General features: G+C 63.9%; 50 protein-coding genes, 2 tRNA genes and 1 pseudogene (1 of these 53 running past the window's edge). 37 read left to right on the top strand and 16 right to left on the bottom strand.

Annotated features, from left to right (window positions below; genetic code table 11):
• Positions 1–602 carry the 3' portion of a YczE/YyaS/YitT family protein gene (locus R4P70_RS16120; RefSeq protein WP_242459944.1) on the top strand. Its footprint begins 193 nt before the window's first position, so 602 of the gene's 795 nt are visible here — the last part of the coding sequence; the start codon falls outside the window, past its left edge; it ends in the stop codon at positions 600–602.
• Here R4P70_RS16120 and glgX read toward each other — a convergent pair.
• Positions 515–2,557 (bottom strand): annotated as a pseudogene (glgX, locus tag R4P70_RS16115) (glycogen debranching protein GlgX); the annotation flags it as partial. The gene R4P70_RS16120 and the pseudogene glgX sit on opposite strands and share 88 nt — an antisense overlap.
• A 51-nt stretch (positions 2,558–2,608) precedes the next feature.
• Here glgX and R4P70_RS16110 point away from each other — a divergent pair.
• The 5 genes from R4P70_RS16110 to R4P70_RS16090 are packed head-to-tail and all read left to right on the top strand — an operon-like array spanning position 2,609 to position 7,324.
• Positions 2,609–3,430, top strand: a complete 822-nt coding sequence (locus R4P70_RS16110) for an ABC transporter ATP-binding protein (protein WP_317831005.1) — start codon at positions 2,609–2,611, stop codon at positions 3,428–3,430.
• Between the two features lie 56 nt (positions 3,431–3,486).
• Positions 3,487–4,305 carry an NUDIX hydrolase gene (locus R4P70_RS16105; RefSeq protein WP_003944751.1) on the top strand — a complete coding sequence of 273 codons (819 nt, stop codon included), beginning with the start codon at positions 3,487–3,489 and terminating at the stop codon, positions 4,303–4,305.
• A gap of 10 nt (positions 4,306–4,315) precedes the next feature.
• The gene (locus tag R4P70_RS16100; RefSeq protein ID WP_003944701.1) at positions 4,316–5,095 is read left to right on the top strand and encodes an enoyl-CoA hydratase/isomerase family protein; all 780 of its coding nucleotides are present in this window, start codon (positions 4,316–4,318) and stop codon (positions 5,093–5,095) included.
• 53 nt (positions 5,096–5,148) lie between these two features.
• On the top strand, positions 5,149–6,165 hold the full coding sequence (locus R4P70_RS16095; RefSeq protein WP_003944733.1) for a class I SAM-dependent methyltransferase: 1,017 nt from the start codon (positions 5,149–5,151) through the stop codon (positions 6,163–6,165).
• Between the two features lies 1 nt (position 6,166).
• Positions 6,167–7,324, top strand: a complete 1,158-nt coding sequence (locus R4P70_RS16090; RefSeq protein ID WP_029255096.1) for a THUMP-like domain-containing protein — start codon at positions 6,167–6,169, stop codon at positions 7,322–7,324.
• Position 7,325: 1 nt separating this feature from the next.
• Here R4P70_RS16090 and R4P70_RS16085 read toward each other — a convergent pair whose 3' ends face one another.
• The gene (locus R4P70_RS16085; RefSeq protein WP_133728491.1) at positions 7,326–8,633 is read right to left on the bottom strand and encodes a PQQ-binding-like beta-propeller repeat protein; all 1,308 of its coding nucleotides are present in this window, start codon (positions 8,631–8,633) and stop codon (positions 7,326–7,328) included.
• Between the two features lie 137 nt (positions 8,634–8,770).
• Between R4P70_RS16085 and R4P70_RS16080 the strand changes: the two genes are divergently transcribed.
• Both R4P70_RS16080 and R4P70_RS16075 read left to right on the top strand, forming a co-directional pair.
• Positions 8,771–9,535 carry an acyltransferase gene (locus R4P70_RS16080; protein WP_003944741.1) on the top strand — a complete coding sequence of 255 codons (765 nt, stop codon included), beginning with the start codon at positions 8,771–8,773 and terminating at the stop codon, positions 9,533–9,535.
• A gap of 97 nt (positions 9,536–9,632) precedes the next feature.
• Positions 9,633–10,268: a maleylpyruvate isomerase family mycothiol-dependent enzyme gene (locus R4P70_RS16075; protein ID WP_317831004.1), complete on the top strand. Its 636-nt coding sequence runs from the start codon at positions 9,633–9,635 to the stop codon at positions 10,266–10,268.
• Positions 10,269–10,278: 10 nt separating this feature from the next.
• On the opposite strand, the gene R4P70_RS16070 is transcribed toward R4P70_RS16075, so the two are convergent.
• Genes R4P70_RS16070 through R4P70_RS16060 form a run of 3 tightly spaced genes read right to left on the bottom strand, consistent with a single transcriptional unit; the run spans position 10,279 to position 13,879 of the window.
• Complete coding sequence (locus R4P70_RS16070) at positions 10,279–11,523, bottom strand: glycosyltransferase family 4 protein (RefSeq protein WP_020907242.1); 1,245 nt, start codon at positions 11,521–11,523, stop codon at positions 10,279–10,281.
• Positions 11,520–13,055 carry a glycoside hydrolase family 57 protein gene (locus R4P70_RS16065; RefSeq protein ID WP_021343881.1) on the bottom strand — a complete coding sequence of 512 codons (1,536 nt, stop codon included), beginning with the start codon at positions 13,053–13,055 and terminating at the stop codon, positions 11,520–11,522. Before R4P70_RS16065 ends, R4P70_RS16070 begins: the two co-directional genes overlap by 4 nt.
• Positions 13,056–13,084: 29 nt before the next feature.
• The gene (locus R4P70_RS16060; RefSeq protein WP_317831003.1) at positions 13,085–13,879 is read right to left on the bottom strand and encodes a class I SAM-dependent methyltransferase; all 795 of its coding nucleotides are present in this window, start codon (positions 13,877–13,879) and stop codon (positions 13,085–13,087) included.
• A gap of 271 nt (positions 13,880–14,150) precedes the next feature.
• On the opposite strand from R4P70_RS16060, the gene R4P70_RS16055 reads away from it, so the two are divergent.
• From R4P70_RS16055 to R4P70_RS16015, 9 genes are all read left to right on the top strand, one after another.
• A complete protein-coding gene (locus R4P70_RS16055) occupies positions 14,151–14,951 on the top strand; it encodes an electron transfer flavoprotein subunit beta/FixA family protein (protein WP_019747906.1) in 801 nt (266 codons plus the stop codon).
• 48 nt (positions 14,952–14,999) lie between these two features.
• Positions 15,000–15,956, top strand: a complete 957-nt coding sequence (locus R4P70_RS16050) for an electron transfer flavoprotein subunit alpha/FixB family protein (protein WP_003944698.1) — start codon at positions 15,000–15,002, stop codon at positions 15,954–15,956.
• Positions 15,957–16,091: 135 nt separating this feature from the next.
• Positions 16,092–16,928, top strand: coding sequence for a GNAT family N-acetyltransferase (locus tag R4P70_RS16045; protein WP_029255099.1), 837 nt, complete (start codon positions 16,092–16,094; stop codon positions 16,926–16,928).
• Positions 16,928–17,827 carry a lysophospholipid acyltransferase family protein gene (locus tag R4P70_RS16040; RefSeq protein WP_020907246.1) on the top strand — a complete coding sequence of 300 codons (900 nt, stop codon included), beginning with the start codon at positions 16,928–16,930 and terminating at the stop codon, positions 17,825–17,827. Before R4P70_RS16045 ends, R4P70_RS16040 begins: the two co-directional genes overlap by 1 nt.
• Before the next feature lie 52 nt (positions 17,828–17,879).
• The gene (locus tag R4P70_RS16035; protein ID WP_019747909.1) at positions 17,880–19,109 is read left to right on the top strand and encodes a cysteine desulfurase family protein; all 1,230 of its coding nucleotides are present in this window, start codon (positions 17,880–17,882) and stop codon (positions 19,107–19,109) included.
• Entirely contained in the window at positions 19,109–20,221 is a 1,113-nt protein-coding gene (mnmA, locus tag R4P70_RS16030; protein ID WP_003944736.1) for a tRNA 2-thiouridine(34) synthase MnmA, read from the top strand. The genes R4P70_RS16035 and mnmA overlap by 1 nt, the downstream gene beginning before the upstream one ends.
• Positions 20,218–21,240, top strand: coding sequence for a methionine synthase (locus tag R4P70_RS16025; RefSeq protein WP_317831002.1), 1,023 nt, complete (start codon positions 20,218–20,220; stop codon positions 21,238–21,240). The genes mnmA and R4P70_RS16025 overlap by 4 nt, the downstream gene beginning before the upstream one ends.
• An 82-nt stretch (positions 21,241–21,322) precedes the next feature.
• A complete protein-coding gene (gene ligA / locus R4P70_RS16020; protein ID WP_387405020.1) occupies positions 21,323–23,404 on the top strand; it encodes an NAD-dependent DNA ligase LigA in 2,082 nt (693 codons plus the stop codon).
• A gap of 47 nt (positions 23,405–23,451) precedes the next feature.
• The gene (locus tag R4P70_RS16015) at positions 23,452–23,940 is read left to right on the top strand and encodes a GNAT family N-acetyltransferase (RefSeq protein ID WP_019747912.1); all 489 of its coding nucleotides are present in this window, start codon (positions 23,452–23,454) and stop codon (positions 23,938–23,940) included.
• 13 nt (positions 23,941–23,953) lie between these two features.
• Here R4P70_RS16015 and R4P70_RS16010 read toward each other — a convergent pair whose 3' ends face one another.
• Positions 23,954–24,604, bottom strand: coding sequence for a hypothetical protein (locus tag R4P70_RS16010; protein WP_020969299.1), 651 nt, complete (start codon positions 24,602–24,604; stop codon positions 23,954–23,956).
• A 277-nt stretch (positions 24,605–24,881) separates the two neighbouring features.
• Between R4P70_RS16010 and gatC the strand changes: the two genes are divergently transcribed.
• Positions 24,882–25,181, top strand: coding sequence for an Asp-tRNA(Asn)/Glu-tRNA(Gln) amidotransferase subunit GatC (gene gatC, locus R4P70_RS16005; RefSeq protein WP_317831000.1), 300 nt, complete (start codon positions 24,882–24,884; stop codon positions 25,179–25,181).
• Positions 25,178–26,656 carry an Asp-tRNA(Asn)/Glu-tRNA(Gln) amidotransferase subunit GatA gene (gene gatA / locus R4P70_RS16000; protein ID WP_021343887.1) on the top strand — a complete coding sequence of 493 codons (1,479 nt, stop codon included), beginning with the start codon at positions 25,178–25,180 and terminating at the stop codon, positions 26,654–26,656. Before gatC ends, gatA begins: the two co-directional genes overlap by 4 nt.
• Positions 26,657–26,713: 57 nt before the next feature.
• Here gatA and R4P70_RS15995 read toward each other — a convergent pair whose 3' ends face one another.
• Entirely contained in the window at positions 26,714–28,102 is a 1,389-nt protein-coding gene (locus R4P70_RS15995; RefSeq protein ID WP_317830999.1) for an alpha/beta-hydrolase family protein, read from the bottom strand.
• Positions 28,099–28,773 (bottom strand): hypothetical protein, encoded by a 675-nt coding sequence (locus R4P70_RS15990; protein WP_029255103.1) that lies wholly within the window; start codon positions 28,771–28,773, stop codon positions 28,099–28,101. The genes R4P70_RS15995 and R4P70_RS15990 overlap by 4 nt, the downstream gene beginning before the upstream one ends.
• A 164-nt stretch (positions 28,774–28,937) precedes the next feature.
• On the opposite strand from R4P70_RS15990, the gene R4P70_RS15985 reads away from it, so the two are divergent.
• From R4P70_RS15985 to gatB, 4 genes are all read left to right on the top strand, one after another.
• Positions 28,938–30,212, top strand: coding sequence for a sensor histidine kinase (locus R4P70_RS15985; protein ID WP_317830998.1), 1,275 nt, complete (start codon positions 28,938–28,940; stop codon positions 30,210–30,212).
• A 9-nt stretch (positions 30,213–30,221) separates the two neighbouring features.
• On the top strand, positions 30,222–30,884 hold the full coding sequence (locus R4P70_RS15980) for a response regulator (protein ID WP_007729374.1): 663 nt from the start codon (positions 30,222–30,224) through the stop codon (positions 30,882–30,884).
• 115 nt (positions 30,885–30,999) lie between these two features.
• The gene (locus R4P70_RS15975; protein WP_019747919.1) at positions 31,000–32,031 is read left to right on the top strand and encodes an ATP-dependent 6-phosphofructokinase; all 1,032 of its coding nucleotides are present in this window, start codon (positions 31,000–31,002) and stop codon (positions 32,029–32,031) included.
• Between the two features lie 25 nt (positions 32,032–32,056).
• The gene (gene gatB, locus R4P70_RS15970; RefSeq protein ID WP_019747920.1) at positions 32,057–33,568 is read left to right on the top strand and encodes an Asp-tRNA(Asn)/Glu-tRNA(Gln) amidotransferase subunit GatB; all 1,512 of its coding nucleotides are present in this window, start codon (positions 32,057–32,059) and stop codon (positions 33,566–33,568) included.
• A gap of 88 nt (positions 33,569–33,656) precedes the next feature.
• Here gatB and R4P70_RS15965 read toward each other — a convergent pair whose 3' ends face one another.
• Both R4P70_RS15965 and R4P70_RS15960 read right to left on the bottom strand, forming a co-directional pair.
• Complete coding sequence (locus tag R4P70_RS15965) at positions 33,657–34,703, bottom strand: NAD(P)-dependent alcohol dehydrogenase (protein WP_020969304.1); 1,047 nt, start codon at positions 34,701–34,703, stop codon at positions 33,657–33,659.
• A 139-nt stretch (positions 34,704–34,842) separates the two neighbouring features.
• The gene (locus R4P70_RS15960) at positions 34,843–35,973 is read right to left on the bottom strand and encodes a PQQ-dependent sugar dehydrogenase (protein ID WP_317830997.1); all 1,131 of its coding nucleotides are present in this window, start codon (positions 35,971–35,973) and stop codon (positions 34,843–34,845) included.
• Between the two features lie 90 nt (positions 35,974–36,063).
• Here R4P70_RS15960 and R4P70_RS15955 point away from each other — a divergent pair, with 90 nt between their 5' ends.
• The gene (locus tag R4P70_RS15955) at positions 36,064–36,891 is read left to right on the top strand and encodes a DoxX family protein (RefSeq protein ID WP_019747923.1); all 828 of its coding nucleotides are present in this window, start codon (positions 36,064–36,066) and stop codon (positions 36,889–36,891) included.
• Positions 36,892–36,959: 68 nt separating this feature from the next.
• Here the strand turns inward: R4P70_RS15955 and R4P70_RS15950 are convergent, their stop codons facing one another.
• The 3 genes from R4P70_RS15950 to R4P70_RS15940 all read right to left on the bottom strand — a co-directional run bounded on the left by R4P70_RS15950 (position 36,960) and on the right by R4P70_RS15940 (position 41,736).
• Positions 36,960–38,495 (bottom strand): amino acid permease, encoded by a 1,536-nt coding sequence (locus R4P70_RS15950; RefSeq protein ID WP_019747924.1) that lies wholly within the window; start codon positions 38,493–38,495, stop codon positions 36,960–36,962.
• 805 nt (positions 38,496–39,300) lie between these two features.
• Positions 39,301–41,142: a dihydroxy-acid dehydratase gene (gene ilvD, locus R4P70_RS15945; RefSeq protein WP_019747927.1), complete on the bottom strand. Its 1,842-nt coding sequence runs from the start codon at positions 41,140–41,142 to the stop codon at positions 39,301–39,303.
• Between the two features lie 72 nt (positions 41,143–41,214).
• A complete protein-coding gene (locus R4P70_RS15940) occupies positions 41,215–41,736 on the bottom strand; it encodes a PH domain-containing protein (RefSeq protein WP_243617276.1) in 522 nt (173 codons plus the stop codon).
• A 266-nt stretch (positions 41,737–42,002) separates the two neighbouring features.
• On the opposite strand from R4P70_RS15940, the gene R4P70_RS15935 reads away from it, so the two are divergent.
• The 10 genes from R4P70_RS15935 (at position 42,003) to R4P70_RS15890 (ending at position 52,783) form a co-directional block, all read left to right on the top strand.
• Positions 42,003–43,943 (top strand): acetolactate synthase large subunit, encoded by a 1,941-nt coding sequence (locus R4P70_RS15935; protein ID WP_019747929.1) that lies wholly within the window; start codon positions 42,003–42,005, stop codon positions 43,941–43,943.
• A complete protein-coding gene (ilvN, locus tag R4P70_RS15930) occupies positions 43,940–44,443 on the top strand; it encodes an acetolactate synthase small subunit (RefSeq protein ID WP_003944718.1) in 504 nt (167 codons plus the stop codon). Before R4P70_RS15935 ends, ilvN begins: the two co-directional genes overlap by 4 nt.
• Before the next feature lie 53 nt (positions 44,444–44,496).
• The gene (gene ilvC, locus R4P70_RS15925) at positions 44,497–45,498 is read left to right on the top strand and encodes a ketol-acid reductoisomerase (RefSeq protein ID WP_317831073.1); all 1,002 of its coding nucleotides are present in this window, start codon (positions 44,497–44,499) and stop codon (positions 45,496–45,498) included.
• A gap of 250 nt (positions 45,499–45,748) precedes the next feature.
• Positions 45,749–47,341: a phosphoglycerate dehydrogenase gene (gene serA / locus R4P70_RS15920; RefSeq protein ID WP_003944758.1), complete on the top strand. Its 1,593-nt coding sequence runs from the start codon at positions 45,749–45,751 to the stop codon at positions 47,339–47,341.
• A gap of 74 nt (positions 47,342–47,415) precedes the next feature.
• On the top strand, positions 47,416–48,429 hold the full coding sequence (locus R4P70_RS15915; protein WP_020907259.1) for a 3-isopropylmalate dehydrogenase: 1,014 nt from the start codon (positions 47,416–47,418) through the stop codon (positions 48,427–48,429).
• Positions 48,430–48,513: 84 nt separating this feature from the next.
• Positions 48,514–49,287, top strand: coding sequence for a fumarylacetoacetate hydrolase family protein (locus R4P70_RS15910; protein WP_020969311.1), 774 nt, complete (start codon positions 48,514–48,516; stop codon positions 49,285–49,287).
• A gap of 390 nt (positions 49,288–49,677) precedes the next feature.
• The gene (locus tag R4P70_RS15905; RefSeq protein ID WP_021333072.1) at positions 49,678–50,838 is read left to right on the top strand and encodes an alkane 1-monooxygenase; all 1,161 of its coding nucleotides are present in this window, start codon (positions 49,678–49,680) and stop codon (positions 50,836–50,838) included.
• Positions 50,839–50,911: 73 nt separating this feature from the next.
• Entirely contained in the window at positions 50,912–52,387 is a 1,476-nt protein-coding gene (gene gltX / locus R4P70_RS15900; RefSeq protein ID WP_019747934.1) for a glutamate--tRNA ligase, read from the top strand.
• 156 nt (positions 52,388–52,543) lie between these two features.
• A tRNA-Gln gene (locus tag R4P70_RS15895) sits at positions 52,544–52,615 on the top strand.
• Positions 52,616–52,710: 95 nt separating this feature from the next.
• A tRNA-Glu gene (locus tag R4P70_RS15890) sits at positions 52,711–52,783 on the top strand.
• A gap of 139 nt (positions 52,784–52,922) precedes the next feature.
• On the opposite strand, the gene R4P70_RS15885 is transcribed toward R4P70_RS15890, so the two are convergent.
• The 3 genes from R4P70_RS15885 to R4P70_RS15875 all read right to left on the bottom strand — a co-directional run bounded on the left by R4P70_RS15885 (position 52,923) and on the right by R4P70_RS15875 (position 54,464).
• The gene (locus R4P70_RS15885) at positions 52,923–53,120 is read right to left on the bottom strand and encodes a DUF5302 domain-containing protein (protein ID WP_007729345.1); all 198 of its coding nucleotides are present in this window, start codon (positions 53,118–53,120) and stop codon (positions 52,923–52,925) included.
• Positions 53,121–53,209: 89 nt separating this feature from the next.
• Complete coding sequence (locus R4P70_RS15880; RefSeq protein ID WP_021333071.1) at positions 53,210–53,707, bottom strand: pyridoxamine 5'-phosphate oxidase family protein; 498 nt, start codon at positions 53,705–53,707, stop codon at positions 53,210–53,212.
• A gap of 55 nt (positions 53,708–53,762) precedes the next feature.
• The gene (locus R4P70_RS15875) at positions 53,763–54,464 is read right to left on the bottom strand and encodes an IclR family transcriptional regulator (RefSeq protein ID WP_007729342.1); all 702 of its coding nucleotides are present in this window, start codon (positions 54,462–54,464) and stop codon (positions 53,763–53,765) included.
• A gap of 178 nt (positions 54,465–54,642) precedes the next feature.
• Here R4P70_RS15875 and leuC point away from each other — a divergent pair, with 178 nt between their 5' ends.
• The 3 genes from leuC (at position 54,643) to R4P70_RS15860 (ending at position 57,545) form a co-directional block, all read left to right on the top strand.
• On the top strand, positions 54,643–56,064 hold the full coding sequence (gene leuC, locus R4P70_RS15870; protein ID WP_046378385.1) for a 3-isopropylmalate dehydratase large subunit: 1,422 nt from the start codon (positions 54,643–54,645) through the stop codon (positions 56,062–56,064).
• Positions 56,065–56,092: 28 nt separating this feature from the next.
• The gene (gene leuD / locus R4P70_RS15865) at positions 56,093–56,701 is read left to right on the top strand and encodes a 3-isopropylmalate dehydratase small subunit (RefSeq protein ID WP_019747937.1); all 609 of its coding nucleotides are present in this window, start codon (positions 56,093–56,095) and stop codon (positions 56,699–56,701) included.
• A 157-nt stretch (positions 56,702–56,858) separates the two neighbouring features.
• Entirely contained in the window at positions 56,859–57,545 is a 687-nt protein-coding gene (locus R4P70_RS15860; RefSeq protein WP_317830996.1) for an HU family DNA-binding protein, read from the top strand.
• The last annotated feature ends 126 nt before the right edge of the window (positions 57,546–57,671 follow it).

The following is a 57,671-nucleotide window of genomic DNA, read 5'->3' as shown; positions in this document are numbered from 1 at the left end:
CGATTACCGGTGCGGTGGTACTGCTGCTCTGGATTCCGATCCGTCAGCGGCCAGGGTTCGGCACGGTCGCCAACGTCGTGGTCATTGCAATCTCGGTGGATACTTCACTGGCCTTCTTGCCGGTCTTTGATTCCATGCCAGTTCGCGCCGCGATCATGGTCGCGGGAATCCTCCTCAACGGACTGGCCAGCGTTCTCTACATCGGGGCAGGCATGGGGCCGGGTCCCCGCGACGGGTTGATGACAGGACTGGTGGCGCGCACCGGCTTGTCGGTCAGGCTCGTGCGTACCAGCATCGAAATCGCGGTCCTGGCTACCGGATGGCTCCTCGGTGGAACGGTTGGCGTCGGAACAGTGTTGTACGCCTTCGGGATCGGGCCGACCATTCAATTACTGATCAAGGTGCTGCCGGATTCCATGACAGCAGCGGTTACCGGCGGACGTGTCACGGAACGTAAGGCCAAGACCGTGGGTCCGGTCAATGAGATCTCCGTGCCGACGGGAACTTCGGCCGTGGAGGCAGGTTCGCCGGTCGGTGACGCCGAATCGAACGATGCAGTCAATGTGCCGTCGAACCATTCCGGAGTGCCGACGGTGACCTGAACCGGTCCACCGGAATGCAGGATCAGGAGCCAACTGTCGTCACCGAGTGGGCGCCCGGTCCGAGTGTGAGACCGAACGTCGGCTCCGTCGATCCAGGCCTGCAGCGTTCGGTGACTCTCGTCGTACCATGCGGTGTCGTCGAACTCGACGCCGGCAGCGTCGAACCAGACGAGGTCCGGGTGCTCCAGTCTTCTTCTGCCTTCGAAGAATTCGGGCTGACGCAACGCCGGTGCCGCTCGGCGTAATCCGAACGCTCGGGAGACGAACTGCACCAACGACTGATCGGCCGCCGTCCAGTCCAGGGCCCACGAATCGGCCGGGGAGGCAAGTGTGGGAACACAATACGCGTTGTTGTTTCCGCCGAGACTGTGGCCGAACTCGTCTCCGGCGGTGAGCATCGGTGTGCCTGTCGACAGCACGAGCGTGGCCAGTAGCGCCCGTACCTGACGTGCCCTGGCGTCCTGAATCTCGGGATCGGTGCTGGGGCCTTCGATTCCGTGGTTGAACGAATCGTTGTGATCGGCGCCGTCACGATTGTCTTCACCGTTGGCTTCGTTGTGCTTGTGGTTGTACGCGACCAGATCGGCGGCGGTGAACCCGTCGTGCGCTGTGACGAAGTTGATCGACGCCCATGGGCGACGGCCGCTGCCGGCAAAGATGTCCTCGGAACCGGCGAGGCGCGACGCGACCTTCCGGACGCTGGAGCCGCCGTTCCAGAACTGGCGAATAGTGCTGCGGTACTTGTCGTTCCATTCCGACCATTGGAGTCCGAAGTTTCCGACCTGGTAACCGTCGGCAGTGGCATCCCACGGTTCGGCGATGAGCTTGCACCGGGTCAGTACCGGATCGGAGGAGATGGCCGACAAGATGGACACCCGCTGGTCGAAGCCGCCGCCGCGCGGCCTACCCAACGCGCTCGCGAGATCGAATCGGAAGCCGTCGACACCCATTTCGGTGGCCCAATAGCGGAGGCTGTCGGTGATCATGCGGACGGCGATGGGGGAGCAGGCGTCGACCGTGTTGCCGCACCCGGTCAGGTCGATGTCGCGGCCGTCGCCGTCGAGAAGGTAGTAGCCGGGGCCGTCCAAACCTCGCCAGCTGACACTGATTCCGTCGACACTCTGCTCGCAGGTGTGGTTGTAGACGACGTCGAGGATGACCTCGATGCCTGCCGCGTGTAGTGCGTCGACCATGATCCGGAACTCGGTGACTTCGCCGCCCGAAGTTGCCGCGTATCCGGGATGCGGGGCGAAGTACGACGCCGTCGAGTATCCCCAGTGGTTGCGCATTCCTCGCTCGCGGACGCTCTGTTCGGTCAGAAACGCCTGTACGGGAAGCAGTTCCACGGCGGTGACGCCGAGTGAGACGAGGTGATCGATCACGGCCGGTGCCGTCAGGCCGAGGTACGTTCCGCGGTGGGCGGCGGGTACTCCTGGATGACTGGCGGTGTACGCGCCCACATGCAGTTCGTAGATCACGCTTTCCTCCCACGGCGTCTCGAGGCGGGCTCCGGCGGGCACGAGGCCGGGAGTCACCACGGACAGCGGCACGTGGCCGAGCGAGTCGAGGGTAGACGGGTCGCCGAAAGGATCGTCGGCGTACGACAGGAGGGCACGGTGGTCACCGAGTTCCCCCTCGATGCGGCACGCCCACGGATCGATGAGCAGCTTGTGTGGGTTCAGTCTCAGTCCGGCGCGCGGATTCCACGGGCCGCTTGCCCGAATTCCGTATCGCTGCCCCGCACCGATCCCGGCGATGATCCCGTGCCAGATTCCGTACGTGTGTTGCCGGAGTTCGACGCGATCTTCGTTTCCGTCCTGGTCGATCAGGCAGATCTGGACGCTCGACGCAGCTGGTGCGTGGACCGCGAACTGGGTTCCGGAGTCCACGATGTTGGCTCCGAGTGGGAACGGAGACCCGGGCGTCGGGGTGTGAGTTTCGATGAGAGGCGACACGCAAGATGATCCTGCCGTGAACGGCCGGAGAATGTGCGGGAAGATGTTCGGGTGCCGCTACCTGATCCAGATCTGCTCATCGATTTCGACAACGTACTCATCCGTCGGGGAGGGTCCACTCTCGTGGGGCCCGTCACCTGGAAAGTGGAGCTGGACGAGCGATGGGTGGTGCTCGGACCCAACGGTGCCGGCAAGACCTCGCTGCTGCGCATCGCGGCGGGTGAGACTTTCCCGACCAGTGGTTCGGCCCACCTCCTCGGCGAAGTTCTCGGCAAGGTCGACGTCAACGAGTTGCGCCCGCGAATCGGTTTGTCCTCGTCGTCGTTGGCGAACCGCGTGCCCGGCGACGAGAAGGTCAGCGACCTCGTCGTGTCGGCGGGCTACGCCGTTCTCGGTCGGTGGCGCGAGGAGTACGAATCCATGGACACCTCGCGCGCTGTGGAGATGCTCGAAAGCCTCGGCGCCGAGCACCTGGCGGATCGCACGTACGGGACGCTTTCCGAAGGCGAGCGCAAGCGCGTCCTCATCGCGCGAGCCTTGATGACCGATCCCGAACTTCTTCTCCTGGACGAGCCCGCCGCCGGGCTCGATCTCGGTGGACGTGAGGAACTTGTGGCCAGACTCGCCGAACTGGCTGCCGATCCGGACGCCCCGGCTACCGTTCTGATCACCCATCACGTCGAGGAGATCCCGCCGGGATTCACTCACGCACTCCTTCTCAAGGAAGGTGAGGTCGTCTCTCAGGGCCTTCTGGACGACGTCATCACCGCCGAAAATCTGAGCGCGGCATTCAGCCAGTCCATCAGCCTCGACAAGGTGGACGGCCGATACTTCGCGCGCCGCGCGAGGCCGTCAGGAGCTCATCGCGCGTGAGCTTCAGTGGGACCTGAAATGCGTTCCAGATCACAGATCGCGTAGGTTCGCGAAGCATGGCTAACGAGAATGCAAACGCTGTCCCCGAGCCCAAGGATGCGTCGACCGTCATCTTGGTGCGCGATGCCGAATCCGGGATCGAGATCTTCCTGCTTCAACGAGTACAGGGGATGGCGTTTGCCGGGGGCATGACAGTCTTCCCCGGCGGCGGCGTCGACAAGTCCGATGCGACGGCAGAGGTCGAGTGGGCCGGACCGTCGGTCGAGTGGTGGGCCGAGCGGTTCAGCACGGATGTGGCTCGGGCGAAGGCTCTCGTCTTGGCTGCGGTGCGGGAAACGTTCGAGGAGTGCGGCGTTCTGCTCGCCGGACCGACCGCGGACACCGTCGTCGCGGACACGGCCGGCTACGCACAGGACCGAGTAGCTCTCGAAAAGCACGAGCTGTCGTTCAGCGATTTCCTGAAGAAGGAGAACCTGGTCCTGCGAACGGATCTGCTGCGGCCGTGGGCGAACTGGATCACGCCGGTGGGCGAGACCCGCCGCTACGACACGCGCTTCTTCGTCGCAGCGTCACCGACCGGACAGATCGCGGACGGGGTCACCTCCGAGGCCGCCGAGGTGCGTTGGCAGAGCCCGCAGGACGCGCTGGCGCATTGGCGGGAGGGTGGCAGCATCCTGTTGCCGCCGACGTGGAGTCAGCTGACCGAATTGGCCAAGTTCAGTTCGGTGGCGGAGATACTCGCAGCCGAGCCGGAGATTCCCGTCATCCTGCCTACGTTGATCACCGACGAGGAGACTCTGCGCGTCGAGTTCCCGAATCAGGACGGTTACTACGTCGCCGGGCCGCATCCGTGGTCGGTCAAGGCGGCAAAGTAACCTCTCGATCATGGCTGAATTTGTGACTCTCGAGGTTTCCGAAGGCATCGGCACCATCCGTCTGGCGCGCCCGCCCATGAACGCTCTGAACCGTCAGGTCCAGGACGAGTTGGCTGCTGCCGCACACGCTGCGACCGTCGACAAGGCAGTCAAGGCCGTCATCGTCTACGGCGGCGAGAAAGTCTTCGCAGCCGGTGCCGACGTCAAGGAAATGGCCGAGATGGACTACGGCCAGATCCGTGACGCGATCGGCGGCATGCAGGCCGGGCTCGGCGCCGTGGCGTCGATCCCGAAGCCGACCGTTGCCGCGATCACCGGATACGCACTCGGTGGCGGACTCGAAGTTGCACTCTCGGCCGATCGCCGGATCGTCGGAGACAACGCCAAGCTCGGAGTTCCGGAGATTCTGCTCGGAATCATTCCCGGTGGCGGCGGAACGCAGCGCCTGGCTCGTCTGATCGGACCGGCCAAGGCCAAGGATCTGGTCTTCACCGGCCGTTTCGTCGGGGCTGACGAGGCGTTGGCCATCGGTTTGGTCGACGAGGTCGTCGCTCCCGACGACGTGTACACCGCCGCTCGCACGTGGGCCTCGCAGTTCGTCGGGGGAGCGTCACGTGCGTTGGCTGCTGCCAAGGCAGCCATCGACGAGGGTCTGAACACCGACCTGGAATCCGGGCTCAAGATCGAGCAGCATCTGTTCGCCGGATTGTTCGCGACCAAGGATCAGGCGATCGGCATGGAGTCGTTCATCGCCAACGGTCCGGGCAAGGCCGAGTTCACGGGCGAGTAGGCTCCCCTAAACTAGAACTTGTTCATCTCTTACCAGCGAGTAGGATAGCCGCCATGACAGCCAGCCCGAATGACGACGCAACCGTCACGCCGCCCGCCGCTACCGACACCTCGGTAGTCGACCCCGCGCCGCGGCCGCACGCCACGGCCGAAGAGGTCGAGGCCGCTCGTAAGGACACCAAGCTCGCCCAGGTGCTCTACCACGACTGGGAAGCCGAAACCTACGACGACAAGTGGTCCATCTCGTACGACGAGCGCTGCATCGACTACGCACGTGGTCGTTTCGACGCCGTCGCGGGCGATCAGCCGCTCCCGTACGAGCGCGCCCTCGAACTGGGTTGCGGCACCGGATTCTTCCTCCTGAACCTGATGCAGGGTGGAGTCGCCAAGACCGGTTCGGTCACCGACCTCTCGCCCGGCATGGTCAAGGTCGCACTGCGCAATGCAGAAAGCCTCGGCCTTCCGGTCGACGGCCGTGTTGCCGATGCCGAGACCATTCCGTACGAGGACAACACCTTCGACCTGGTCGTCGGCCACGCCGTGCTGCACCACATTCCCGACGTCGAGAAGTCGCTGCGCGAGGTCCTTCGTGTCCTCAAGCCCGGCGGCCGTTTCGTCTTCGCCGGTGAGCCCACGACTGTCGGTAACTTCTACGCCCGCTGGCTCGGCCGCGCGACGTGGGAAGCAACCACACGCGTGACCAAGCTGCCGTTCCTGGCAGATTGGCGTCGCCCGCAGGAAGAGCTCGACGAGTCCTCTCGCGCAGCAGCGCTCGAAGCAGTCGTCGACATCCACACGTTCGACCCCACCGACCTCGAGAACATGGCGAAGTCCGCGGGAGCCGATCAGGTCCACGCTGCCACCGAGGAATTCGCCGCGGCGCTTCTCGGATGGCCGGTCCGTACCTTCGAAGCAGCTGTTCCGCCGGAGAAGCTCGGTTGGGGCTGGGGACGTTTCGCTTTCGGTGGTTGGAAGACGCTCAGCTGGGTCGACGAGAAGGTGCTCCGCCACGTCGTTCCTCGCGGATTCTTCTACAACGTCATGATCACCGGCGTGAAGCCCGGCAACTGAATTGGGTTATGACTTCACCCTCGGCGACGTCGACTATCTCGGAAGTGATTCCGGCGTAGCTGCCTTGGCCGAGGTGGATCAGCTCGAACTGTCCACGCGTACGCGTCTGGCCGACATCGGCCGGGCGCGTACGCGTTTCGGTGATCACATGCCTGCGCTCGTGGACACCGTCCTGCTTCGACGCAAGGCCGTTACGAAACTGCCCGGCAGTGATCAGTGGTTGTTCACGGACGACGCGATGCAGCAGGCCACTCCCGGTGTTGTGGCGGCGCACCGCGCGCAGCGTCTGATCGGGCGCGACGTCCACGACGTGACGTGCTCAATCGGCGCCGAACTGCATGCCTTGACCGGAGTTGCGCATCGCGTGATCGGCAGCGACATCGATTCCGTTCGCCTGGCGATGGCACAGCGCAATGTGCCGAGCGCAGCGTTGTTGCGGGCCGACGCGCTCCGCCCGACGACACGCGACACCGTCGTACTGGCGGACCCCGCCCGGAGATCGGGCGGTCGCCGCACTCACGATCCGGCAGCGTTGATGCCGCCGCTACCGGACCTCATCGAGGCGTACTCCGGCCGTGATCTCGCGGTGAAGTGTGCTCCCGGACTCGATTTCGACAATCTGGGCTGGGACGGGGAAGTCGAGGTCGTCTCGCTCGACGGCGGCGTCAAGGAAGCATGCCTGTGGTCGACGGGACTGGCCGAGTCCGGCGTCACGCGTCGAGCTTCGGTGCTTCGCTCCGACGGGAGCGGGTGGGCGATCACCGACGCCGAGGACGACGTGATTCCGGAGCAAGCTCCGGGGGAGTGGATCATCGACCCGGACGGAGCGGTAGTGCGAGCAGGCCTCGTGCGCCACTACGCGGCCAGACACGGCCTCTGGCAGCTCGATCCACGCATCGCTTATCTGACCGGTGACAGCGTCCCTGAGGGAGTTCGCGGATTCCGGATCCTCGAGCAGATCAAGTACTCGGAGAAACTGCTCAAACAGACACTGTCCAAGCGGGACTGCGGTGTGGCCGAAATTTTGGTGCGAGGAGTCGACGTCGACCCGGCAGTGCTGCGTCCACGGCTCAAGCTCAAGGGCTCGCTTGCACTGAGCGTCGTGATCGTGCGGATCGGACGATCGGCGTCGGCCTTCATCTGTGAGGCGTCCCGCTAGCTCACTTGAAGACGAACAGCTCACCGATTGCGCTGGGCGTCAACACTTCGCCCTTGGGGCCGATCGAGGTGCCGACGGTGAAGCCGACTGCTCCCGGCAACGTGTCCTGATCCACCGTCTCACCGGTTTCGGTGTCGAAGGTGATCAGGCTCAGTCCGTTCTCACCCTCGCGGACGACGGTGTATCCGGTGTTGCCGGCGGTCTGAGCCGGAACGCCCAGTTGCAGAAGGTCTTTACGTTCCCAGGCCAGTTCGGCGTGATCTCCCTCGTCGCGCACGGCAAGGAGGTGGCCCTTGTCGCCGCCGGCGGGAATGATCAAACCGTCGTCGGACGTCGAGGCACTACCGGCCGAGTTGAAGCCGATGTCGTAACTCCACCTGGTGTCACCGGTTTCGGCGTTCACTGCCCAGAGAGATCCGTTGTTGTCGGTGGCGTACACGGTCTTGCCGTCCTTCGACAGGTCCGGGCTCGACGCAGTCCCACCGGGAAGCGCGTCGGTGGACCACTCGCGGGCGATGGACGGATTGTCGCCGCCCGTGTACTTCATGGCGACCAGATCGGCTGCCTGAGAACTGGGTCCGTAGAAGGTGAAGTAGAACTTGCCGGTGCCCAGGTCCACTGCCGGCGTATTGGCCACCGGGCAGCCGGACGTGCCGAGGAAGCACTCGTTCAAACCCTTGTTGTCGGGAATGAGTTCTGCATTTGCGCCCTGGTCGATCGACGGCGGCGGGATCAGGTCGAACGACGGAACCACTTTGGCGCCGGTCTGCGGGTCGAGCACGTTGATCTGACCCAATTGGGTGATGAACAACAGGTTTCCGTCGCCGGTGAACTGCGACGAGAGAGGAGTGCCCACAACGAGCGTGCGCCAACGCAATTGACCAGTCTCGGTGAAGGACATCATCGCGCCGCTCTCACCGACGTAGACATTGGTGGCCGTGTCGACGACGGGCGTCGAGGCGACGACTCCGTCGTTGAGTCGAGCGCACCACTTCTTGCGACCCGTATCCATCTGGAACGAGAAGAGATTGCAGCCGTTCTCGGTGCGGGCGGTGACGAAGCTCTGGCCGTTCGCGGCCACCGAGGCGTACGCGGCAACCGGACCGCCGAGAGGGCGTGACCATGCGAACTCGACATCGCGTGATCCGGTGACCGGGCTCGTGTCGCTGTTGCGGGCGTCGGCATGCATGGCCGGCCAACCCGCCGACGCGTACCGGTCCACCCGTCCGTCGTCGCTGCCGCAACCGGCGATCAGGGCCGCAGCGATCGCCGTCGACACCATCACGGACGACCGTAGGACCCGCCGCATCACAATCTCCCTGCCTTCACTTGATCAAGAGCCCTCGGTAACTGCACAAGCCCGGACCAGAGACTATCCCGACCGGGGCAACGTGACGGGGCACACCCCGAGGGTCGGTGAGTCGGCCCCACGTAGGCTGAACACTCATGACGAGCATGTGGGGCGCACCGTTGCGCACTCGATGGCGGGGATCACGCCGAGGCGACAGCGATCAGGCCAAGTTCTTGACGGTCGATTCCCTCAAATGGGTTCTGGCGAACAAGGCGTACACACCCTGGTATCTGGTGCGGTACTACCGTCTCGCCAAGTTCAAGATGGCCAACCCGCACGTGATCCTGCGTGGCATGGTGTTCCTCGGCAAGAACGTCGAAATCCATTCGACCCCGGACCTGTCCCGCCTCGAGATCGGGCGCTGGGTACACATCGGCGACGGCAACGCGATCCGTTGCCACGAAGGTTCGCTGCGCATCGGCGACAAGGTCGTCTTCGGCAAGGACAACGTCGTCAACACCTACCTCGACATCGAAATCGGTGCGTCGACGCTCGTAGCCGACTGGTGCTACATCTGCGACTTCGACCACCGCATGGACGACATCAACACACCGATCAAGGACCAGGGCATCGTCAAGGGCCCCGTCCGTATCGGCCCGGACACCTGGGTGGCAGCGAAGGTCACCGTGCTGCGAAATACCCGCGTCGGACGCGGTTGTGTCCTCGGTGCGCACGCCGTCGTCAAGGGAGACATCCCGGACTACAGCATCGCGGTCGGCTCGCCCGCGAAGGCGGTCAAGAACCGCAAGTCCGATTGGGAAGCCGGCGCTGCCGATCGTGCAAAGTACATCGCGGCGCTCGAGGACATCGCACGCAAGAAGGCTGCTGCGGACGCTGCCGACGCGTCGTCGACGTCGTAGCTCACTTTTTGGCAGAACCAGCGATTACTTTCGGCGCCGCCACCGGTCTGTATCGGTATCGGCGCCGAAAGTCTGCGCCGGTGAAAGGAGTGCCGACATGAGCGAACAGACACCCGAATGGGTCGTGGCGCAGCGCCGCGAACTGGTGGGATTTCTCGAAGGCCTGAGCGCGGAGCAGTGGAACGCGCCGGCCCTGTGCGACGGGTGGCGGGTCCGCGAAGTGATCGCGCACATCACCATGCCCTACCGATACTCGGCGCCGCGATTCGTCGTGGAAATGGTCAAGTCACGCGGAAACTTCAACAAGATGTCGAATCGGCGAGCGCTCGCCGACGCGTCGGAAGTCGGTGAGCAACAACTGCTTGCCTCGCTTCGCGACAACGTCGCACACCCGTGGAAGCCGCCGGGCGGTGGCTTCGAGGGCGCACTCTCACACGACGTGATTCACGGTCAGGACATTCGCGTGGCACTCGGCGACGACTACGTGGTGCCCGAAGACCGGCTCACTCGTGTGCTCAGCGGACTCTCGCCCAAAACCGTGAAGTATTTCGGAACTGACCTCGACGGCGCTCGGTTGCGCGCCGACGACCGAGACTGGACGTACGGTGCCGGCGCCGAGGTTCACGGAGCGGCGCAGGACTTGTTGCTGGTGTTGTGTGGCCGGATGTTGCCACCAGGCCATCTGCTCGGGGATGCGAGTTCTCGCTTCACCGCGCCCCTCCCGACCCGCTGAGGTCAGCGCTTCAGCGACCAGGGAGCGGCCGCTCGGGAATCTGCGGCCGCGCCAACGGCTGCCGCACCCGACGCTTTGCGCCCGCGTAGACGTGAGCAGTCTCCTCGGCGACCTGATGCCAGTCGAAGTCCGACGTCAGGCGTGCCCGGGCGGCCACTGCCCGTTCCTGCGCCCCGGCGGGATCGTCGAGAACCTCGCGGACCGCCGAGGTGAGCCCGGCGATGTCACCCGGTTGGAACGACATCCCGGTCACCCCGTCGACGACGGCTTCGCCCAGTCCGCCTGCGGTGGACGTGATCAGCGGCGTGCCGGCTGCCGCCGCTTCGAGGGCGATGATCCCGAACGGCTCGTAGCGCGACGGCAGGACGATGGCGTCCGCTCCGTGCAGCCAGCTGAGCAGTTCCGTGTGATCGAGGTTGCCGAGAAAGTCCACTGCCCGCGCGACGCGATGTGTGCGCGCCTGTTGGTAGAGCCAGGTGAACTGGGTGCCTTCGCCCGCGATCGCGAGGGTCGTGCCGGGGTGGCTACGACGGATTCGGGGGAGTGCCGCGATAGCGTCCTGCACACCCTTCTCGTATTCCAGGCGGCCGACGAAGAGGAGTTTCGGCGGCCCTGACCGCGGGCCACGTTCGCGAAAGTTCCACGTGGTCACGTCGATTCCGTTGCGGATGACAGTGATCGGCGGCAGCGTCGGACCGTAGAGTTCGGTCACTTCTTCCTGCATGGACGCCGAACAGGTTATGAGAGAGTCGGATTCGTTTGCCAGCCACCACTCGACCGAGTGGACCTGGCGGTTGATGCGTCCGGAGATCCAACCGCTGTGGCGACCCGCCTCGGTGGCGTGAAGGGTGGAAACCAGTGGGACGTCATAGAATTCGGCCAATGCGATCGCCGGATGTGCGACCAGCCAGTCGTGTGCGTGCACGACGTCCGGTTGCCAGCCCTCGCCCACTCCTGGCTTGTGCAGCGCCATCCCGGCACGGACCATCGCGTGACCCATCGCGAGGGTCCACGCGAGCATGTCCTCGCCGAAGACGAAGTGTGCCGGGTCCTCGGCCACTGCGACGACCAGTACGCCTTCGGAGATGTGCGTGACCGTCGGGTGCGTCGACGCATCGGTGCCGGAGGGGCGGCGCGAGAGAACCACGACTTCGTGGCCTGCAGCCGCAAGCTCGGTGGCGAGATGGTGGACGTGTCGGCCGAGGCCGCCGACAACGACCGGTGGGTACTCCCACGAGACGATGAGAATCTTCACGACGCGCTCCCGTTCACCAGTTCTGTGTCAGGCAGACGGCGAGCATCCAGCCCCGGGAACAATCCGTCGGCGCGATTCCAGCCTTCGGCCAGCCGCTCGGCCACGGCATCGCGGCCGGAAACGAGCGCTTCGGAGATTTCCCGGGTCGCGTGGGCGTGCTTGTGTGCGCGTTCGCGGGCGTACCCCGCGGCCGAATCCTTGCTCACCATGAATGCCCAATCGCTCGAAACTGTCATCAGTGTCTCGCGAAGGACCTGATCGTTGACCCGGTTTCGCAGTTCCGGTCGGCCGGGTGCGTTGTCGCGGCCGCGAGACTTGTCCACGGTGGTGAGGGCGGTATCGACCACCTCGGAGTTCAGTTGCACGAGGTCGGACACCTGATCGCCGGCCCATACGCGCCAGTCCTTGCCCGATCCCCAGGACGAATCCTCGAGCTGAACGGGTTCGCCCACGTATCCCGATTCCTTGGCGTCGGCGAGGGTGCCGACGCGAATTCCGGCTTCCGGAAGCGCGCGCAGGAGTTTTTCGAGCCACTGCGGGCCTTCGTGCCACCAGTGCCCGAACAGTTCGGTGTCGAATGCTGCGACCACGAGGGCGTCGCGGCCGATGCGGGTGGATTCACTGCGCAGACGCGCCCGAACGGTTTCGACGAAGTCGGCGACATGCTTGTCGACGGCGGCGGCGGCGAGTTCGGGGTCGTACGGCAACTTGTCGGCGGAGTCGACGGTCCGTCCGGTGACCCGCGACGGCTTGAGGCCCGTCTCGTGGTCGTAGGTGTGGAAGTCGCGGTAAGCAGCGTGACCCGGATATCCGGATTTCGGGGACCAGACGCGGTAGCTGACCTGCAGGTCGCGGCCGAAGGCAACCACGTCGGATTCTCGAACCGGGCGACCGAGGGACGTGTCGCCGCGCAAGGCGGGACCGTCGACCATGAAGTGGGTGACGCCCGCTTCGGCGTACCCGCGCTCCATGCCCGGGGTGTACCCGCACTCGGGCCCCCAGATCCCGGTCGGAGTGTGGTTCCACCGGGCATGCGCGTCGGCGAGACCTTCGCGGAGGGAGAACGCACGCAAGCGAGGGTCGAGCAGCGGTTGGAACGGGTGGGCCAGCGGCCCGCCGAGAAGCTCGAAGGCCTCGCGGTCGATGAGGTCGCGGAACACGGGTGAGGCGCCGTGCTGCCAATGAGTCTCGAAATCTTCGAGAGCCGCTGCGGACGCTCGGTGTTCGCGCGCTCCGAGTTCGCGGTGCGCTGCGTCCGGCATGCCGGCGGCCTCGTGTGCACGGATCTGCCAGTTGCCGAGCCAGTGATGCATACCGGCGAGGCAGTGGGGATCGTCCAACTGGGCCGCGAGCACCGGCGTGATTCCCAGCGTCAGCAGGTGCGATCGGCCCTCGTCGGCCAGGCGTCGTAGCGCGGCGGCGAGCGGAATGTACGACGCAGCCCAGGACTGGTAGATCCATTCCTCGCCGACGGGCCATCTGCCGTGGTTGGCGAGCCACGGCAGATGGGAGTGCAGAACCAGGGCGAACATCCCCGGTTCGGTGACGGGTGTTGCGTTACTCACTCGCCGGATTCCTTCACGGCAGTTTCTTTCACGGCGATAGCGACGAGGTCGAGGCTGTCGTCGATGTCGGGTTCGCTGATGCTGAAGTCGTCGACGGTGATGCCCTCGACGTCGCGGGTGAGATCTTCGGGCCAGGGCTCACCGGCCAACGCGCGGTCGATCTGCGCGTTGATGAACGATCCGCCGTGCTTGGCGTCGAGTTCCTGCAGACGTGAACCGTGGTGGACGCCGGTCATCAACTGAACGCGGAATCCGGCGTCTTCGAGCAATTCGGTCATTTCGGCGGCGTTGAGCTCACGAGTGTGGAAAGGGTTGAGCGGCGTGTCGCGGCCGGGGGAGAACGTGATCCGGTTGGGGGTACTGATCAGAAGTTCACCGCCGGGGGCGAGAACTCGGAAGCACTCGCGCAGGAACTGACCCTGATCCCACAGGTGCTCGATCACCTGGAAATTGACGACGACGTCAACCGAGTTGTCGGCCAGTGGAAGCTCGGCGAGGTTGCCGTGGAGCATCTCGACGCGGGGGTAGCGCGCACGAACGTGTTCGACCGCGGAGACGTCGTAGTCGAGGCCGGTAACCTTCGTTGCGACGTCCGCAATCATGTTGGCGCCGTAGCCTTCTCCGGATCCGGCCTCGAGGACTCGGCGGTCCGTGCAGCGCTCCAGAAGTGCGCGGTACACCACTTCGTGGCGTCGGAACCAGTAGTTCTCCTCGGGGATTCCTGGCACGGTTCGTTCGCCCGTCAAGGGCAGGGGTGCGTCCTCGTGGTTGCTGACACTCGTTTCACTCACCCGTGCGAGATTAGTGCCATCCGGGTAGAACGTGTTCGCCGTGGTCCAGATCACTGCTGTCAATTCCTGTTCGTGCCGTTATGGTGGACGAGGTTCCACGTTAAGTTACCCACCGGTAACTTAACGTGGGGTAATCTAACGCACAGCCGACGTGAACCGAGAAATTCGCCCGTGGGGAGACCTGTCGGACTCTCTTTTCGGACGCTCGGACTGCGCGAGCACCACAGACGATTTATCAGGTGAATTACACACAGGAGGTCGACGAAGACCCATGACGAATATCGTTGTTTTGATCAAGCAGGTCCCCGACACATGGTCCGAGCGCAAGCTGACCGACGGCGACTACACGCTTGACCGTGAAGCCGCCGACGCAGTCCTCGACGAGATCAACGAGCGCTCCGTCGAAGAAGCACTCCTCATCAAGGAAGCTCAGGGCGGTGAGGTAACGGTGCTGTCCGCAGGTCCCGACCGCGCCACCGACGCTATCCGCAAGGCTCTGTCGATGGGCGCCGACAAGGCCGTCCACATCAACGACCCGGCACTGCACGGCTCCGACGCGATCCAGACCGCATGGACGCTCGCTGCTGCTCTCGGACAGATCACCTTCGAGAACGACGAGCCTGCCGACCTGATCATCGCCGGCAACGAGGCCACCGACGGCCGCGTCGGCGCTGTTCCGGCCATCATCGCCGAGTACCTGGGCATCCCGCAGCTCACGCAGCTGCGCAAGGTCGTCGTCGCCGACGGCAAAATCACCGGTGAGCGCGAGACCGACGAGGGCGTCTTCGGCCTCGAGGCTTCGCTGCCCGCGATCGTCTCGGTCACCGAGAAGATCAACGAGCCGCGCTTCCCGTCCTTCAAGGGCATCATGGCCGCGAAGAAGAAGGAAGTTCTCGTTTACACGCTGGCCGACCTCGGAGTCGACCCGGAGACCGTCGGAGTTGCCAACGCAGGCACCACCGTGACGTCCTCCACCCCGAAGCCCCCCCGTACCGCTGGTGAGCGCATCGCCGACGAGGGAGACGGTGGCACCAAGATTGCCGCTTACCTCGTCAGCAACAAGGTCATCTGATCGCGCCCTTCTAGACATCCAGCAGAAGAACTCAGGGAGAGTTAAGTCATGGCAGAAGTACTTGTGCTCGTAGAGCACGCAGAGGGTGCGCTGAAGAAGGTCAGCACCGAACTCATCACCGCTGCACGCGCACTCGGTGAGCCGTCGGCAGTTGTCGCCGGCCCCGCGGGCACCGCAGCAAAGCTCGCCGACGCTCTGGCAGCAGCCGGAGCCGAGAAGATCTACGTCGCCGAGTCCGACGACATCGACGGCTACCTCGTCACCCCCAAGGTCGACGTTCTCGCCGCTCTGGTCGAGTCCACCAGCCCGGCAGCAGTCATCACCGCAGCCGGCACCGAGGGCAAAGAGGTTGCCGGTCGTCTGGCCGCACGTCTGGGCTCCGGACTGCTGACCGACGTCATCGAGATCAAGGCTGACGGCACCGGCGTCCACTCCATCTTCGGTGGCGCGTTCACCGTCGAAGCCAAGGCCAACGGCGACGTTCCCGTCTACTCGGTTCGTCCGGGTGCAGTCGAGGCTGCTCCGCAGGCCGGCGCAGGCGAGCAGATCACCGTCGAGGTTCCGGCTCAGGACGAGAGTGCCGTCAAGGTCACCTCGCGTGAGCCCATTGTCGGCGGCGACCGCCCCGAGCTCACCGAGGCGTCGGTTGTCGTCTCCGGTGGACGTGGCGTCGGCAGCGCGGACAAGTTCTCCGTCGTCGAAGAGCTGGCCGATTCCCTCGGTGCTGCAGTCGGTGCTTCGCGTGCCGCTGTGGACTCGGGTTACTACCCCGGACAGTTCCAGGTCGGTCAGACCGGTAAGACGGTCTCCCCGCAGCTGTACATCGCGCTCGGCATTTCCGGTGCCATCCAGCACCGCGCCGGCATGCAGACGTCCAAGACCATCGTCGCGGTCAACAAGGACGAAGAGGCACCCATCTTCGAGATCGCCGACTTCGGCATCGTGGGCGACCTGTTCAACGTCGCACCGCAGCTCACCGAAGCTGTGAAGTCCCACAAGGGCTAAAAAGCACAAACTGCTGTGCGCCTTTATCAACCCCCCGCGGTTGATAAAGGCGCACAGTGCTTTATTCACCCGGCCTGCATCGGCATGTCACTTCGTCGATACCGAGACGCCGTTCGCGCTCGATAAACCTTGCGCATGACAATTACGTCAGTCCTTCGCTCCGCGAGTGACAATCTCGGCCGTGAGGTCGCCCAGCCGAGATATTCCCTGATCGTCTCCTCCGACCGCGAGCATCGTGTCGCAGCGCAGCGCCTTCGATACCGAGTGTTCGCCTCCGAGCCAGGCTTCTCCCTCCCGGCCTCGGCCGGGGTCTTCGAACTCGACGCCGACGGCTTCGACGAATTCTGTGATCATCTACTCGTTCGTGACAACATCACCGAGGAGTACGTCGGCTGCTACCGAATGCTGCCGCCGGATTCCGCTGCGGCGGCGGGTGGGTATTACACCGCAACCGAATTCGACATCTCCGCGCTCGATCCGGTGTCGAACAGGATCGTCGAAATGGGTCGCGCGTGCGTCGATCCCGCGCACCGCACCGGATCCGTCCTGAGCCTGATGTGGTCGGGCATCCTGCATTATCTCGAACTGACCGGATACGAGTGGGTGATGGGCTGCGTCTCCGTGCCCATCTTGCCGAGCCCCGATTCAATTGCCGGCGCCGATGTCCGCGGCGTCCGTGACTTCGTGATGAACAAACACGCCAGTCCGGGGTCGCGGCGGGTGACGCCACGAAACCCGGTGGTCCTCGGCGGTCTGACGCTCGACGAGATTGCCGCACCGGAACGCGTGACGATGCCGCCGTTGCTACGTGGCTACTTGCGGATGGGCGCGATGATCTGCGGGGAACCTGCTCACGATCCCGAGTTCGGTGTGGCCGATTTTGTTGCGCTGCAAGGCCTTCACTCCGCCAACAAGCGCTATCTGGAACGGCTGCGATCGGCGGCCGCCGCACACGAATCGGGGATCGGCTGATGACCGCGACGGTGCCGTACTGGGTGCCGACGAGCCCCTGCGGCGACGGGTGCCTACCTACGGACGCACCCGGTGTGTCGAGTATCACCGTGATGGCCCGCGGGGTCATGGTCGGCGCCGCACTGGTGACTGCGCCGGTGCTCTCCGCTGGCTGGCTGCTCCCGCGCACCTGGCGTACGGAGATGCAACGCGGATACTCGCGCGCGTTGCTGCGTTGTCTGGGAATGAAGCTCACGGTCGACGATCAGCGATTGGGGCGCGCCGAACCGGCGGGCGTGATGGTTGTCGCCGGTCACGTGTCGTGGACCGACGTCCTCGTCGCGAGTGCCGTTGCCCCGGCCAACTTCGTCGCCCGTGCCGACCTGCTCGACTGGGCAGTGCTCGGTGGTCTCGCGCGCCGGATGCGCGTAGTGCCCATCGATCGCGCCCGACTGCGTGAACTTCCCGGAACCGTCGACGTCGTTCGCGAACGACTTCAGCGTGGTGTCCGCGTAATGGTGTTTCCCGAGGGAACGACCTGGTGCGGGCGGGCGTACGGAGGTTTTCGCCCGGCGATGTTCCAAGCTGCCGTCGACGCCGAATGCCCGGTTCAGCCGATGGCGATCCGCTACGAGAACGCCGACGGTTCCCTGTGCACCGGACCGTGCTTTGTCGGCACCGAAACTATCGGTCAGTCCATCCGTCGGATCCTGCGTCAGAAGAACGTCGAGGTGAAGGTCAGGCTGGCTCCGCTCGAGGAGGCAGGGGAGTGTCGAGTCGACCTCGCGCAGCGATGCGAGAGAGCCGTACGTGGCGTCGAAACCATCGATTTGGCAGCTCACGACATCTTCGACCCCGCACCGGAACTCGTGACACAAGCCGTGGGACAAATCGATACCTCCCCGGCAATGACCGCTTAGCCTGCTGAGCGAGGCTGGGCGAACTCTCGTGCTGGGCTATCCTTGTCAAGCCATGACTCTGCCTGCACACAGTGCCCACGCCGGATTTCCGGTGTACCTCGATCATGCCGCCACGACTCCGATGTCGGCAGCCGCTATCGAGGCGATGACCGATACCTTCAAAACCGTGGGCAACGCGTCCTCGCTGCACGGTTCCGGCCGTGCGGCCCGGCGCCGCGTCGAGGAGTCGCGGGAATCGATCGCTGCCAGCCTGGGTGCGCGGCCTTCGGAGGTCATCTTCACCTCCGGCGGAACCGAGAGCGACAATCTCGCGGTCAAGGGCATCTACTGGGCTCGCCGTGACGCCGATCCGCGACGCACTCGCATCCTGGCCAGCTCCGTCGAGCATCATGCGGTGCTCGACGCCGTCGAGTGGCTCGAGCAGCACGAGGGCGCGCGCGTGACGTGGTTGCCGGTCGACGAGAACGGTGTCGTCGACCCGCAGACCTTGCGCGACGAGCTTTCCGTCCACGCCGACGAGGTAGCACTCGTGACGGTGATGTGGGCCAACAACGAGGTCGGCTCCATCATGCCGATCGTGGAGTTGGCGGAGATTTCGGCTGAGTTCGAGATTCCGATGCACAGCGACGCGGTCCAGGCCGTTGCGCAATTGCCGGTCGATTTCGCGGCGAGCAAGTTGTCCGCGCTGAGCATCGCGGCGCACAAGTTCGGTGGTCCGCACGGCGTCGGCGCACTGCTGCTCGGACGCCAGGTTCCGTGTGTGCCGCTCCTTCACGGCGGCGGACACGAACGTGATCTGCGTTCGGGCACTCCGGATACTGCGGGCGTTGTCGGGATGGCTGCGGCGCTGCGCGCAAACGTCGAGAACTTCGATTCCAGCACAAGGGAATTGGCGCAGTTGCGTGACCGTTTGATCGACGGAGTCCTGGAGATTCTTCCCGAGTCGGTGCTCAACGGCCCGACCGGATCCGATCGGCTTCCCGGTAACGCGCACTTCACCTTCCCCGGCTGCGAGGGCGATTCGTTGCTGATGCTGCTCGACGCAGCCGGTATCGAATGTTCCACCGGTTCGGCTTGCACCGCCGGTGTGGCCAGAGCCAGCCATGTCTTGATCGCGATGGGCGTCGAATCGCCCGTCGCGCGTGGCTCACTGAGATTTTCGCTCGGACATACGTCGAGTGTCACCGATGTGGACGCGCTGATCGCTGCGCTTCCACAAGTAGTAGAGCGCGCTCGGGCCGCCGGTCTTGCCGGTGCCGGTTCGCGTGGAGGGGATCGCTGATGCGAGTACTCGCAGCCATGAGCGGAGGTGTCGACTCCGCTGTCGCCGCCGCCCGCGCAGTTGCCGCCGGACATGACGTCGTCGGCGTTCATCTTGCGCTGTCCACGGCGCCGGGTGCATTGCGGACGGGTTCGCGTGGATGCTGTTCGAAGGAAGATGCCGGCGACGCCAGGCGCGCTGCCGACGTCCTCGGAATACCCTTCTACGTCTGGGATTTCGCCGATCGCTTCAAGGAAGACGTGATCGACGACTTCGTGGCGTCGTACGCAGCGGGTGAGACCCCCAATCCGTGCCTGCGGTGCAACGAGAAGATCAAGTTCACCGCACTGGCCGACCGTGCGGTCGCTCTCGGCTTCGATGCCGTGGCGACCGGTCACTACGCGCGCCTCGAAGACGGCGTCCTACGCCGGGCGGTCGACGCGGACAAGGACCAGTCGTATGTCCTCGGTGTGCTGACGGCCGATCAGCTTTCGCGAGCGATGTTCCCGATCGGTGACACACCGAAAGAACAGATCCGCGAGGAAGCCGCCGAGCGCGGTCTGGCTGTGGCGAACAAGCCTGACAGCCATGACATCTGCTTCATCCCGACCGGCGATACCCGAGCATTCCTGGGTGCGCGCATCGGCGTTCGTCCGGGAAGCGTCGTCGATGCCGATTCGGGTGAGGTCCTCGCTGCACACGACGGCGTACACGGCTTCACGATCGGACAGCGCAAGGGCCTCGGCGTCGAAGGTCCCGCAGGTGACGGCCGTCCGCGGTACGTGACCGCGATCGAGCCCGAAACCGGAACGGTGCGAGTCGGTTCGGCCAAGAATCTCGACGTCTGGGCCATCTCGGCCCAGCGCGCGATCTGGACCTCGGGCCAGGCGCCGGAAGGCCCCGTCGAGTGCATGGTGCAGGTTCGTGCGCACGGCGGACTGGCGCAGGCCGTCGCCGAGGCCGTCGACGACGGTACTTCGGGCGGCGGCATCTCCATTTCGTTGCGCGAACCACTGACCGGCGTCGCGAAGGGCCAGGCCGTCGTGCTGTATCGCCCCGACAGCGAACTGGGCGACCAAGTTCTCGGCAGTGGCACCATCTCCGGCACCGAATCCGAGCCGAACACACTGTGACACAGCAGGTTTCCATCGGTGGCCTCGTCACCGGAATCGGATCCTGGCCGGGCACGGACGCCCGCGAAAGCGCCGCAACCATCCTTGGCGAACTGGGCGGTTTCCCACACCTGGTGGAGTTGCCGAGCCGCGGTCTCGGCGCTGACATGGTCGGCCGAGCAGGCGCGATTCTGGTCGACATCAACCTCGACGCCTCGACCCGCGCCTATCGCGTCGTGCCTCGGCGGGGCAACGTCGCGAAGCGAGCCGAGGACTTCCTGAACCAGGATCTCGACGCACTCGAGGAAGCCTGGGAATCGGCCCGTCTGGTCGGCGGAGACCACGTGATCAAGCTCCAAGCTGCCGGCCCGCTGACACTCGGCGCCGAGATCGAGGTTGCAAACGGTTCGCGAGTTCTCGTCGACCGTGGGGCACTCCGGGACATCGCCGAATCACTTGGTGAGGGGCTCGCGCGCCACGCCGCCGAGGTCACTCGTCGTACCGGTGCCCGAGTGGTGATCCAATTGGACGAGCCGCAGATCGCGGCAGTGCTGGCCGGTTCACTACCCGGGCGCACCAAGATGGAGAGCGTTCCGGCTCTCCCGGAACCCGAGGCGCTCGCCGTTCTCGACTCGACGATCAGCGGTTGCGGACTGCCCACAATCGTCCACAGCTGCGGCGCCGACATGCCGTGGGATCTACTGAGGCGAAGCCAGGCGTTCGGCGTGAGCTTCGACATGTCGCTCATCGGCTCACGTGATCTGGACGGCATCGGCCAGTTGTGCGACGCCGGCAAGGAATTGGCTCTCGGTCTGGTTCCTTCCGCCCCGCCGGAAAAGCCGGTGACGTGGAAAGAGTGCGCGATGCCCGCCGTCACACTGATCGATCGTCTCGGCTTCTCGCGTGAACTCCTGCAGAACCAGGTCGCGGTAACCCCAAGCTGTGGTCTTGCGGGTGCGAGCCTCGAGTGGAGTCGAGCCGCCCTTCGGCTGTGCACAGACGTCGGCAAGGCATTGGTGGACGATCCGTCGGCGTTCTGATGTGTTGCGTTCTGACGTGGAGTCGTGTGGTGTGTCGGTGTGAACCGATAATCTTCTAGCTGTGACTGAAACCGCGGATGCAATGCAGCCAGCGCCCAACGAGGCGCGCGAGCAGTGGACGGAGCTGGCCGAAGAGGTACGCCAGCATCAGTTCCGCTACTACGTTCGTGACGCGCCCGTCATTTCGGACGGTGCATTCGACACATTGCTCGGGCAGCTCAATGCTCTCGAAGAGCAGTACCCGGATCTGCGAACTCCCGACTCTCCGACGCAACTCGTCGGCGGCGGATTCGCGACGGACTTCACGTCCGTCGATCACCTCGAGCGGATGCTCAGCCTCGACAATGTCTTCGACGAGTCCGAACTCCGCGGATGGATCGCCAAGGTAGAGCAGGAAACCGGGCCGGAACTGCACTATCTCTGCGAAGTGAAAATCGACGGTGTCGCGCTCAATCTCGTCTACGAGAACGGCAAACTCGTGCGTGCAGCAACCCGCGGCGACGGTCGTACGGGCGAGTTGGTCACTCTCAATGCCCTGACGATCAACGACATCCCGGAGCGGCTCACCGCTACGGACGAATTCCCGATTCCAACCTTGCTCGAGGTGCGAGGAGAGGTGTTCTTCCGCCTCGAGGACTTCGCGGCACTCAATGCCTCCCTCGTGGAGGAGGGTAAGGCGCCGTTCGCCAATCCGCGCAACTCTGCGGCGGGCTCCCTGCGTCAGAAGAATCCGGCCGTCACCGCGCGTCGTCGCCTCGGCATGATCTGCCACGGGTTCGGGCGCATGGAAGGTTTCGAGCCGGCTTCGCAGTACGACGCCTACGTGGCCCTCGCCGCCTGGGGTCTGCCGGTGTCCACGCACACCTCGCGAGTGGTCGGCGCCGACGCCGTGGTCGAGAAGATGAAGTACTGGGGAGAACATCGCCACGACGTCGAGCACGAGATCGACGGGTTGGTGGTCAAAGTCGACGAGATGTCGTTGCATCGACGTCTGGGCACCACGTCTCGCGCACCGCGGTGGGCGATCGCGTACAAGTACCCGCCGGAAGAGGTCACGACCAAGCTCCTCGACATCCGGGTCAGTGTCGGCCGTACGGGTCGCGTGACGCCGTTTGCGTACATGGAACCCGTCACGGTGGCGGGTTCCACTGTGTCCTTGGCCACGCTGCACAACGGATCCGAGGTCAAACGCAAGGGTGTGCTGATCGGCGACACCGTGGTGTTGCGTAAGGCCGGAGATGTGATTCCCGAGGTCCTCGGACCCGTGGCAGACGTGCGTGACGGTACCGAGCGCGAGTTCGTGATGCCGACGCATTGCCCCGAGTGCGGCACGTTGTTGGCACCCGCGAAAGAGGGCGACGTCGACGTGCGATGCCCTAATCAGCAGTACTGCCCGGCGCAGTTGCGCGAGCGCGTGTTCCACGTCTCGGGGCGCGGAGCATTCGACATCGAGGTGCTCGGTTACGAGGCCGCGACCGGGCTGCTGGAGGCGAAGGTCATCGGTGACGAGGGTGATCTCTTTTCACTCGACGCCGAGAAACTGATCGAGGTTCCCATCTTCCGCACCAATGCGGGAGCCCTGTCTGCCAACGGAAAACGCTTGCTGGCCAACCTGGATTCGGCCAAGGACAAGCCGTTGTGGAGAGTGCTTGTGGCACTGTCGATTCGGCACGTCGGCCCCACTGCTGCGAGGGCGTTGGCCGGCGAATTCGGTTCGCTGCAACGTATTCGGGAAGCGTCGGTCGACGAGTTGGCTGCAGTCGACGGTGTCGGATCCACAATCGCCGCCGCTGTCGTGGAGTGGTTCTCCGTCGACTGGCACCAGCAGATCGTCGACAAGTGGGCTTCGGCCGGAGTGCGTATGGAGGACGAGCGAGACGACTCGATTCCGCGCAATCTCGAGGGTCTCTCGATCGTCGTCACCGGTTCGCTCGAGACGTACTCGCGAGATCAGGCGAAGGAAGCGATTCTGGTGCGCGGCGGTAAGGCGGCTGGGTCGGTCTCGAAGAAGACTGCGTTTGTCGTCGTCGGTGAAGCGCCCGGTTCCAAGCATGACAAGGCAGTCGAATTGGGCGTGCCGGTGCTCGACGAAGACGGCTTCCGGCGGTTGCTCGAAGATGGCCCGGATGCGGTCGCTCCCACCGATTTGGACGAATCAGAGTGACTTTGTCCGATTTCTGAGATTGGTGTGCTGGGTGCGATAGTGACGCCATGATCGAGATTCGTGAAGTTCTACCGGCTGAGTTCGAGACCGTCGGGGAACTGACTGTGCAGTCGTACGTGGGTGGCGGATTTGTCGCCGGCGGATCGCCGTACGCGGAGCGCCTGCGAGACACCGCAACTCGGGTGGAGCAGGGGCGGGTGCTGGTTGCCGTTCTCGGCGAAGAGGTCGTGGGTTCTTTGACGATCGCCGAACCCGGCACGCCCTTCGCGGATGTTGCGCAGAAGGGCGAACTCGAGTTCCGCATGCTCGCGGTCTCGCCGCAGGCTCGGGGATCGGGCGCCGGAACCGCATTGGTTCGCGCAGTGATCGCCGAAGCCTACGACCGAGGCGATCACTCGGTGGTCATCTCGACGCAGCCCGAGATGGTCGATGCTCGTCGTATCTACGACCGCAACGGGTTCGTTCCCGATCCCGAGCGCGCGTGGGAGCCGATTCGCGGTATGGAGCTGACGGTCATGGTTCGCGGTCTGGCCTGATTACCCGGCCTGGTCAACCCAGCACTGTCGCGACGATTCCGGCGAGATAGCCGAGGCGGGCTATCTCCGAAGGGCGGAATTCGGGTCCTCCGGGACGACCGAGCATGAGGACGCGATTGCCGGAGCCGAGCGGTGCGGCAGCGAGGCTGGTGTTCATCTCTCGCCAGACGTCCGGAACCCAGTCGGCCTCGCCGTCGAGGGCGGTTGGCTTGTCCAGTGGCATCCACGGAATGTCGGTGGCATGGGTTTCCGGCGCACCGGCGCTACCGACGACGCGGTACGCACCGTGCTTGCCGATGTCCGCGACGACGCACCAGCCGACTCGCAGTACACGCGGCGCGCCGTCGACGAGGACCTGTAGTCGATCGTTTCGGGCTGTCGCAACGGAATCGATGAGTTCGAGCTCACGATGGGTGTCGAGAATCCCGGCGTAGGGGCGGATCGAATCGACCAGCACGTCGGGCAGATGCTCGGCAGCGGTGATCAAGGTGTCGGGCAGTGCGCCCGGTTCGACGTCGACCACGAGGTCGTCGATGGCAAAACCGTCGCCTCGCTCCACGACGTCGAGGGAGAGGATGTCTGCGCCCACGGATCCGAGCGCTACGGCGAGAGCGCCGAGGCTGCCGGGTCGGTCGGGCAGTTGGACGCGAAGCAGGTACGACACGTGCGTGCCTTTCGCTGATCGGTTCTCGCCCGGATCACGTCGACCCGGGCCACACCCATCTTTGCACTTGCTCAGCACGCGTTGGTGGGGCCGCGGCGGGGTCACACCGGGTGCACATGCTTGTCACACGAGCGAAACACGAGGTGGATTCGACGTGGCGGTGGACACAGTAGGCGTGCGTACCGGTCGACACAGCAGGCGTGCTTACAGGTCTGTCGCGGCGAGGAACTAGGCTGGACCGGCAATGTTCACGTCCTCTTCCGAAAGGGGCCCCGCGGTGCCTGCCATCTCCCGTGACGAGGTCGCGCACCTCGCGCGGCTGTCCAGACTCGCCCTGTCCGATGCCGAACTCGACGAGTTCGCCGGTCAGTTGGATTCGATTCTCAACCACGTCAAGGTGGTCACCGAGGTTGCGGCCGACGACGTCCCGCCCATGGCGAACCCCAATGCCGTCACCAACGTGACGCGCCCCGACGTGATCGTGCTCGGGTTGACCCCCGAGCAGGCATTGTCCGGAGCACCCGCAGTCGAACAGGATCGCTTTGCGGTTCCGCAGATCCTTGGAGAGGGCGAATGACCGATCTGACCACGCTGGACGCCGCTGAGCTGGCCGGCAAGATCCACTCGCGTGAGGTGTCCTCGGTAGAGGTCACGCAGGCGCATCTCGACCGCATCGCTGCCGTCGACACCGAGTACCACGCCTTCCTGCACGTTGCCGGCGAAAAGGCTCTCGAAGCCGCCGCAGCAGTGGACAACTCGCTCGCAGGCGGAAACGAACCCGCTTCGGCACTCGCCGGCGTCCCGATCGCGTTGAAGGACATCTTCACCACGACGGACATGCCGACCACCTGTGCGTCGAAGATTCTCGAAGGCTGGGTTGCGCCGTACGACGCGACCCTGACGAGCAAGCTTCGCGCTGCGGGCATCCCGATCCTCGGCAAGACGAACCTCGACGAATTTGCGATGGGCTCCTCCACGGAGAACTCCGCATTCGGTCCGACGCGTAACCCGTGGGATGTCACCCGCATCCCCGGCGGATCCGGTGGTGGTAGCGCTGCAGCGCTCGCGTCCCGTCAGGCCCCGTTGGCCATCGGCACCGACACCGGCGGTTCGATCCGTCAGCCCGCTGCGGTCACCGCGACGGTCGGAACCAAGCCGACGTACGGAACTGTCTCGCGCTTCGGGCTCGTCGCGTGCGCCTCCTCGCTCGATCAGGGTGGCCCCTGTGGTCGCACCGTGCTCGACACCGCTCTGCTGCACGAGGTCATCGCCGGGCACGATCCGCGTGACTCCACGTCCATCGACGCCCCCGTGCGTCCGGTGGTCGCTGCGGCACGTGAAGGTGCAGTCGGCGACCTGCGCGGCGTCAAAGTCGGTGTGGTCAAGGAACTTCACTCCGACAGCTACCAGCCCGGCGTCATCGCTTCCTTCGACGCTGCTGTCGAGCAACTCAAGGCTTTGGGCGCCGAAGTTGTCGAGGTTTCGTGCCCGAGCTTCGAGCATGCGCTCGCGTCGTACTACCTGGTGCTGCCCAGTGAGGTCTCGTCCAACCTGGCCCGCTTCGACGCCATGCGCTACGGACTGCGGGTCGACGAAGGCAACATGAGTGCCGACCAGGTCATGGCGGCAACCCGCGCCGCCGGTTTCGGCCCGGAGGTCAAGCGCCGCATCATGATCGGTACTTACGCACTGTCCTCGGGCTACTACGACGCCTACTACGGTTCGGCGCTCAAGGTTCGTACCCTCATCGCACGCGATTTCGACAAGGCCTACGAGAAGGTAGACGTACTGGTCTCGCCGACCAGCCCGTTCACGCCGTGGAAGTTGGGGGAGAAGGTCGGCGATCCGTTGGCCATGTACCTCTCCGACCTGTGCACGCTGCCGACCAACCTGGCCGGACACTGCGCGATGTCGGTGCCATCGGGTCTGTCCGCGGACGACAACCTGCCGGTGGGCCTGCAGATCATGGCGCCCGCCATGGCTGACGAGCGCCTCTACCGTGTCGGTGCCGCCTACGAAGCTGCTCGCGGCCCGATTGCAACTGCAGTCTGACCTGTTTGCTGTGCGCCTTTATTAACCCCCCGCGGTTAATAAAGGCGCACAGCAGTTTCAGGAGCAAGTCCCCAAAGCCGTTCCCTGATCGGTTCCGTAGCGGTGGCCGTGACCGGCGGGTACACCGAGCGAACCGAGCATGTCGACGGTGGTCTGCAAGAACGTGACGCCCGGGATCCACTGCGGGATCGGGCCGTCCTGCACGGCACGGCTCAGATCCGGCTTCTGCGTCGCGAGGGCGGGGGACCACCACACCACCGGGTCGGACGTGTTCGCGAGGACGGTTGCGCCGTCCGTCCGTGTCGCGCCGGCCGGGGGACCGGCCCACAACACGTCGCACGGGACGGTGGCACTGCTCTCGGTCAGTGCGGCGCTGCCGCCGACGGCGCCGAGGCTCTGTCCGTAGAGGAACAGGTCCGGTCGATCCTCGGCCGGCATCGCGGCAATGTGGCTACCGACAGCCGTGAACAGGGCGGTGGCTGATTCTTCGGCGTCGTCGCGGCTGAACAGGAATGTCGCCCAACTGGGTGCGTCGGAGTATTGCTGCCCGACTATCGCGACGTCTCCGCCGAACCGTTGCTCGATACCGTCGACTGCGTGGGTGTCGATCCAGCCCGAGCCGGTCGGAACGGCCACCACGACGCTGTTGCGGGCGAAGCCGCCGACGCGATCGAGTTCACTCACGGCGAGAGCGGCACGCGATGCGGTATCGGGTGCGGAATCCACACCGGCGTAGACGCGCACCGAGTCTTCACCTGCAGCGATGAATTTGCGTCCCTCCGCGCCCATCGAGGTCCACGAGATGAGCGATTCGGAGCTGCCTGTCGCAGAGGCCGAAAGTGGCTGTGTCAGAGCGGTGTCGATGTACGCGTTGGACTTGTCGAACGAATCGGCGAGGCCGTTCCAGACGGCGGGACCGACGACCAACTGCAGGCCGAGGACTCCCATGACCAGTGCGCCCACGCTCCGCGCGAAACCCATCCACCGCAGCGCCTTCGAAAGTCCGACCCCGAGGCCCCAGAGTGCAAGGGTGGTCAGCGAGGCAATGCACCCCGCCTCCACCCAGTGGATCAGCCCGGCAGGCGGTGCGCCCATCGCTGCTCGCAGCGAGTTCTGCCAACCGGCGGCGGCGAACATCGCAACTGCGGTGCCGGCAGTCGACAACCCGAACGCGGTTATGCGCCAATGACGTTCGTCGAATCGGGCCTTGACCCGGTCGGGGACGAGCCGACGGGCTACCGCGGAGAACGCCCACATCGCCAGTAGCCCGACCGCGACGAGCAGACCGCTGAACACCCCTTGGAGCACGGCTGATCTCGGCAGGAGTCCGGGAGCTAGCGAGATGGCGGACATCGCTGCCACGGCGACGCTCGTGGACACCCGGGGGAGTGCGAGCGCCCCGACTCGGGCGAGGACGGGGGTCCGTGACGCATTCAGAACGCTCATGCTGCAATCGCTTTCGGGGAGAAGGAGAACTCGTTCGACGGATCGAGGCGCCGCGATCGCATCAGGGTGAAGCCGAGGGCGGAAACTGCCAGAACTCCGGCCGTGCCGTAACCGAACCCCGATTCCGCGACCGGTGTCAGATAGCTTTGGCGCCAAGAGTTTCCGTTCACCGCTGTGACGGCGACATCGGCCATCGCGAAGCAGTACCCACGTGAGAGAAAGGACGTGCGGTCTTCACATGCCGCGTGCATTCGCTCGTCGAGTTGACCGTCGAGGACCTGACGGGCCCACGGCCCCAGTTCCGTTCCGTGCGAATGCGCGTAGCGGAGTAGGTCGTACCCGAGATCGTGTGCTTTGCAGGCCGAGTCGAATTCGTCGGGAAGCGGAATCGGTGACGAGCAGTCGCCGTGGGGGTTGGCGAGGTATCCGTCGACGACGGTAGGCGTGTAGCCGGCAAATGCGGCGAAATCCGACGGGATGGTGGTCGCAGCATCAGAGGCATCCGCGGTAGTCACAGTGGCGATCGCCCTGGATGCGTTCGAATTCTCGGTGCGCGGCGGCTCGGCTCCGCTCGCTCCGGCAGTGACGGTGATCGCTGCCGTTGCCGCCAGCGCCAGGGCAGCCCAGGTGCCGGCGCTTCGAGAGAGGTCTTTCACTCGTGTGATCCGCATGCCGTTCACGCTATGAACGGACAATCCTGGCGGTCATCGCTCTGGAGAGGGGTTCTCCGACGTGCGATCGGGTGAGAATTCCCTCCCCTGTGATACCTCGGAGGTAGGGGGATCTCACTCTGCAGTATGAGGACTTTCGGGGTTCGCCTTCATAGGCTTGACGGGTGATCAAGGTCCGAAGGAAGAACAGAGGCGCACCGGGTGTGCCCGCGCCGACATACACCACTGCCGGGTTGATGCTGTCCGGCCTCGACGGGGCGGTCGTACATTCGGAGAAGGTGCGCCGGGCAACCAGTTTCGTGGCCCGCGGTCAGTTCTGGAACATCGTCATCGTAGTGATCACTCTGATCCTCTATTCGATTGCCTGGCCGACACTGCAACTGACGCATCATGTTTCGCCACCGATCATGCCGTTCGTCGCCGCGTTGGCCGCCTTTCCGTTTGTCCTGATCCGGATCAACGCTCCATTGGGGTGGGCGGTGTCGGCGGTGTCGGCACTGATCATCCCGTTGGTGTTCGACAACACGACTGGTTACGACTACCCGTGGCAGGTCGTCCACATCATCGTGCTGATGTCGTTGCTCGCCGCGGTGAGTCTGCGGGCGCCCATTCAGGTTGTCGGCGTCGCCTGGATCGCCACGGTGCTGCTTTTCCTCGGCAACGCTCCGGGAAGCGACGGAGCCGGTTGGGCTGTCGGATTGAGCGCGCTGGTGGTCTTCTGCCTGCTGATCCGCTGGTTGGTTCTCTCTCGTCGTCAATTGGCCAAGCAGGAGGAAGTCAGTGAACTCGAGCGCACTCGGCGAACGATCCTCGAGGAGAAGGCGCGGATCGCCCGCGACTTGCACGATATCGTGGCCCACCACATGTCGATGGTGGTCGTGCAAGCGCAGAGTGCGCCGTACCGACTCGATGCGGTCACTCCCGAGATCCGGACCGAATTCGAATCGATAAGTGAGACAGGGCGAGCAGCGCTCAACGAGATTCGTGGTCTCCTCGGAGTGCTGCGCAGCGACGGTGACTCCGTGGTGACGGCCCCGCAACCGGGCGTCGATCAGTTAGACGACCTGCTGCTCGGCAGTACCCGTGCCGGACTTCCGGTGTCGTGGCGAGTCGACGGAGATCGAGCGTCGGTCTCGGAATCCACGGGCCTTGCGCTCTACCGGATCATTCAGGAGTCGATTACCAATGCGGCCAGGCATTCACCAGGCGGACCCATCGAGGTCGCCGTGGCGTTCGGCCCGCAATCGGTGAGCGCGCTCGTGAACAACGGGCCTTCGCCAATGGGTGGCAATCAGCACTCGGCGTCGGAAACCACTGGTGGCAACGGAATACGCGGAATGCGTGAGCGGGCTTCGGCGGTGGGCGGCATGCTGTTGGCAAACCGGCGCGAGGACGGAGGGTTCGAGGTCCGGGCCGAGTTGCCGTCGATGCCCGCCTAGGCTGTCCGAGTGCCCATCACAGTATTCATCGCAGACGACCAGGCGATGGTTCGACAAGGGTTCGGAGCCCTACTCTCCGCCCAGCCCGACATCAGCGTGATCGGCGATGCGCCGGACGGCAAGATCGCCGTCGCCGAGGTCGCGCGATTGCGTCCGGACGTGGTGTTGATGGATGTTCGTATGCCCGAGATGAACGGACTCGACGCTGCCCGCCAGATTCTGTCCGCCGGATGGGAACCGCCGGTGCGAGTCCTCATGCTTACCACTTTCGACATCGACGATTACGTCTACGAGGCCCTGAGCGTCGGAGCGAGCGGGTTCATGCTCAAGGACGCACCGGCTGAGGAACTGATTCGGGCGGTGCGCGTCGTCGCCGAAGGGCAGGCCTTGCTGGCGCCGACGGTGACGCGTCGCCTGATTGCCGATGTGACCAGCCGGCGGGCCGCACCGCGCGCACGGCCCGCAGCGCTCGATGCGCTGACCCCGCGTGAGCGCGAGGTCCTCGAACTGATTGCCCGCGGATTGTCCAACGTCGAGATTGCCGAGCGGCTGTTCGTCGCCGAGCAGACCGTCAAGACCCATGTCGGGAAGGTGCTGTCCAAGCTCGATCTGCGCGATCGCGCCCAGGCAGTCGTGTTGGCGTACGAAAGCGGGCTCGTCACGCCGGGTTAGGGGTCCCGTGCGGCGCGGCGTTGCGGCTCGGCAACGCCGCTATCCTGCGGCAATACGGTGACTGGGGGAAGATGGACACCAAGATCCACAATCCGGTCACGAGAGGTGCTGCACTATGCGAATCGGAATCCTCACGGGCGGCGGCGACTGCCCGGGCTTGAACGCGGTCATCCGCGCCGTCGTACGTACGTCGGCCGGTCGTTACGGCAGTACCGTGGTCGGATTCCGGGACGGCTGGCGAGGATTGCTCGAGGACCGCAAGGTCCCGCTCGACTCCGATGACCGCATCAACCGCATCCTCACCCGCGGCGGCACGATCCTCGGCACCGCTCGCGTGAACCCCGACAAACTGCGCGCGGGCCTCGATCAGATCAAGCAGACCCTCGACGACAACGGGATCGACGTCCTGATCCCGATCGGCGGCGAAGGCACACTCACCGCGGCCAGTTGGCTTTCCGAGAGCGGCGTGCCCGTGATCGGCGTGCCCAAGACGATCGACAACGACATCGATTGCACCGATGTGACTTTCGGTTTCGACACCGCATTGGCCGTCGCCACCGACGCCATCGACAGACTCCACACCACGGCTGAATCGCATCAGCGCGTCATGCTCGTCGAGGTCATGGGCCGGCACGCGGGCTGGATCGCGCTGCAAGCCGGACTGGCGTCGGGGGCACACCTGACTCTGGTTCCGGAACAGCCGTTCGACGTCGACGAGGTGTGCGCGATGGTCAAGAAGCGCTTCCAGCGTGGCGACTCCCACTTCATCTGCGTCGTGGCTGAAGGTGCGATGCCCGATCCCGCGTCGATGACTCTGCGCGAAGGTGGCATCGACGAGTTCGGCCACAAGATCTTCACCGGTGTCGCGCAGCAGCTCGGAAACGAGATCGAGCGCCGGATCGGCAAGGAAGTTCGCACCACCGTCCTCGGGCACATTCAGCGCGGTGGCACCCCGACGCCGCACGACCGCATCCTCGCCACTCGCTTCGGCGTTCATGCCACCGACGCAGCTCACCGCGGAGATTTCGGTCAGATGGTCGCGTTGCACGGAACGTCCATCGACCTCGTTCCGCTCGCCGAGGCGACCCGCAAACTCAAGACGGTGCCCAAGGAGCGCTACGAGGAGGCAGCCGCATTCTTCGGCTGAGCCGCAGACGCATAAACTGATCACCATGACTGCTGTCGATGCGCCCGACATCCTCGATTACGACGAAGTACTGACCAAGTACGAGCCTGTGATGGGTATGGAGGTGCACGTAGAACTCGGCACCGCGACCAAGATGTTCTGCCCGTGCCCCACCGAGTTCGGTGCCGAACCCAATACCCAGGTGTGCCCGGTCTGTCTGGGCATGCCCGGTTCGTTGCCAGTGGTGAACGCAGCCGCTGTCGAGTCCGCGATCCGGATCGGCCTTGCGCTCAACTGCTCCATCACGCCTTGGGGCCGATTCGCACGCAAGAACTACTTCTACCCGGATCAGCCGAAGAACTACCAGATTTCCCAGTACGACGAGCCGATCGCAACCGAGGGATACCTCGACGTGATCCTCGACGACGGGACGACGTGGCGTGTCGACATCGAGCGCGCACACATGGAGGAGGACACCGGTAAGTCCCTCCACGTCGGTGGCGCTACGGGCCGTATCCACGGTGCGAGCCACTCACTGCTCGACTACAACCGTGCGGGTGTGCCGCTGGTGGAGATCGTCACCAAGACCATCCACGGTGCCGGTGAGCGCGCACCCGAGGTTGCCCGCGCCTACGTGACGGCGCTTCGTGATCTGCTCAAGTCTCTCGACGTCTCGGACGTTCGGATGGATCAGGGATCGATGCGCTGCGACGCCAACATCTCGCTGATGCCGATCGGCGCCAAGGAACTCGGAACGCGTACCGAGACCAAGAACGTCAACTCCCTCAAGAGCGTCGAGGTCGCAGTTCGCTACGAAATGCGCCGTCAGGCAGCAGTTCTCGACGCCGGCGGCGAGGTCATCCAGGAGACCCGCCACTTCCAGGAAGCCGACGGCACCACGGCCGCCGGACGCCGCAAGGAAACAGCCGAGGACTACCGCTACTTCCCGGAACCGGATCTCGAGCCTGTTGCTCCGAGCGCCGAGTGGGTCGAAGAACTGCGCGGCACCTTGCCGGAGCTTCCCTGGATTCGCCGCGCGCGGATCCAGAAGGACTGGGGAATCTCCGACGAGGTCATGCGTGACCTCGTCAACGCCGGCGCCATCGATCTGGTGATCGCGACCACCGAGGCCGGTGCTTCGCCCGAGGCAGCGCGCTCCTGGTGGCTGTCCTACCTGTCGCAGCAGGCCAACACCCGCGGCGTCGAACTCGGCGCTCTGCCGATCACCCCGGCGCAGGTTGCGCAGGTCGTAGCTCTCATCGACAGCGGCAAGCTCAACAACAAGGTCGCTCGCCAGGTCGTCGATCACGTCCTCGACGGCGAGGGTGACCCGGAGCAGGTTGTCGCGGCCCACCCGGAGTTGGTCGTCGAACGTGACGAAACCAAGCTCAAGGCAGCCGTCGACGAGGCACTCGCAGCCAACCCCGACATCGCGGACAAGATCCGCAGCGGCAAGGTCCAGGCCGCCGGAAAGATCGTCGGCGACGTCATGAAGGCCACCCGAGGACAGGCAGACGCGGCTCGTGTGAAGGAACTTGTCATCGAGGCGTGCAGCTAGCGCACACTGAATCTCTGACACTGATGCCCGGCCGAATCTAATTCGGCCGGGCATCAGTATTTACCGCTGTCGTTTTGCCGCTGTCGGTCTACAGACCAGGGACCACAACCGCACGGCCGCTGAGCGTTCCGGCAGCCAGTCGTCGATACGCTTCGGCACCGTTGTCGAGACTGAAGGTCTCCACCGCGATGTCGAAGATGCCGGCGTGGGCGAGGTCGATCAATTCGATCAACTCGTTGCGGGCACCCCAATACGGAACTGTCACCGAAGCCTCGTAAGGACTTTGGAAGAATCCGACTTTGGCGTGGGCCTGGCCGTCCCCGATCCCGACGATCGTGACGTCTGATCCGACGCCGGCGACAGCCATCGCGGTGTCGATGGTGGGCTGGTAGCCGACGAAGTCGAGAACCAGTGCGGCGCCTTGACTTCCAGTGATCTTGCGGACGTTCTCGGCCGCGTCCTTGTCGGACAGAACCACTTCGTGAGCGCCTACCTTGGTTGCCAGTTCGAGCTTGTCCGCGCTCACGTCCAAAGCGATGACCGTTGCCGCCGAGAGGTGACGGAGGAGCTGAATGGCGACGTGGCCGAGCCCGCCGGTACCAATGACAACCGCGTACGAGCCTCCGCGAAGTTTCGGCAGAGAACGCTTGATCGCGTGATACGGCGTCAGACCGGCGTCGGTCAGCGGCACCGTCTTGACCGGGTCGAGGTCACCGATCGGGACAAGGTGGCGAGGAGAATCGACGATCATGAACTCGGCCAACGCGCCGGGTGCACCGAGACCGGGAGGATTGATGCCGAGTTCTTGGGCGCGAGAGCAATAGTTCTCGAGTCCTTGTGAGCAGTGCCAACAGTTGCCACAACCCCAAGGCCCGTAGACGACGACATTGGTTCCGATGTCGAGACCTTCGACACCCTCGCCGACGGCGGCGACCTTGCCTGCGCCTTCGTGGCCGAGCGTGAGCGGAAGGCCGTAGGTGTACTGCTCTTCGGGCAGGCTCATGATGAAGTCGTCCGAGTGGCAGACGCCGGCAGCGGTGACTTCCAGGAGCACTTCACCTGGACCGGGCTCGGGTTTGGGAATTTCCGTGAGTTCGGGTTCCGCGCCGATTCTCGTGTACTGGATTGCCTTCATTCCGACTCCTTTGTCGTGGTTGGCCAACCGCTCCTGGCACAAGCGGGGTGTTTAGCCCCGCTAATGAAAGAGTACGCATCTGTGCATGTTCGGTCACGCGATCCGTGACCGAACAGACATGCTGCTCGGCGATCTCAGGTCAGTCGATCCCGCCGCTGCCACTCGGCATCGGGATCTTGACCACCTTGTCGTCGTTCGGCCCCGGCTCACCCGCGGTCTTGTTGATCGTGCTCGCCCACATCAAACCGTCGGATCCGAGCGCCAAACCGCCCAGTTGGCCGTACGTGTCTTTCGCCACTGCCGACGGCGCGGTGGTGATCGCTCCCGTTCCGGGGTCAGCGGCCAATGCGGAGATCGCTTTGCCGGCCCCCAACGCGACAGCTACCACTCCCTGCGCTGCGATGCACCCGCCGACTCCGGGTCGGTCGGGCCACGTCCACGCGGGGGATGTCACCGTGCCGTCGGCGCCGACGCGTTGGAGGCGATCTTCGAGAGTGGTTCGGTCGGTGACCCACGTCGCGATGCCTGGATCGACACATACGCCGCCGCCGTTTCCGATTCCGGACAGAACAACTTCCGGGCGAGGCGGCGCAGCGTTGGGCGTCAGCGATCGGACTCGCAACAGCTTCCCCGCCAACGAGCCAGGATCCTGAGCAACCGCAGGGTTGCCGGTATCGCCGGTCAGAACCATGAGCTGGTCCGGGGCCGCGAACTCGAGTGATCCGCCGTTGCCGCTTGCACCGCGCGGGATTCCGCCGAGGACCTCCTTGGCGGTGTCACCGGGAGCAATGCGGACCACCCGGTTGTCGGTTCCGGTGGTGACGTAGGCATAGATCAGGTTGTCTTCGACAAATGTGGGGGAGAGGGCGATGTCGAGCAGTCCGCCGTCGCCGCTGCCGTCGACATCGATTTTGGCAACCTCGACCGGTGTCGTGTTGGGGGCTACCTGCATGATTCGGCCGGTTCGCCGTTCGGCCACCAGCCCGGAGTTCCCGTCCGGGAGTGTGACGAGGCCGCCGGTGGTGTCGAGACAGGTTGCGATCACGGCGGTGTCGGCGTCCTGACACGGCCCGAGGGGGCCGGTCCGCGGCGCCGGCGGCGTGGTCGACGGCGGTGGGTTCTCCGGCTGCACTTCGGCGCTTGCCTGGTTGGTCGGTTCGGGTGTGAACGGCGAGGCAGTCGTTTCGTCGAAGTCCGCGCAACCTGCGAGCAACGATGTCCCGAGCACCAGAGCCAGTGCGCCCAGCGCTGCATGCCTACCCGTAGTCATGCCCAAGACGTTACGTAACCCACGGCAGATGCCGCCACGCCGGACCAAGGTTCCCCGTCGAGTTCGTGAATCGGTCATAGGCTCACCTACGTGACTGACGAGCGAAAAGATCCCAGCGAGTTGTCGGATGCGGACAAGCCGACGGGCAACGTGTCCAGTCCGTATGACTCGCCCACCGAACAATTTCCGACGGTGAGCGCCAAGAATCCGTTGCCGCGGACCGACGACGATCTCGATTTCGGTTCCACGAACGCCAACTCGCTGACCGAACAGATACCGACATACCGAGCGCCGGGCGCGGATCAGCCGACAGTGGCTCTCGAGCGAGAAACGGCGTACGACGCTCCGATCACCGCCGTCCCCACCGCCGAAGCCGTGGCAGGGACCACCGAGACTCCGCGGGGCCGAGGCACTCTCGACCTCGGTTTGCTTGCACTGCGTTTGGCCGTCGGCGGAACGGCACTGGTGCACGGTCTGCAGAAGTTGACCGGTATCTGGAACGGGCCGGGTCTGGGCGGTTTCGAGACGATGCTGGCGGATGCCGGGTTCCAGCAGGCGAAGTGGATGGCGATCCTCGGCGCCGTCGGTGAGGTCGCAGGTGGCGCCCTCCTGATCCTGGGGTTGCTGACTCCCGTTGCGGCAGCATCGGTTCTGGCCGTGATGATCAATGCGTGGGCGCTGCGTCAGGCGAGCGCACCTGGACTGGAGTACTTCGCCCCGGCCGGTACCGAGTACGAGATGCTGCTCGGAATCTGTGCGGGCGTCATCATTTTGACGGGTCCTGGCCGTATTTCGCTCGACGGTCGTCGTGGCTGGGCAACCCGCCCGTTCGTCGGATCGCTCGTGGTCTTGATCCTCGGCATCGCTGCCGGCGTCTGCACTTGGATCTTCCTGAACGGTGCCAATCCGCTCATCTGAAACTCGCGCCGTCGAACAAACGAACCGCCGCTCTCCGAATCGGAGAGCGGCGGTTCGTCTGTGAAGGATCAGTCCTTGACGAGTACCGGGTCGGCGTTCGCGGACGGGATGGCTGTTCCGTCCTTGAGCTTGCGACCGAGGACCGACTTGCGGTGACCGTAGGCGAAGTACACGAGCACACCGATGGCCATCCAGACGAGGAACCGGATCCAGGTCTCGACCGAGAGGTTGAGCATCAGCCAACCGCAGGCGAGCACGGCGACGATCGGCACGAAGGGCACCAGTGGGACGCGGAATCCGCGCGGCAGGTCGGGGCGGGTGCGGCGTAGGACGATGACACCGACACAAACCAGGACGAATGCGAACAGCGTTCCGATGTTGACCATCTCTTCGAGCGTGCCCATCGGGAAGAAGGCTGCCAGGACGGCGACGATGCCACCGACGATCAACGTGATGCGCATCGGGATGCCCTTGGCGTTGGTCTTGGCCAGGCTGCGCGGCATGAGGCCGTCACGGGACATTGCGAAGAGGACGCGGGTCTGGCCGAGCATCATGACCATGACAACTGTCGTGAGGCCGGCCAGGCCACCGAAGTTGATGGCGGTTTGTGCCCAACCGATTCCGTTGGCCTCGAATGCGGTTGCGAGGGTGGCGCTGGAATCGCCGACCAGAGGACTGCCGTCCTTGAGTTCGGTGTACTTGACCATGCCGGTCAGGACGAGTGTGACGGCAACGTAGAGAACGGTGACGATGGCGAGCGAGCCGAAGATTCCGCGTGGCAACGACTTCTGCGGGTTCTTGGTTTCCTCGGCCGTGGTGGCGACGACATCGAAGCCGATGAAGGCAAAGAACACGAGGCTGGCTGCGGCGAGCAATCCGTAGGCGCCGTAGCTACTTCCGCCTGCACCGGTCAGCCAGGAGAACAAGGTCTGATGGATTCCGCTTGCAGAGCTCTCGGATCCTTCGGACGGCGGGATGAAGGGAGAGTAGTTCTCCTTCTTGATGTAGAACGCGCCCACGACGATGACGAGCAGGACTACTGCGATCTTGATCGCGGTAATGATCGCGGAGACTCGCGAGGAAACCTTGGTGCCGATCGCGAGAATCAGGGTGATCGCGCCGATGATGAGCAGTGCGCCCCAGTCGAAGCTGATCGACCCGATGTGGGCGGTGGTGCTGCCGCTCGCCCCGATGACGTTGCCGAGGTACAGCGACCAACCCTTGCCGACGACGGCGGAGGCGAGAGCAAACTCGAGGATGAGGTCCCAGCCGATGATCCAGGCTGCGAACTCACCGAACGTCGCGTAGGAGAACGTGTATGCGCTGCCTGCGACTGGAACGGTGGAGGCGAACTCCGCGTAACACAGCGCGGCAAGGCCACAGGCGATCGCAGCGAGAACGAATGCCAGTGAAATCGAGGGTCCTGCGACATTGCCTGCGGTTCGAGCAGTCAGCGTGAAGATGCCTGCGCCGATGACGACGGCGACTCCGAATACCGTGAGGTCCTTCGCGGTCAGTTCCTTCTTGAGCTTTGTCTCAGGCTCGTCGGTGTCCGCGATCGATTGCTCGACGGATTTGGTGCGCCATATGCCGACTCCGGGCATGTATTGCTCCTTGGTTGTTTCCCGTCGACCTTGTGGGTGGCGGGCGGTGGCTGACTGTCGTCGTTGTGATGTGCGTCTCAGCGACCTGATGAGGGAACCACTGGTGAGCGCCGTGTGCAAGTCAGCTCGCTCGAACTGACCGAAATGATCACCTGACTGGAAGTCATCCCCCCTCATGTATCTGAATTGATCAGCTGGTGTCTGGAACCCTACGTCCAAGTGAATTCGCTCACGAGCCGGACGCGCGATTCAGTCTGAAATGTCTGATAGCTCATATCGTTCCGTTCGTGCTCCGCGTGTCGGCCGACTATTCGGTACCTGTCGGTCGGTCTTGTGGTCAATGAGTCTCACCGTTGCGGTACGTCCGTACCAGAATTATGTATATGTGTATCCGCGCAAGACGGCTTACAGGCCACTGAACCCACTACGACGCAGTGGCGTTCGGTGGTGGTACTCCGACGTCTCTCGACGCTTCCGAACTCGACCGGATGTGCGATGTCGCGGAATTCCGTATGGGCGCTGACCTTTCATCCGTTCTCGTGTGAAAGAAGTCCCTGGACGCTGCGCCGGCTCAGGTCGCCATGCGCATGTCCTACGTGTCGGCGTGGTTGTCGAAGGTGCTGCCGACGATGCGTACCAAACCGACGGGATGATCGGATTGGGTTGTGGTGCATGCTCGTACAACACCGGATGAAGATTTTCCGGAGGAACTGGCGTGGATCTGATCCCGATTCATCTCGCACGCTGACAGAAAAGATCCCCGGCCGAAAGCGGCCGGGGATCTTTTGTCCGTTCGTGGCAGAACTTACGGAACGTAGCGAACCGCGCCCTTGTCGGCGGACGTTGCCAGAGCGGCGTAGGCGCGCAGGGCTGTCGTCACGGTGCGCTGACGATCGACCGGCTGCCACGGGCGCTCGGAGGCCTCCATCTTCGCGCGTCGCTCGGCGAGGACGTCGTCGTCGACCAGGATCTCGAGCGTGCGCGAGGCGACGTCGATGCGGACCTGATCGCCGTTCTGGACGAGTCCGATGACTCCGCCTGCGGCAGCCTCGGGGGAGATGTGACCGATGGACAGTCCGGAAGTTCCGCCCGAGAAACGACCGTCGGTGATCAGTGCGCATTCCTTGCCGAGGCCTGCGCCCTTGAGGAAGGCAGTGGGGTGCAGCATTTCCTGCATGCCGGGGCCACCCTTGGGGCCTTCGTAACGCACGACGAGAACGTCGCCGGCTTTGATCTTCTTCTGCAAGATGACCGAGACGGCTTCTTCCTGAGATTCGACGACGAGCGCCGGGCCCTGGAAGGAGAACAGTTCCTCGTCGATGCCGGCCGTCTTGAGGATTGCGCCGTCGAGTGCGATGTTGCCGCGCAGGACAACCAAGCCGCCTTCGACGGTGTAGGCGTTCTCGACGTCGCGGATGCAGCCGCCGGCCGCATCGGTGTCGAGAGCAGACCAACGGTTGTCCGTGGAGAACGGTTCGATGGTGCGCACGCCGCCGGGAGCCGCGTGGAAAAGCTCGATGGCCTCGTCGGTTGCCTTGCCGGAGCGGATGTCCCAGTCGTCGAGCCACTGGTCGAAGCTCTTGGTGTGCACGGTGGACACGTCGGTTTCGAGGAGTCCGCCGCGGCGAAGCTCACCGAGCAGCGCGGGGATTCCGCCGGCGCGGTGGACGTCCTCCATGTGGTAGTCCGAGTTGGGGGAGACCTTGGACAGGCACGGCACCTTGCGGCTGATCGCGTCGATGGTGTCGAGGTCGAAGTCGACCTCGCCTTCCTGTGCCGCAGCCAGCGTGTGCAGGACGGTGTTGGTGGAACCGCCCATGGCGACGTCGAGAGCCATCGCGTTGCGGAACGCTGCCGGGGTCGCGATGTTGCGCGGCAGCACCGACTCGTCGCCGTCGCGGTAGTACTTGAGGGCAGCCTCGACCACGGTGGTGCCCGCACGAGAGAAGAGTGCGTGACGAGCCTTGTGAGTTGCCAGCGTGGAGCCGTTGCCCGGCAATGCGAGGCCGAGGGCTTCGGTCAGACAGTTCATGGAGTTGGCGGTGAACATGCCCGAGCACGAGCCGCATGTCGGGCACGCGCTGCGCTCGACCTCGTCGAGGCCTTCGTCGGACACGGCATCGTTGGCAGAGGCCGAGATCGCGGTGATGAGATCGGTGGGGGCTTGGGCCACGCCGCCGACGACCACTGCCTTGCCTGCTTCCATCGGACCGCCGGAGACGAACACGGTCGGGATGTTCAGACGCATCGCGGCGTTGAGCATGCCGGGAGTGATCTTGTCGCAGTTGGAGATACACACCAGTGCGTCGGCCGTGTGGGCGTTTGCCATGTACTCGACCGAATCGGCGATGATCTCGCGGCTCGGGAGCGAGTAGAGCATGCCGCCGTGGCCCATTGCGATGCCGTCGTCGACTGCGATGGTGTGGAACTCACGAGCGACGCCGCCGGCCGCACTGATGGCCTCGGCAACGATCTCGCCCACGTTCTTGAGATGCACGTGGCCGGGTACGAACTGGGTGTACGAGTTCGCTACGGCGACGATCGGCTTTCCGAAGTCGGAATCCGTCATTCCTGTGGCGCGCCACAGGGATCGGGCTCCGGCAGCATTACGTCCGATGGTGGTGGTGCGTGACCTCAACGGGGGCATGGGCGTGTTCCTTATGTGATCGTTGCTGGTCCACTCAAATAGAAGCGAGGGCCTTTCAACGCTACTCGCGTGCTACGGGCGCTTCTCTTCGGGCTGGTCCTGTGTGTTCTCGACGACCTCGGATTCTGCTTCTGCTTCTGCAGCTGCTTCTTCCACTTCGGCTTCCTTGGCGGCGAAGGCTTCTGCCGCCGATGCATAGGGATCAGTGATGCGGCCGCCGCTGGCGATCGCGATCTCGGGAAGCCTGACGAAGCTGACCGCAGGCAGGGTCACCTCGGTTCCGTCGGTGAGTTCCGCGCGCGCCCAGCTGCGCTTCGGGAAGCGGAAACCCTTGACGTCGTCCCAGGCGAGGGTGCGCTTGGAGAACGTCGAGCGGACCTCGAGGCCGTCAGGGCTGACGGTGGTGCGCAGTCGCGCGACGAGATAGACGGCGATGATCGGAAGGATCAGCAACCAGCTGAAGGCGACGGGCCACCCGAAGATCGGGAAGCTGACCGCGAACAGGAGGAACGCGCACGCCATGTAAGCGAGCTGCGAAATGCGGATGACGTGCCGAAGTGGTTTCGGCGTGTGGGATGATTGAGCCGGTGGCACGGGCTGCTGCGAAGTTGACACCTCTACATCTTCGCATTGCAGCCGATGTATCTCAGATTCTGGGACGGTCGACTCACCAAGTTTGCCGTTCGCGACTAGCGCCTCTACTGTCGAGTGCGTGAAACAGAATGAGTTGCTCGTAATCGGCCGGCGCGTCGTCGCCTGAGTCGATTTTTCAACTCACCAGATAACGACGCGCCACCCTCGCTCAGCAGATGCTGACGGGGGTTTTTTGTTGCCCGGAGCCAGAATCAGAGGATTTCCCAGTGAGCGCACCAACAGCACGGCCTCAACCCACGCCGCGCAAGTCAGGGACACCGAGCCCGACAACCGCGGCTGCCGCAACCCAGACGGCCAACCGTCGCCAGCTCCCGCCTGAGCGGGTAACCGGCGCGCAGTCTGTGGTTCGAGCCCTCGAAGAGCTCGAGGTCGACACGGTATTCGGCATTCCCGGCGGTGCCGTGCTCCCGGTTTACGACCCACTCTTCGATTCGGTCAAGGTCCGCCACGTGCTCGTGCGCCACGAGCAGGGTGCAGGCCACGCTGCCACCGGTTACGCCCAGGCGACCGGCAAGGTCGGCGTCTGCATGGCTACCTCGGGTCCCGGTGCGACCAACCTGGTCACGCCACTGGCCGACGCGCAGATGGACTCCGTTCCGATCGTCGCGATCACCGGACAGGTGGCGCGCTCGCTGATCGGTACCGACGGCTTCCAGGAAGCCGACATCTCAGGCATCACGATGCCGGTCACCAAGCACAACTTCCTGATCACCGACGCGATCGACATCCCGCGCATCATGGCCGAAGCCTTCTACCTCGCGGCCAGCGGTCGCCCCGGCGCCGTCCTGGTCGATATCCCCAAGGACATCCTGCAGTCGCAGACCACGTTCTCGTGGCCGCCGGAGATGCGTCTGCCGGGCTACCGCCCGGTCACCAAGCCGCACGGCAAGCAGGTTCGTGAAGCTGCACGTCTGATCGCCGACGCCAAGTCGCCGGTTCTGTACGTCGGTGGCGGCGTCATCAAGTCGGACTCCTCGCCGGAGCTGCTCGAATTGGCAGAGCTGACCGGTATCCCCGTCGTCACCACGCTGATGGCCCGCGGCGCGTTCCCGGACAGCCACGACCTCAACTGCGGTATGCCGGGAATGCACGGCACCGTTGCCGCAGTCGCCGCTCTGCAGCGCAGCGATCTGCTGATCACCCTCGGCGCGCGTTTCGACGACCGCGTCACCGGTCAGCTGAATTCCTTCGCGCCCGATGCCAAGGTCATCCACGCCGACATCGATCCGGCCGAGATCGGCAAGAACCGTTACGCCGACGTCCCGATCGTGGGCGACTGCAAAGAGGTCATCACCGAACTCATCGAGGCTATCCGTGCCGACATGGCCACGGGCACCACGTTCGAACTCTCGGAATGGTGGGCGTACCTGAACGACATCCGTCGTACCTACCCGCTGAGCTACGACCGTCCCACCGACGGTCAGCTGAGCCCGGAGTACGTCATCCAGACCGTCGGCAAGCTCGCCGGACCGGATGCCATCTACTGCGCCGGCGTCGGCCAGCACCAGATGTGGGCCGCGCAGTTCGTCGGTTACGAGAAGCCGCGCACGTGGCTCAACTCGGGCGGGCTCGGCACCATGGGGTACGCGGTTCCCGCAGCCATGGGCGCCAAGATGGGCATGCCCGACACCGAGGTGTGGGCGATCGACGGCGACGGCTGCTTCCAGATGACCAATCAGGAACTCGCAACCTGTGCACTCGAAGGTATCCCGATCAAGGTTGCCCTCATCAACAACGGCAACCTCGGCATGGTGCGTCAGTGGCAGACACTCTTCTACGAAGAGCGCTACTCCAACACCAACCTCGGAACGCACGGCGCCATCCGTATCCCGGACTTCGTCAAGCTCGCAGAAGCATTGGGCTGCCACGGAATTCGTGTCGAGCGCGAAGAAGATGTCGAAGCTGCGATCCGTGAGGCGCAGTCCATCAACGACAAGCCTGTCGTGATCGACTTCATCGTCACCGCTGACGCACAGGTGTGGCCGATGGTCGCTGCCGGAACGAGCAACGACGAAATCATGGCGGCCCGGGGCATCCGGCCGCTGTTCGACGACGACGAGGCAGTTGCCGAGCCCGCCGTCATCCACGAAGCCATGTCACGCGAGCAAGCCGGACCCGCCGCGGGCACAGGGGAGGATCAGAAGTGAGCACCAGTCACACCCTCAGTGTTCTCGTCGAGGACAAGCCAGGCGTGCTGGCCCGCGTCTCCGCACTTTTCTCCCGCCGCGGATTCAACATCGAATCCCTTGCGGTGGGCGGAACCGAGATCCCCGAGATCTCACGTATGACCATCGTCGTCACGGTCGACGAGTTCCCTCTCGAGCAGGTGACGAAGCAGCTCAACAAGCTGATCAACGTCATCAAGATCGTCGAGCAGGACGGTGAAGCATCCGTCGCTCGCGAGCTCGTGCTCATCAAGGTGCGCGCAGATGCAAGCGTGCGCACGCAGGTCATCGAAACGGTGAACCTGTTCCGCGCCAAGGTGATCGACGTCTCCCCGGAGTCCGTCACCATCGAGGCGACCGGTACTCGGTCCAAGCTGGATGCACTGCTGCGGATGCTTGATCCGTACGGTATCCGGGAGATCGTTCAGTCCGGGGTCGTGGCAGTCGGTCGAGGGCCGAAGTCGATCACGGCCACCCGCTAGTACTTTTAGACACGTAAAAATCCAAGGAGAGGTTGAGAACTGTGGCAGTCGAGATGTTCTACGACGACGATGCCGATCTGTCGATCATTCAGGGCCGCAAGGTTGCTGTGATCGGCTACGGAAGCCAGGGCCACGCCCATTCGCTGAGCCTGCGTGACTCGGGCGTCGATGTGCGCATCGGCCTCAAGGAGGGCTCCAAGTCCCGCGAAAAGGCGCAGGAGCAGGGCCTGACAGTCGGTACGCCGGCCGAGGTTTCCGAATGGGCCGACGTCATCATGGTGCTCGCACCTGACACCGCTCAGGCCAGCATTTTCACAGGCGACATCGAGCCGAACCTCAAGGACGGCGACGCGCTGTTCTTCGGTCACGGCCTGAACATTCACTTCGACCTGATCAAGGCTCCGGAGTTCGTCACCGTCGGCATGGTTGCCCCCAAGGGACCGGGCCACCTGGTGCGTCGTCAGTTCGTCGACGGCAAGGGCGTTCCCGCGCTCATCGCCATCGACCAGGATCCCAAGGGTGAAGGCCAGGCTCTCGCTCTGTCCTACGCCAAGGGCATCGGCGGAACCCGCGCAGGCGTCATCAAGACCACGTTCAAGGAAGAGACCGAGACGGACCTCTTCGGCGAGCAGGCTGTGCTCTGCGGCGGCACCGAGGAACTGGTCAAGACCGGTTTCGAGGTCATGGTCGAGGCCGGCTACGCACCCGAGATGGCGTACTTCGAGGTTCTGCACGAGCTCAAGCTCATCGTCGACCTCATGTACGAGGGTGGCATCGCCCGCATGAACTACTCGGTGTCCGACACCGCTGAGTTCGGTGGATACCTCTCCGGGCCGCGCGTCATCGACGCCGACACCAAGGAGCGCATGAAGGCGATCCTGGCCGACATCCAGTCCGGCGAGTTCACCCGTCGTCTGGTTGCCAACGTCGAGAACGGCAACACCGAGCTCGAAGGCCTGCGCAAGGCCAACGCCGAGCACCCCATCGAGGTCACCGGCAAGAAGCTGCGCGACCTGATGAGCTGGGTCGATCGTCCGATCACCGAAACCGCGTAATTCGTAGTTTCACGCTCCACGTCTCCACTGGCCTGATGTCGCGCCGGTTCAATTACGTTGAACCAGCGCGGCATTGGGCCGGAGTCGTTTTCCGGGCCGGCTGAGTCCGGATTCATATTCCATCGAGAATTCGCCCGCGAAAGTGTCCACTATGTGGTATCGCCTACCGCGTTGTGGATTCGAAGTGAGCGCGCACTAAACTATCGGTGGTTAAACCACCTTCACACCCACCTAATCAGGGAGTTTGCACGTGAGCCAGCCTGGCCGTCCCGTTGTTCTGATCGCCGACAAGCTCGCGCCGTCCACAGTCGAGGCGCTCGGTGACGGTGTGGAGGTGCGTTGGGTCGACGGACCCGACCGCCCGGCGCTGCTCGCCGCGGTACCCGAGGCCGACGCGATTCTCGTCCGTTCCGCCACCACCGTCGACGCCGAGGTTCTGGCCGCAGGCACCAAGCTGAAGATCATCGGCCGCGCCGGTGTCGGCCTGGACAACGTCGAGATCCCCGCAGCCACCGAGCGCGGCGTGATGGTCGTCAATGCACCGACCTCCAACATCCACTCGGCAGCCGAGCACGCAGTTGCTCTGCTCATGTCGACCGCTCGCCAGATTCCCGCAGCAGACAAGACCCTGCGTGAGAACACCTGGAAGCGAAGCAAGTTCAACGGCGTCGAGATCCTCGGCAAGACCGTCGGCGTTGTCGGACTCGGCCGCATCGGCCAGCTGTTCGCGCAGCGTCTCGCCGCGTTCGAAACCACCATCATCGCGTACGACCCCTACTTGCCCGCAGCTCGCGCCGCGCAGCTCGGCATCGAACTGGTCACCATCGACGAGCTCGTCGAGCGCGCCGACTTCATTTCCGTGCACCTGCCCAAGACCAAGGAAACGGCCGGCCTGATCAACGCCGAGCGTCTCGCCAAGGCCAAGGACGGCGTCATCATCGTCAACGCCGCCCGCGGTGGTCTGATCGACGAAGACGCGCTCTACGACGCACTGGTGTCCGGCAAGGTCCGCGGCGCCGGTCTCGACGTGTTCAGCACCGAGCCGTGCACCGATTCCAAGCTCTTCGAGCTCGACAACGTCGTCGTCACCCCGCACCTCGGAGCATCGACGTCCGAGGCTCAGGACCGCGCAGGCATCGACGTGGCGAAGAGTGTTCTCCTCGCTCTGGCGGGCGAATTCGTTCCCGAGGCTGTCAACGTCTCCGGCGGCCCCGTCGGAGAAGAAGTTGCTCCGTGGCTCGAGCTGGTCCGCAAGCTCGGTCTCCTCGCTGCGACGTTGTCGCCCGAAGCTGTGCAGACCGTGCAGGTTGTCGCCACCGGCGAGCTGTCTGCCGAAACCGTCGACATCCTCGGCCTGGCTGCACTGCGCGGCGTGTTCTCCGCCAGCAGCGACGAGGCCGTCACGTTCGTCAACGCTCCGGCACTGGCCGAGCAGCGCGGCGTGACCGTATCGGTCGAGAAGCACTCCGAGGCTCTTGCTCACCGCAGCGCGGTCGAGGTTCGCGCAGTTGCCGCGGACGGCACGGTCACGTCGGTCACGGGCGCACTCACCGGTCTGCAGCAGGTCGAGAAGATCGTCAACATCAACGGACGCAGCTTCGACCTGCGCGCCGAGGGTCACAACATCGTCGTTCACTACAGCGATCGCCCGGGCGTTCTCGGTGTCCTCGGCACCGTTCTCGGTAACGCGGGCGTGGACATCCTCGCCGCAGCACTGAGCCAGGATGCCGAAGGCGAAGGCGCAACGGTCATCTTGCGCGTCGATCGCGTCGTCGGAGACGCCGAGGTCGAGGCAATCGTCTCGCAGCTCGACGCTCGCGTCGCCCAGGTCGACCTTTCCTGATTGTTTTTGCTGTGCGCCTTTATTAACCGCCCGCGGTTAATAAAGGCGCACAGTTCTACTGAGATGAGGACTCCATGAAGCTTGCGGTCATTCCGGGCGACGGAATCGGTGTCGAGGTCACAGCCGAAGCACTCAAGGTGCTGGGTAAGTTGGTTCCGGATCTGGAAACCACCGAATACGATCTCGGTGCCCGTCGCTACAACGCCACCGGCGAGTTGCTCCCGGCGGACGAGCTGGACCAGATCCGTCAGCACGACGCAATCCTGTTGGGCGCCATCGGTGATCCGCGGATCGTCGCCCCCGGCATCCTCGAGCGTGGCCTGCTGCTGAACATGCGTTTCCAGCTCGATCATCACGTGAATCTTCGCCCCGCACAGCTGTACCCGGGTGCGCTGTCGCCATTGGCGGCCCAGCCGGAGATCGACTTCGTCGTGGTTCGTGAAGGCACCGAAGGCCCGTACACCGGTAACGGTGGAGCAATCCGCGTCGGCACCGATCACGAGATCGCGACCGAGGTGTCGATCAACACCTGGTTCGGCGCCGAGCGTGTTGTTCGTTATGCATTCGCGTTGGCGCAGACACGTTCCAAGCACCTCACACTGATCCACAAGACCAACGTGCTCTCCAATGCGGGCGCAATCTGGACGCGTGCGATCGAGACCGTCGGGGCCGAGTACCCGGACGTCGAGACCGCGTACTGCCACATCGACGCTGCCACCATCTACATGGTGACCGACCCGTCGCGGTTCGACGTCATCGTGACGGACAACCTCTTCGGTGACATCATCACCGACCTGGCCGGTGCCGTGACCGGTGGAATCGGTTTGGCCGCAAGCGGAAACATCGACGCGTCCGGTACCAACCCGTCGATGTTCGAGCCCGTGCACGGCAGTGCTCCGGACATCGCCGGCAAGGGAATCGCAGATCCCACCGCCGCGATCCTCTCGGCCGCACTGCTTCTTCGCCATCTCGGACGCGAGGACGACGCCGCTCGCGTCGAGGCTGTGGTCGCTGCCGACCTGGCAACGCGCGGCGAAGGCCCCATCTCCACGACCGAGATCGGCGACCGGATCACCGCAGCGCTGTAAGGATTTCTTTCACGAGACTGACGCGCGTAAGCCTTTCGGCTTGCGCGCGTCAGTCGTTTCCGACACCCCGATAGACTGGCCAGTATGCGTCTTGGTCGAATTGCCAGTCCCGATGGTGTTGCGTTCGTCAGTATCGAAGGTGAAGAGGATGCCCTCGTCGCCAAGGAAATTGCGGAGCACCCGTTCGGGAACCCCACCTTTACCGGCCGTAGTTGGCCGCTTGCCGATGTTCGTCTGCTGGCTCCGATTCTCGCCAGCAAGGTGATCTGTATCGGCAAGAATTATGCAGATCACATCGCGGAGATGGGCGGCGAGGCGCCGGCTGATCCGGTGATCTTCCTCAAGCCCAATACGTCCATCGTCGGCCCGGGCGCCCCGATCGTCTTGCCTCCGACGTCCAACGAGGTGCATTTCGAGGGTGAACTCGCGGTGGTCATCGGTCAGCCTTGCAAAGACGTACCCGCGGCGAAGGCGTTGAGCGTGGTCCTGGGCTACACGATCGCCAACGACGTATCGGCGCGAGATCATCAGCGTCACGACGGGCAATGGACGCGCGCGAAGGGCCACGACACCTTCTGCCCGCTCGGTCCGTGGATCGAAACCAGCCTCGATGCGTCCGACGTCGACATCAAGACCGAGGTGAACGGTCAGGTCAAGCAGGACAGCAGCACCGCCTTCCTACTTCACGACATTCCGAAGATCATCGAGTGGATCTCGGCGGTGATGACCCTCCTGCCCGGCGACGTCATCCTCACCGGCACCCCCGCCGGAGTCGGCCCGATCGTCGACGGCGATTCCGTGTCTGTCACGGTCTCGGGGATCGGCACGCTCACGAACCCGGTGACCGCCAAGAACTGATCTGACCCGGTTCGTCCGTCATGTGACTACGGAGGCCCCATCCCCACCGGATGGGGCCTCTGTCGTGGTGTGAGTCGAGAGGTGTCTGTCAAATAGAAGTTGCAAGATGGTAACTAACGCCGGATGGCCGATTGGGATTACCTTCCGGTTCGAGGTAATCAGGCCCTGGGACTGACCTGCGGGTTTCATGAGCCAGGCGAAGCTTCACCCCCTGATCCTCCTGGCGTTATGTCTGATTTGGTGAGGTTGGGAGGGTTCGCACCGCGGTTTGCTGCCGCGGCTCGTAACAGACCAAATTCCCTGAAATGTAACGCTGAGCAGTAGGGTGGCCGATAACTGGATAGAAGCCGATGGGGCAATCGAGTGGATTGCGCAGAAACGTGGTGATACATGACGACCTTCGCGGAAGCATCCCGGACAGCGGCAGCGCATGCGCGGAACGGGCAGCGGCCGGTGTGGCGAGACAAGAAGCGCTACCTGTGGCCACTGGGTTTGCTGGTTCCTCTCAGTCCGTTCGCTGCGTGGTTCCTGGTCGACAAATTCAGTCTCGGGCTCTTCTGGGCCATCGGGGCCTGGCTCATCGTGATCGTCATTCCCCTGATCGATCTTCTGGCGGGCGAGGACGGTAACAGCCCACCGGACGAAGCGATCCCTGAATTGCAAGAGGATCGTTTCTACCGCTGGTGCACGTATCTGTTCCTGCCCCTCCAATACGTCGGTCTCGTGTTCGTCGCCTGGTGCTGGGTGAACGCGCCGATGGCGGCGGGGGAGAAGTTCGCGCTCGCGATGACTGCCGGCGTGGTTGCCGGTGTGGGGATCAACGCGGCGCATGAATTGGGGCACAAGAGCGAGAAGCTCGAGAAGTGGCTCGCGAAAGTAGCTCTGGCGCAGTCCTTCTACGGCCATTTCTACGTCGAGCACAACCATGGTCACCACGTCCGTGTCGCGACGCCGGAGGATCCGGCCAGTTCGCGATACAAGGAAAACTTCTGGTTCTTCTTGCCGCGCAGTGTCATCGGCGGCTTGCGCTCGGGATGGCGGATCGAAAGCGCTCGCCTTCAGCGTCAAGGCAGACGGACGTGGAGCTATCGGAACAACATCCTGAACGCGTGGGCGATGAGTGTTGTCCTGTTCGGCAGCCTGATCGCGGTGTTCGGGTGGGAAATCGCACCGTGGCTGGCCGTTCAGGCGATTGCCGGATTCACGTTCCTCGAGACCGCCAACTATCTCGAGCACTACGGCTTGCTACGTGCGAAGCGGCCTGACGGCTCGTACGTTCGCTGCTCGCCCGAGGACAGCTGGAACAGCGACCACGTCGTCAGCAATCTGTTCCTCTATCAACTTCAGCGTCACAGTGACCATCACGCGAATCCGCGTCTGCGGTACCAGAGCCTGCGCAGTGCGGCCGAAGCGCCGCAACTTCCAGCGGGTTACGCGGTCATGATCGTGTGCGCGTGGGTGCCGCCGCTGTGGCGAAAGGTCATGGACAAGCGACTACTCGCCTACTACGACGGTGACATGACACGTATCAACGTCTTGCCGGGTAAGTGATCGGCGGGATGGAGGAAGCGCTGCGGGACTAACCTGTAGTACGACCATCCATCATCGCCGAGCCAAGTGAGCCATGACCAACAGCGAAGTACGCGTCCGTTTCTGTCCGTCACCCACCGGAACCCCGCACGTAGGTTTGGTGCGCACCGCCTTGTTCAACTGGGCATTCGCACGACACCACGGCGGCACGTTCGTGTTCCGTATCGAAGACACCGATGCGCAGCGCGACAGTGAAGAGTCCTACCAGGCCATCCTTGACGCCCTCCGCTGGTTGGGGCTCAATTGGGACGAGGGCCCGGAGGTCGGTGGGCCGCACGCACCGTATCGCCAGTCCGAGCGTCGCGACCTGCATCTCGACGTCGTTGCCAAGTTGCTGGCCGCGGGCGAGGCCTACGAGTCCTACTCGACCAACGAAGAAGTGGAAGCGCGACACAAGGCGGCCGGACGCGACCCGAAGCTCGGATACGACAACTTCGATCGCGACCTCAGCGACGAGCAGCGCGCTGCCTACGTCGCCGAGGGTCGCAAGCCGGTCGTCCGCCTCCGGATGCCCGATCACGACCTGACGTGGAACGACCTGGTTCGCGGCGAGACCACGTTCAAGGCAGGCACCGTTCCGGACTTCGCGTTGACTCGCGGGAACGGTATTCCGCTGTACACGCTGGTCAACCCCGTCGACGACGCGTTGATGAAGATCACCCACGTACTGCGCGGTGAGGACCTGCTGTCCTCGACCCCGCGTCAGCTCGCGTTGTACGAGGCTTTGATCCGCATCGGTGTCGCCGATTTCACACCGTCGTTCGGGCACCTGCCGTTCGTGATGGGTCAGGGCAACAAGAAGCTTTCCAAGCGCGATCCCGAGTCCAACCTCTTCATTCACCGCGATCGGGGCTTCATTCCCGAGGGACTGCTGAACTACTTGGCTCTGCTCGGGTGGAGCATTGCCGACGATCACGATGTCTTCTCACTCGACGAGATGGTTGCGGCCTTCGACGTTTCGAAGGTCAACTCCAACCCTGCCCGCTTCGACCAGAAAAAGGCCGACGCGATCAATGCCGAGCACATTCGCTTGCTCCAGCCGGCCGACTTCGCGGCCCGCCTGAAGTCGTTCCTGGTGGAGCACGGCCACATCAGCGCCGACGTCGATGAAGCCACGTTCACTGTTGCGGCGGACCTCGTGCAGACGCGCATCGTCGTCCTGTCCGACGCGTGGGATCTGCTGAAGTTCCTGTTCGTCGACGAGGCGTCGTTTGCTCTCGATCCGGCCGCGGCGGCAAAGAACCTGAAGGAAGACGCTGGTCCGGTTCTGGATGCGTCTCTTGCGGCACTCGAGGCAACCTCGGAGTGGACTGCGGCCAGTATCGAGGAAGCACTCAAGAAGGCCCTCATCGAGGATCTGGAGCTCAAACCGCGTAAGGCCTTCGCTCCGGTTCGGGTCGCGATCACCGGCTCTCACATCAGCCCTCCGCTGTACGAGTCGATGGAATTGCTCGGTCGTGAGGTCTCGATTGCTCGGTTGCGCGCCGGTAGGGCAGCGGTAACCGCCTAGATCGGACGGTCTTCCGGCCGAAAATGAAGCAAAAACCTCCCGTGACCATACGATTTGGTATTTGGGGCAGGGGTACTGGTAATCTTCTTTTCGGCCGGAGACGAGCCGCCGAGCGCAACAGCGAAGCGGATCGGGCAAGGCTGGTGAGCAAGACCTTGGGGTATGGTGTAATTGGCAACACAGCGGTTTCTGGTACCGCCATTCTAGGTTCGAGTCCTGGTACCCCAGCGGAAATCCGGTCGATTTTGTGGCCGGACTCAGACAAGCTAAGCTTGCTGAGCATCCAAGAGCAAGACTGAATACCACGTTTAAAAGCGTGTCCTGGCCCCGTCGTCTAGCGGCCTAGGACGCCGCCCTCTCAAGGCGGTAGCGCGGGTTCGAATCCCGTCGGGGCTACAAAGGAAAGACCCTCCGATCATTGATCGGAGGGTCTTTTCGTATGTGCCGGAAATGTCTCCGGCGATGCGAAAAACGATCACCCCCAGTCGAATTCGACTGGGGGTGATCGTCATCTCACTCTGTTGTCCGCGATCGGCTATCCGCTCTTGCGGCGGAACTCTCGCTTGTGATCGGCCGGGCCATGCGTGTTGTGGACCTTGGACTGTCCGTCGCGATGGTCGGTCGATTTGGCGTTCTGATGATTCTTCCGTTCGAGGGCTTCACGGAACTTTCGTTTGGTTTCCTCCGATTGGGATTCGGGTTCCGACGGGGTGTTGCTGTCGAGATCGCTCATATGCTCACTCCTTGTTGTTGGGCCTGTTGGTGAAACTACGCCGGCCCGAATTCGAAAGCTCGTGAATTTCGCTTCACGAATCTCGGGGTCTACGGCGATGGTGCAGTAGAACCGGAAAGAGGCATCGCCGGCATCCCGAGCTTGCGGTGATCCCACGAACGAGTTCGATCGGGAACGAACCGTACCGCGACGCGCTTGTGGAGCATCGCGTCGACGGCCGGGCGGAGATCTTCCGTGTACGGGCCCGTGTATCGCTCCCAGACACTGATTCCCACGGCAAAAAGAGCTTCCGGATCCTCGACGATCACTCCGGTGCCCTCCATCGAGACTCCTCGCAGCGTGTCGTACGTCAGACCGTCTTCGATCAGGACGGACATACGGGTGTCCCGGCGAAGATTGACCGCCTTCTGCGACTTGGCTTTGGTTTCGAACCAGATTTCGCCGTCGACTATCGCGAACCACATCGCGATCAGGTGAGGCATTCCGTCGGCGCTCAACGTCGCCATCGTTGCCGTACGGCTCTTTTCGACGAAGCTCGAAATTTCGGCCTCGGTCATCGTGATCTGACTACGCTGCTTTCCTGCCATGGTCGCGTCGTACTCCTACGTGCTCGAGGATCTGAAGGCCTTACTGTGTCACGAATTACAGACGCTTGTGGAGCGCTTCGGCAGCTGCGAGAAGGTCCGCCGCCCAGCGGGCTCCCGGTCGTCTACCCATCCGATCGATGGGGCCGGAGACCGAAATCGCGGCAATGACAGCGCCTGCCGAGTCTCGGACAGGAGCCGCGACGCTGGCGACACCCGGCTCACGTTCGGCTGCACTCTGTGCCCAGCCGCGCCGGCGAACCTCGAGGAGCACTCGTTCGCCGAACGACGCATCGGCGAGAACGGTCCGTTGGGTTTGTGGATCTGCCCATGCGAGAAGGACCTTGGCGCCGGAACCGGCATTCATCGGCAGCCTGGCCCCGACGAGAACTGTGTCGCGAAGGCCCGTGGGCGGTTCCATCGACGCAACGCAGATGCGTTGGGTGCCTTCCCGGCGGTACAGCTGGACGCTTTCGCCGGTGATTTCGCGAAGGCGGGGGAGGATGAGTCCGGCCGCAGCAATGAGTGGATCATTAGCGGTGGCAGCGAGTTCGGCGAGTCCGGGCCCTGGGCACCACTGACCATCCGAGTCGCGTGTGAGGAGTCGATGGACTTCGAGACCGACGGCGAGTCTATGGGCGGTCGCGCGCGGCAAACCGGTTCGTGCACAGAGTTCGGTGAGGCTGCACGGTTCCTCAGCTACTGCATGAAGAACGCCCATTGCTTTGTCCAGGACGCCGATGCCGCTATGCTGTCTCATAGGTCGATACCAGTTTCTCGCATAGTGGGATGATAGCGCATTTCCTGGTGGACTAGCGCATTTACAGAAGGGCTAGTGCATTTCCTAGGGGCAGCCTGCATCTGCTGCGAGGGCTGGGGACCTACTTCACGCGCGGCGGGCCAGCCCGTAGTCCGCCGACGCGAGGCTACGTACAGAGGTGGAAGACATGGCACAGAAAGCACGCACTCTCGCCGAGAAGGTGTGGGACGACCACGTTGTCGTGAAAGGGGAGGGGCAGGATCCCGACCTCATCTACATCGATCTCCACCTCGTTCACGAAGTGACGAGCCCGCAGGCATTCGACGGACTTCGCTTGGCGGGACGCCCGTTGCGCCGTCCCGACCTGACGATCGCCACCGAGGACCACAACGTTCCGACGATCGACATCGACAAGCCGATCGCCGATCCCGTGTCCAAGACTCAGGTCGACACCTTGCGCCGAAATTGCGAGGAGTTCGGAGTTCGCTTGCACCGCATGGGCGATCTCGATCAGGGCATCGTGCATGTGGTCGGACCGCAGCTCGGCCTGACTCAGCCGGGAACCACCGTGGTGTGCGGCGACAGTCATACGTCGACGCACGGCGCATTCGGTGCGCTCGCAATGGGAATCGGCACCAGCGAGGTCGAGCACGTGATGGCGACGCAGACATTGTCGTTGCGCCCCTTCAAGACCATGGCGATCACGGTCGACGGCGAGCTGCCTCCTGGCGTCACGAGCAAGGACTTGATCCTGGCAGTCATCGCCAAGATCGGCACCGGCGGCGGCCAGGGCTACGTCCTGGAGTACCGCGGCGAGGCCATTCGCAAACTGTCGATGGAAGCTCGTATGACCATCTGCAACATGTCGATCGAGGCCGGAGCCCGTGCGGGCATGATCGCACCGGACGAGATCACTTACGAGTTCATCAAGGGCCGTCCGCATGCACCGTCGGGCGCAGAGTGGGACGAAGCCGTCGCCGCGTGGGAGTTGCTCAAGACCGACGAGGGCGCCGAATTCGACAACGAGGTCCACATCGACGCAAGCGCATTGACGCCTTTTGTCACGTGGGGAACCAATCCGGGACAGGGTGCACCGCTCGGTGACCGTGTTCCCGATCCGGAACTGATCGTCGACGAGAGCGAGCGTCAGGCTGCCGAGAAGGCGCTCACCTACATGGGTCTCGACGCCGGCATGGCGCTTCGGGATGTTGCTGTCGACACCGTCTTCGTCGGTTCGTGCACCAACGGACGCATCGAAGATCTGCGCGCGGTGGCCGAGGTGCTCGAGGGTCGCCATGTGGCAGAGGGCGTTCGGATGCTCATCGTTCCCGGCTCGATGCGGGTGCGTGCTCAAGCCGAAAGTGAAGGTCTCGGTGAAATCTTCACGGCGGCAGGGGCCGAATGGCGCCAGGCCGGTTGCTCGATGTGCTTGGGAATGAACCCTGACCAGCTTGCTCCCGGCGAGCGTTCGGCATCGACGTCCAACCGGAATTTCGAAGGCCGACAGGGTAAAGGCGGTCGGACCCATCTGGTTTCCCCGCTCGTCGCGGCTGCCACTGCGGTCCGCGGAACGCTCTCGGCACCGGCCGATCTGGTCTGACCCACTTACCATCTCGAGGAGAATTTCGATGGAATCCTTTACCACGCACAAGGGTATCGGCGTCCCGCTGCGACGCTCGAATGTCGATACCGATCAGATCATCCCTGCCGTGTACCTGAAACGGGTGACGCGCACGGGATTCGAGGACGGGCTGTTTGCAGGCTGGCGCACCGACCCCAACTTCATTCTCAATCTGGCTCCGTACGACAAGGGAAGTGTCCTCGTAGCCGGTCCCGATTTCGGCACGGGCTCTTCGCGTGAGCATGCCGTGTGGGCTCTCTCCGACTTCGGATTTCGGGTCGTCATCGCTTCCCGGTTCGCCGACATTTTCCGCGGGAACGCCGGAAAAGCCGGTCTCGTGGCGGCACAGGTCGAGCAGAGCGACGTCGAATTGCTCTGGAAGTTGCTCGAAGAGCAGCCCGGACTGGAATTGACAGTAGATCTCGAGAATCGGACCGTGAGCGCCGGAACTACGGTGGTGCCGTTCAATATTGACGACTACACACGGTGGCGTCTGCTGGAGGGTCTCGACGACATCGGACTGACATTGCGGCAGGTAGAAGCGATTTCCGAGTTCGAAAAGTCAAGGCCTTCATGGAAACCGACTACCCTTCCAGCCCGAATTTCGCAGGGCTGAACCGAAATCCGCAACTCCGCGCGGGAAGAGAAATAGGTCACCATTTCGCAGTCACGTTGAATGAGAATTGGCGTGGCACATAGACTCTTGCCGTTATCAGGTTTACCGTGGTTCTCAGTCGGTCCGACGGTGGACCACAATTAGCGGAGGAATTTCAATGAACAAGGCAGAGCTCATCGATGTTCTGACTGAAAAGCTGGGTTCGGACAGGCGCACAGCGACCGACGCAGTGGAGCACGTCGTGGACACCATCGTCCGCGCCGTCCACCGTGGCGAGAGCGTGACCATCACCGGCTTCGGAGTCTTCGAGCAGCGTCGTCGTGCAGCACGTGTTGCACGCAACCCGCGTACGGGCGAGACCGTCAAGGTCAAGCCGACGTCGGTTCCGGCTTTCCGTCCGGGTGCGCAGTTCAAGGCTGTTATCGCTGGTGGACAGAAGCTTCCGGCCACCGGCCCGGCAGTCAAGCGTGGCGTAGCAGCACCGGCCACCAAGGCTGCAGCCAAGAAGGCTGCTGCCAAGAAGACCGCAGCCAAGAAGGCTCCGGCAAAGAAGGCTCCGGCCAAGACCGCAGCCAAGAAGACGGTTGCCGCGAAGGCTCCCGCCAAGAAGGCTCCGGCCAAGACCGTAGCCAAGAAGACGGTTGCCACCAAGGCTCCCGCCAAGAAGGCTCCGGCCAAGACCGCAGCCAAGAAGACGGTTGCCACCAAGGCTCCCGCCAAGAAGGCTCCGGCCAAGACCGCAGCCAAGGCTCCGGCCAAGAAGGCTCCGGCCAAGAAGGCTCCGGCCAAGACCGCAGCCAAGAAGGCTCCGGCCAAGAAGGCTCCGGCCAAGCGCGGAAAGTAGTCGCGTTCGGGTGAAAAACCCGATGCCGTAAGACAAAGAGGTGGGGCCGCCCGGCTGCTTCGCCCCCGCCCCCCATTTTTTTGGTGGGGTGGAGTTTGGTTTATTAAGTTTTTTAGTTTGTTTTAA

Source organism: Rhodococcus sp. IEGM 1241, assembly GCF_033142365.1.
GTDB classification, from domain to species: domain Bacteria; phylum Actinomycetota; class Actinomycetes; order Mycobacteriales; family Mycobacteriaceae; genus Rhodococcus_F; species Rhodococcus_F erythropolis.
Note: the sequence above shows the minus strand (reverse complement) of the source record. Positions and strands in the feature narration are given on the sequence as shown.

What these genes read in the sequence shown, in the direction of transcription:
- R4P70_RS16080 (WP_003944741.1), top strand. Translation starts at nt 8,771, where the DNA reads ATGACGAGCATGTGGGGCGCACCGTTGCGCACTCGATGGCGGGGATCA.
- mnmA (WP_003944736.1), top strand. Translation starts at nt 19,109, where the DNA reads ATGCGAGTACTCGCAGCCATGAGCGGAGGTGTCGACTCCGCTGTCGCC.
- R4P70_RS16015 (WP_019747912.1), top strand. Translation starts at nt 23,452, where the DNA reads ATGATCGAGATTCGTGAAGTTCTACCGGCTGAGTTCGAGACCGTCGGG.
- leuD (WP_019747937.1), top strand. Translation starts at nt 56,093, where the DNA reads ATGGAATCCTTTACCACGCACAAGGGTATCGGCGTCCCGCTGCGACGC.
- R4P70_RS15910 (WP_020969311.1), top strand. Translation starts at nt 48,514, where the DNA reads ATGCGTCTTGGTCGAATTGCCAGTCCCGATGGTGTTGCGTTCGTCAGT.
- ilvD (WP_019747927.1), bottom strand. Translation starts at nt 41,142, where the DNA reads ATGCCCCCGTTGAGGTCACGCACCACCACCATCGGACGTAATGCTGCC.
- R4P70_RS16085 (WP_133728491.1), bottom strand. Translation starts at nt 8,633, where the DNA reads ATGCGGCGGGTCCTACGGTCGTCCGTGATGGTGTCGACGGCGATCGCT.
- R4P70_RS15905 (WP_021333072.1), top strand. Translation starts at nt 49,678, where the DNA reads ATGACGACCTTCGCGGAAGCATCCCGGACAGCGGCAGCGCATGCGCGG.
- R4P70_RS15880 (WP_021333071.1), bottom strand. Translation starts at nt 53,707, where the DNA reads ATGGCAGGAAAGCAGCGTAGTCAGATCACGATGACCGAGGCCGAAATT.
- R4P70_RS15990 (WP_029255103.1), bottom strand. Translation starts at nt 28,773, where the DNA reads ATGCGGATCACACGAGTGAAAGACCTCTCTCGAAGCGCCGGCACCTGG.
- R4P70_RS16045 (WP_029255099.1), top strand. Translation starts at nt 16,092, where the DNA reads ATGACAATTACGTCAGTCCTTCGCTCCGCGAGTGACAATCTCGGCCGT.
- R4P70_RS16040 (WP_020907246.1), top strand. Translation starts at nt 16,928, where the DNA reads ATGACCGCGACGGTGCCGTACTGGGTGCCGACGAGCCCCTGCGGCGAC.
- R4P70_RS15875 (WP_007729342.1), bottom strand. Translation starts at nt 54,464, where the DNA reads ATGAGACAGCATAGCGGCATCGGCGTCCTGGACAAAGCAATGGGCGTT.
- R4P70_RS15915 (WP_020907259.1), top strand. Translation starts at nt 47,416, where the DNA reads ATGAAGCTTGCGGTCATTCCGGGCGACGGAATCGGTGTCGAGGTCACA.
- gatB (WP_019747920.1), top strand. Translation starts at nt 32,057, where the DNA reads ATGACTGCTGTCGATGCGCCCGACATCCTCGATTACGACGAAGTACTG.
- ligA (WP_387405020.1), top strand. Translation starts at nt 21,323, where the DNA reads ATGCAGCCAGCGCCCAACGAGGCGCGCGAGCAGTGGACGGAGCTGGCC.
- R4P70_RS16100 (WP_003944701.1), top strand. Translation starts at nt 4,316, where the DNA reads ATGGCTGAATTTGTGACTCTCGAGGTTTCCGAAGGCATCGGCACCATC.
- R4P70_RS16095 (WP_003944733.1), top strand. Translation starts at nt 5,149, where the DNA reads ATGACAGCCAGCCCGAATGACGACGCAACCGTCACGCCGCCCGCCGCT.
- R4P70_RS15965 (WP_020969304.1), bottom strand. Translation starts at nt 34,703, where the DNA reads ATGAAGGCAATCCAGTACACGAGAATCGGCGCGGAACCCGAACTCACG.
- R4P70_RS16050 (WP_003944698.1), top strand. Translation starts at nt 15,000, where the DNA reads ATGGCAGAAGTACTTGTGCTCGTAGAGCACGCAGAGGGTGCGCTGAAG.
- R4P70_RS16105 (WP_003944751.1), top strand. Translation starts at nt 3,487, where the DNA reads ATGGCTAACGAGAATGCAAACGCTGTCCCCGAGCCCAAGGATGCGTCG.
- R4P70_RS16065 (WP_021343881.1), bottom strand. Translation starts at nt 13,055, where the DNA reads ATGTTCGCCCTGGTTCTGCACTCCCATCTGCCGTGGCTCGCCAACCAC.
- R4P70_RS15885 (WP_007729345.1), bottom strand. Translation starts at nt 53,120, where the DNA reads ATGAGCGATCTCGACAGCAACACCCCGTCGGAACCCGAATCCCAATCG.
- gatA (WP_021343887.1), top strand. Translation starts at nt 25,178, where the DNA reads ATGACCGATCTGACCACGCTGGACGCCGCTGAGCTGGCCGGCAAGATC.
- R4P70_RS15950 (WP_019747924.1), bottom strand. Translation starts at nt 38,495, where the DNA reads ATGCCCGGAGTCGGCATATGGCGCACCAAATCCGTCGAGCAATCGATC.
- R4P70_RS15860 (WP_317830996.1), top strand. Translation starts at nt 56,859, where the DNA reads ATGAACAAGGCAGAGCTCATCGATGTTCTGACTGAAAAGCTGGGTTCG.
- gltX (WP_019747934.1), top strand. Translation starts at nt 50,912, where the DNA reads ATGACCAACAGCGAAGTACGCGTCCGTTTCTGTCCGTCACCCACCGGA.
- R4P70_RS16035 (WP_019747909.1), top strand. Translation starts at nt 17,880, where the DNA reads ATGACTCTGCCTGCACACAGTGCCCACGCCGGATTTCCGGTGTACCTC.
- R4P70_RS16055 (WP_019747906.1), top strand. Translation starts at nt 14,151, where the DNA reads ATGACGAATATCGTTGTTTTGATCAAGCAGGTCCCCGACACATGGTCC.
- R4P70_RS15995 (WP_317830999.1), bottom strand. Translation starts at nt 28,102, where the DNA reads ATGAGCGTTCTGAATGCGTCACGGACCCCCGTCCTCGCCCGAGTCGGG.
- R4P70_RS16075 (WP_317831004.1), top strand. Translation starts at nt 9,633, where the DNA reads ATGAGCGAACAGACACCCGAATGGGTCGTGGCGCAGCGCCGCGAACTG.
- R4P70_RS15960 (WP_317830997.1), bottom strand. Translation starts at nt 35,973, where the DNA reads ATGACTACGGGTAGGCATGCAGCGCTGGGCGCACTGGCTCTGGTGCTC.
- R4P70_RS15975 (WP_019747919.1), top strand. Translation starts at nt 31,000, where the DNA reads ATGCGAATCGGAATCCTCACGGGCGGCGGCGACTGCCCGGGCTTGAAC.
- ilvC (WP_317831073.1), top strand. Translation starts at nt 44,497, where the DNA reads ATGTTCTACGACGACGATGCCGATCTGTCGATCATTCAGGGCCGCAAG.